Source organism: Paraburkholderia madseniana, assembly GCF_009690905.1.
In the GTDB taxonomy this organism is placed as follows: Bacteria; Pseudomonadota; Gammaproteobacteria; order Burkholderiales; family Burkholderiaceae; genus Paraburkholderia; species Paraburkholderia madseniana.
Window position 1 is genome coordinate 1 of record NZ_VOSW01000081.1, and the last position, 42,559, is coordinate 42,559.

The 42,559-nt window shown below is 60.2% G+C and carries 42 protein-coding genes and 6 pseudogenes; 26 read left to right on the forward strand and 22 right to left on the reverse strand.

Annotated features, from left to right (window positions below):
• A pseudogene (locus FSO04_RS32735) lies at positions 1-233 on the reverse strand (nitroreductase); the annotation flags it as partial.
• 173 nt (positions 234-406) lie between these two features.
• Here FSO04_RS32735 and FSO04_RS32740 point away from each other — a divergent pair.
• From FSO04_RS32740 to FSO04_RS32755, 3 genes are all read left to right on the forward strand, one after another.
• Positions 407-820 (forward strand): hypothetical protein, encoded by a 414-nt coding sequence (locus FSO04_RS32740; protein ID WP_154565729.1) that lies wholly within the window; start codon positions 407-409, stop codon positions 818-820.
• 830 nt (positions 821-1,650) lie between these two features.
• A complete protein-coding gene (locus FSO04_RS32750; protein WP_154565765.1) occupies positions 1,651-2,073 on the forward strand; it encodes a DUF2844 domain-containing protein in 423 nt (140 codons plus the stop codon).
• A 10-nt stretch (positions 2,074-2,083) separates the two neighbouring features.
• Positions 2,084-3,355: a DUF3443 domain-containing protein gene (locus FSO04_RS32755; protein ID WP_154565731.1), complete on the forward strand. Its 1,272-nt coding sequence runs from the start codon at positions 2,084-2,086 to the stop codon at positions 3,353-3,355.
• A 4-nt stretch (positions 3,356-3,359) separates the two neighbouring features.
• On the opposite strand, the pseudogene FSO04_RS47795 reads toward FSO04_RS32755, so the two are convergent.
• The 3 genes and pseudogenes from FSO04_RS47795 to FSO04_RS32765 form a co-directional block, all read right to left on the reverse strand.
• Positions 3,360-3,446: pseudogene (locus FSO04_RS47795) on the reverse strand (IS6 family transposase); the annotation flags it as partial.
• Positions 3,447-3,533: 87 nt separating this feature from the next.
• Positions 3,534-3,761: pseudogene (locus tag FSO04_RS48840) on the reverse strand (group II intron maturase-specific domain-containing protein); the annotation flags it as partial.
• Positions 3,762-4,291: 530 nt separating this feature from the next.
• The gene (locus FSO04_RS32765) at positions 4,292-5,359 is read right to left on the reverse strand and encodes an alkene reductase (protein ID WP_154565732.1); all 1,068 of its coding nucleotides are present in this window, start codon (positions 5,357-5,359) and stop codon (positions 4,292-4,294) included.
• 354 nt (positions 5,360-5,713) lie between these two features.
• Between FSO04_RS32765 and FSO04_RS32770 the strand changes: the two genes are divergently transcribed.
• Positions 5,714-6,163, forward strand: coding sequence for an Rrf2 family transcriptional regulator (locus tag FSO04_RS32770; protein WP_154565733.1), 450 nt, complete (start codon positions 5,714-5,716; stop codon positions 6,161-6,163).
• A gap of 75 nt (positions 6,164-6,238) precedes the next feature.
• Here the strand turns inward: FSO04_RS32770 and FSO04_RS32775 are convergent, their stop codons facing one another.
• The 5 genes from FSO04_RS32775 to FSO04_RS32795 form a co-directional block, all read right to left on the reverse strand.
• On the reverse strand, positions 6,239-6,952 hold the full coding sequence (locus FSO04_RS32775; RefSeq protein WP_233465054.1) for a TetR/AcrR family transcriptional regulator: 714 nt from the start codon (positions 6,950-6,952) through the stop codon (positions 6,239-6,241).
• A 35-nt stretch (positions 6,953-6,987) separates the two neighbouring features.
• Positions 6,988-7,302, reverse strand: coding sequence for a hypothetical protein (locus tag FSO04_RS32780; RefSeq protein WP_414693493.1), 315 nt, complete (start codon positions 7,300-7,302; stop codon positions 6,988-6,990).
• Positions 7,303-7,396: 94 nt separating this feature from the next.
• Positions 7,397-8,662, reverse strand: coding sequence for a CaiB/BaiF CoA transferase family protein (locus FSO04_RS32785; protein ID WP_154565735.1), 1,266 nt, complete (start codon positions 8,660-8,662; stop codon positions 7,397-7,399).
• A gap of 1 nt (position 8,663) precedes the next feature.
• Entirely contained in the window at positions 8,664-9,440 is a 777-nt protein-coding gene (locus FSO04_RS32790; protein WP_154565736.1) for an enoyl-CoA hydratase/isomerase family protein, read from the reverse strand.
• A 132-nt stretch (positions 9,441-9,572) separates the two neighbouring features.
• Positions 9,573-9,869 carry a DUF1330 domain-containing protein gene (locus FSO04_RS32795; protein ID WP_154565737.1) on the reverse strand — a complete coding sequence of 99 codons (297 nt, stop codon included), beginning with the start codon at positions 9,867-9,869 and terminating at the stop codon, positions 9,573-9,575.
• Positions 9,870-10,031: 162 nt separating this feature from the next.
• Here FSO04_RS32795 and FSO04_RS32800 point away from each other — a divergent pair, with 162 nt between their 5' ends.
• From FSO04_RS32800 to FSO04_RS32815, 4 genes are all read left to right on the forward strand, one after another.
• Positions 10,032-11,438 (forward strand): NAD-dependent succinate-semialdehyde dehydrogenase, encoded by a 1,407-nt coding sequence (locus FSO04_RS32800; protein ID WP_154565738.1) that lies wholly within the window; start codon positions 10,032-10,034, stop codon positions 11,436-11,438.
• Between the two features lie 78 nt (positions 11,439-11,516).
• Positions 11,517-12,401, forward strand: coding sequence for a beta-keto acid cleavage family enzyme (locus tag FSO04_RS32805; protein WP_154565739.1), 885 nt, complete (start codon positions 11,517-11,519; stop codon positions 12,399-12,401).
• Between the two features lie 187 nt (positions 12,402-12,588).
• The gene (locus tag FSO04_RS32810) at positions 12,589-13,020 is read left to right on the forward strand and encodes a tautomerase family protein (RefSeq protein ID WP_154565740.1); all 432 of its coding nucleotides are present in this window, start codon (positions 12,589-12,591) and stop codon (positions 13,018-13,020) included.
• A 127-nt stretch (positions 13,021-13,147) separates the two neighbouring features.
• Positions 13,148-14,167 (forward strand): zinc-dependent alcohol dehydrogenase family protein, encoded by a 1,020-nt coding sequence (locus FSO04_RS32815; RefSeq protein WP_199203074.1) that lies wholly within the window; start codon positions 13,148-13,150, stop codon positions 14,165-14,167.
• A gap of 120 nt (positions 14,168-14,287) precedes the next feature.
• On the opposite strand, the gene FSO04_RS32820 is transcribed toward FSO04_RS32815, so the two are convergent.
• Positions 14,288-15,619 (reverse strand): aminotransferase-like domain-containing protein, encoded by a 1,332-nt coding sequence (locus FSO04_RS32820; protein ID WP_154565741.1) that lies wholly within the window; start codon positions 15,617-15,619, stop codon positions 14,288-14,290.
• A 90-nt stretch (positions 15,620-15,709) separates the two neighbouring features.
• Between FSO04_RS32820 and FSO04_RS32825 the strand changes: the two genes are divergently transcribed.
• Positions 15,710-16,306: a DJ-1/PfpI family protein gene (locus tag FSO04_RS32825; RefSeq protein ID WP_154565742.1), complete on the forward strand. Its 597-nt coding sequence runs from the start codon at positions 15,710-15,712 to the stop codon at positions 16,304-16,306.
• A gap of 105 nt (positions 16,307-16,411) precedes the next feature.
• On the opposite strand, the gene FSO04_RS32830 is transcribed toward FSO04_RS32825, so the two are convergent.
• Positions 16,412-17,353: a GlxA family transcriptional regulator gene (locus tag FSO04_RS32830; RefSeq protein ID WP_154565743.1), complete on the reverse strand. Its 942-nt coding sequence runs from the start codon at positions 17,351-17,353 to the stop codon at positions 16,412-16,414.
• Between the two features lie 251 nt (positions 17,354-17,604).
• Here FSO04_RS32830 and FSO04_RS32835 point away from each other — a divergent pair, with 251 nt between their 5' ends.
• From FSO04_RS32835 to FSO04_RS32850, 4 genes and pseudogenes are all read left to right on the forward strand, one after another.
• On the forward strand, positions 17,605-17,997 hold the full coding sequence (locus tag FSO04_RS32835; protein WP_154565744.1) for an MAPEG family protein: 393 nt from the start codon (positions 17,605-17,607) through the stop codon (positions 17,995-17,997).
• A 10-nt stretch (positions 17,998-18,007) separates the two neighbouring features.
• A pseudogene (locus FSO04_RS32840) lies at positions 18,008-18,205 on the forward strand (alpha/beta hydrolase); the annotation flags it as partial.
• 145 nt (positions 18,206-18,350) lie between these two features.
• A complete protein-coding gene (locus FSO04_RS32845; RefSeq protein ID WP_154565745.1) occupies positions 18,351-19,139 on the forward strand; it encodes an alpha/beta fold hydrolase in 789 nt (262 codons plus the stop codon).
• 133 nt (positions 19,140-19,272) lie between these two features.
• Positions 19,273-20,547 (forward strand): epoxide hydrolase family protein, encoded by a 1,275-nt coding sequence (locus tag FSO04_RS32850; RefSeq protein WP_154565767.1) that lies wholly within the window; start codon positions 19,273-19,275, stop codon positions 20,545-20,547.
• 115 nt (positions 20,548-20,662) lie between these two features.
• Here FSO04_RS32850 and FSO04_RS32855 read toward each other — a convergent pair whose 3' ends face one another.
• Positions 20,663-20,935 (reverse strand): hypothetical protein, encoded by a 273-nt coding sequence (locus tag FSO04_RS32855; protein WP_062091079.1) that lies wholly within the window; start codon positions 20,933-20,935, stop codon positions 20,663-20,665.
• Between the two features lie 204 nt (positions 20,936-21,139).
• Entirely contained in the window at positions 21,140-22,501 is a 1,362-nt protein-coding gene (locus tag FSO04_RS32860) for an alkaline phosphatase family protein (RefSeq protein ID WP_154565746.1), read from the reverse strand.
• 456 nt (positions 22,502-22,957) lie between these two features.
• On the opposite strand from FSO04_RS32860, the gene FSO04_RS32865 reads away from it, so the two are divergent.
• The 4 genes from FSO04_RS32865 (at position 22,958) to FSO04_RS32880 (ending at position 25,698) form a co-directional block, all read left to right on the forward strand.
• Positions 22,958-23,269 (forward strand): hypothetical protein, encoded by a 312-nt coding sequence (locus tag FSO04_RS32865; RefSeq protein WP_154565747.1) that lies wholly within the window; start codon positions 22,958-22,960, stop codon positions 23,267-23,269.
• 53 nt (positions 23,270-23,322) lie between these two features.
• Positions 23,323-23,559 carry a hypothetical protein gene (locus FSO04_RS32870; protein WP_154565748.1) on the forward strand — a complete coding sequence of 79 codons (237 nt, stop codon included), beginning with the start codon at positions 23,323-23,325 and terminating at the stop codon, positions 23,557-23,559.
• Between the two features lie 526 nt (positions 23,560-24,085).
• The gene (locus FSO04_RS32875; RefSeq protein ID WP_233465055.1) at positions 24,086-24,340 is read left to right on the forward strand and encodes a helix-turn-helix domain-containing protein; all 255 of its coding nucleotides are present in this window, start codon (positions 24,086-24,088) and stop codon (positions 24,338-24,340) included.
• Positions 24,340-25,698, forward strand: a complete 1,359-nt coding sequence (locus FSO04_RS32880) for a HipA domain-containing protein (RefSeq protein ID WP_154565750.1) — start codon at positions 24,340-24,342, stop codon at positions 25,696-25,698. The genes FSO04_RS32875 and FSO04_RS32880 overlap by 1 nt, the downstream gene beginning before the upstream one ends.
• A 37-nt stretch (positions 25,699-25,735) precedes the next feature.
• Here FSO04_RS32880 and FSO04_RS32885 read toward each other — a convergent pair.
• Positions 25,736-25,867: pseudogene (locus tag FSO04_RS32885) on the reverse strand (porin); the annotation flags it as partial.
• On the opposite strand from FSO04_RS32885, the pseudogene FSO04_RS32890 reads away from it, so the two are divergent.
• The 5 genes and pseudogenes from FSO04_RS32890 to FSO04_RS32910 all read left to right on the forward strand — a co-directional run.
• Positions 25,819-26,313: pseudogene (locus FSO04_RS32890) on the forward strand (M20/M25/M40 family metallo-hydrolase); the annotation flags it as partial. The pseudogenes FSO04_RS32885 and FSO04_RS32890 sit on opposite strands and share 49 nt — an antisense overlap.
• 266 nt (positions 26,314-26,579) lie before the next feature.
• Positions 26,580-27,647: an alanine racemase gene (gene alr, locus FSO04_RS32895; RefSeq protein ID WP_154565751.1), complete on the forward strand. Its 1,068-nt coding sequence runs from the start codon at positions 26,580-26,582 to the stop codon at positions 27,645-27,647.
• Between the two features lie 219 nt (positions 27,648-27,866).
• Positions 27,867-29,801, forward strand: coding sequence for a putative bifunctional diguanylate cyclase/phosphodiesterase (locus tag FSO04_RS32900; protein WP_154565752.1), 1,935 nt, complete (start codon positions 27,867-27,869; stop codon positions 29,799-29,801).
• A 70-nt stretch (positions 29,802-29,871) separates the two neighbouring features.
• Entirely contained in the window at positions 29,872-30,093 is a 222-nt protein-coding gene (locus tag FSO04_RS32905) for a hypothetical protein (protein WP_154565753.1), read from the forward strand.
• Between the two features lie 283 nt (positions 30,094-30,376).
• Positions 30,377-31,417: a sigma-54 interaction domain-containing protein gene (locus FSO04_RS32910; RefSeq protein WP_166618302.1), complete on the forward strand. Its 1,041-nt coding sequence runs from the start codon at positions 30,377-30,379 to the stop codon at positions 31,415-31,417.
• A gap of 139 nt (positions 31,418-31,556) precedes the next feature.
• On the opposite strand, the gene FSO04_RS32915 is transcribed toward FSO04_RS32910, so the two are convergent.
• The 3 genes from FSO04_RS32915 to FSO04_RS32925 form a co-directional block, all read right to left on the reverse strand.
• Complete coding sequence (locus tag FSO04_RS32915) at positions 31,557-32,801, reverse strand: acyl-CoA dehydrogenase family protein (RefSeq protein WP_154565755.1); 1,245 nt, start codon at positions 32,799-32,801, stop codon at positions 31,557-31,559.
• A gap of 239 nt (positions 32,802-33,040) precedes the next feature.
• A complete protein-coding gene (locus FSO04_RS32920; protein WP_154565756.1) occupies positions 33,041-33,661 on the reverse strand; it encodes a hypothetical protein in 621 nt (206 codons plus the stop codon).
• A gap of 30 nt (positions 33,662-33,691) precedes the next feature.
• Positions 33,692-34,249 (reverse strand): hypothetical protein, encoded by a 558-nt coding sequence (locus tag FSO04_RS32925; protein WP_154565757.1) that lies wholly within the window; start codon positions 34,247-34,249, stop codon positions 33,692-33,694.
• 277 nt (positions 34,250-34,526) lie between these two features.
• Here FSO04_RS32925 and FSO04_RS32930 point away from each other — a divergent pair, with 277 nt between their 5' ends.
• The 4 genes from FSO04_RS32930 (at position 34,527) to FSO04_RS32940 (ending at position 37,762) form a co-directional block, all read left to right on the forward strand.
• Positions 34,527-34,946, forward strand: coding sequence for a hypothetical protein (locus tag FSO04_RS32930; protein ID WP_154565758.1), 420 nt, complete (start codon positions 34,527-34,529; stop codon positions 34,944-34,946).
• Between the two features lie 141 nt (positions 34,947-35,087).
• A complete protein-coding gene (locus FSO04_RS46525) occupies positions 35,088-35,264 on the forward strand; it encodes a hypothetical protein (RefSeq protein ID WP_166618301.1) in 177 nt (58 codons plus the stop codon).
• Between the two features lie 27 nt (positions 35,265-35,291).
• Positions 35,292-37,406: a phosphocholine-specific phospholipase C gene (locus tag FSO04_RS32935; protein WP_154565759.1), complete on the forward strand. Its 2,115-nt coding sequence runs from the start codon at positions 35,292-35,294 to the stop codon at positions 37,404-37,406.
• A gap of 131 nt (positions 37,407-37,537) precedes the next feature.
• On the forward strand, positions 37,538-37,762 hold the full coding sequence (locus FSO04_RS32940) for a hypothetical protein (protein WP_154565760.1): 225 nt from the start codon (positions 37,538-37,540) through the stop codon (positions 37,760-37,762).
• A 273-nt stretch (positions 37,763-38,035) separates the two neighbouring features.
• Here the strand turns inward: FSO04_RS32940 and FSO04_RS32945 are convergent, their stop codons facing one another.
• From FSO04_RS32945 to FSO04_RS32965, 5 genes are all read right to left on the reverse strand, one after another.
• The gene (locus tag FSO04_RS32945) at positions 38,036-38,329 is read right to left on the reverse strand and encodes a transposase (protein WP_154565761.1); all 294 of its coding nucleotides are present in this window, start codon (positions 38,327-38,329) and stop codon (positions 38,036-38,038) included.
• Positions 38,330-38,479: 150 nt separating this feature from the next.
• Entirely contained in the window at positions 38,480-39,181 is a 702-nt protein-coding gene (locus tag FSO04_RS32950) for a DUF2894 domain-containing protein (RefSeq protein WP_233465056.1), read from the reverse strand.
• Positions 39,174-39,821, reverse strand: a complete 648-nt coding sequence (locus FSO04_RS32955; protein ID WP_154565762.1) for an OmpA family protein — start codon at positions 39,819-39,821, stop codon at positions 39,174-39,176. Before FSO04_RS32955 ends, FSO04_RS32950 begins: the two co-directional genes overlap by 8 nt.
• Positions 39,818-42,433 carry a DUF802 domain-containing protein gene (locus FSO04_RS32960; protein WP_154565763.1) on the reverse strand — a complete coding sequence of 872 codons (2,616 nt, stop codon included), beginning with the start codon at positions 42,431-42,433 and terminating at the stop codon, positions 39,818-39,820. The genes FSO04_RS32955 and FSO04_RS32960 overlap by 4 nt, the downstream gene beginning before the upstream one ends.
• 10 nt (positions 42,434-42,443) lie before the next feature.
• Positions 42,444-42,559 (reverse strand): DUF3348 family protein (locus tag FSO04_RS32965; RefSeq protein WP_154565764.1); only part of this gene is annotated, 116 nt, incomplete at its 5' end.

Genomic DNA, 42,559 nt, shown 5'->3' on the forward strand with positions numbered 1-42,559 from the left:
CTGGAAAGATCGAATCTGCGCGCGGGCGGCAAAGCGCCGCAGCGCAGTTCGTTGTAGCGTGTAGTCAGGCTATCCGCGGCTAACGGCAGATCAATGCGCGGTGCGCCGTGAAACACCCGGAACGGATCCGGTTGGGTTGCCCAGTCGAGTTTCCCGGGGCCAGGGGCGTAGCCGCCGACGCGATGCTTGCTACGTTCGTGATATTCAAGCATCGCATGCTTTAACCGGTCCATGTTCCCCTCAGACCAGGAATATCCGCACATGCGGCTGTACAAAACCGGCTGGCTGGACGGTGGGCGCGGTCGTCAAGTTGGTCGCCCGCGCGGTGCGGGTACCAACCTGAAAGCAGGCATACGCACGCCCTGCGCGTGCATCCGGAAGAACAACTCCTTCGGGCGCGTCGCCAATGAAGGTTGTCGCCGCCCTTCTTCGCGGCAGTGGTCGTGCCGTCGCCGTGGATGACCGTGAGTTCAAGCAGCCCGTCCTGATGAAGCTTGCGCACCGAGCCCGCAAAAATCGCGTCGATGCAACCATCGGCCTGCCGTCGCCGCAACGCCCGATAGATGCGCGTGTAGTGGATTTCAGGGCGACCTTCGGCATTCCTTTCGATCGGCAACGTCTTCCACTGTCATCCCATGTACAGCAACTGCAGGATGTAGTTGAAGATCCTGTGCAACCCCAGCGTCGGTGCCGGACCACGCGACCCGTATTCAGATGCGGCAAGACAAACTGTTCGAACTGCGCAAGGCTCAATTTCGTCGGAATCGTTTGCCAGCATTGGCTTCCAGCCACCAGTGCCATCCACAAATCTGGACTTTAACCGATCTGGCTCCGCCGATCAAAACTCCAGTCCTGGCGGGGCTCACAGACAAAATTCGGCCGCGTCATAAAACCCGCAACCAGTTGGGCAATTTGCGCTCACCTTCCACTGCGATTCATGCTCGCCACGGTGCTCGTGGACCATTCGAACCGCCCGTTCACGGACTTCCGGTGAATACCTCGGTGATTCCTTCGTTACGCTTTCCATAACTCCATTCTCTCAAACGTTGGAGTCTCCGGAAAACCTAATGCGGTTCAATGCGACCCCCATCCCGTCTCAATGTTGAGACAGGTTTTGCGGCACTTCGCTTCTTGTTCGTTGCCGTCCGGCTACGCCTGAATATTCGATAGGAACCCTCGTTCTAGCCTTATGCGCGTTGGACGAGCGGGGTGGCATGGACGTGACTGCTTACATGCGAAACGAGCATTTCCAACTAGGTCAAGCCTCTGACATGTAACGTTTGCGAGACATTAGGCGCCTGCCTGGTACTCGTCGACCACACTGGAATAACGCCGCTTGTCGCGTAGCAAGCGTTTGCGCCCTCATGGCACAGTCATTGCTCTATGAGCGTCACAAGCGAGTCTGTTGCGGCCGATATCAAGCCAAAAACAATCTATGGAAGCGACACCAAAACCTCGCACGCGTGGTCATGGAAAGGCCAACGCACTTTCGACGCAAACGGCGGGGCTATCCATAAACAAATCCATAAGAGTTTGACGGATATTTCGTATTACATATTAATTGTTACTGGTGAAAGCGGCCAGTCAGGGTGTTTTCAGCTGGAGGGGAAGCTCGTGATAGCGATATATCGTACCGGTATTGCTTGTGCAATGTTCACGGCGACTTGTGCGCTGTCTTTACCCGCACAGGCCACCCTTGGCGAAAGGGTCAGCAGTGTAGGCAGCGACCAGGTTCGAATGCATGCCACAGCACACGGCGCCACATCGCAAATTGCGTATACCGTGCATCTGATTACGCTGCCGTCGGGCACCGTGGTGCGCGAGTATGTCGCAGTGAACGGAATCGTATTCGGCGTCGCGTGGGAAGGCCCGACCTTGCCGAACCTGAGGGCTACGCTCGGCGATGCGTTCAATCAATATATCGCGGCCAGCGTAGCGCGCCGGGCGATCCCGCTTGCCGTCTCGAACGATGCGCTGGTGGTGTTCTCGGGCGGTCATTTACGTGCGTTTGCGGGCTACGCGTATCTACCGCGAGCGATCCCCGTCGGGGTCGACGCCAGCGTCATTCAATAGCGGAGCGATCATGCGCGATCCGTGTCTGCTCCTTAAATCAGATTCGCTTCTCAAGCTGCTTGCCTCTGCATTGCTTGCAGTGTTGATGGCCGGATGCGGAGGCAGTGGCGCGAGCAGCGGTTCATCCAGCACGTCAGTACCCGCGCAATCGCCCACGAATATATCCACCGCGCCCCAGGTGCTAGCCTCCAATGCAGCAGCGGTGACCGTCGATTTCGGCGTAATCGGTGTGCCGAATATACCCTTCGTCAGCGTCACGCTCTGTATGCCGGGCACGACGCACTGTCAAACCATTGATCACGTACAAGTTGACACGGGCTCCTCCGGGCTGCGCGTGTTCGCCACTCAACTTCCGGTGTCTTTGGAGCTGCCGCAACAGAAGGATGGCGCGGGCAATCCGCTTGCCGAATGCATGCAGTTCTTCGACGGTTACACGTGGGGTTCGGTGCAGCTTGCCGATGTACGGATTGCCGGCGAAAAAGCAGCGTCGCTGCCGATTCAGGTGATCGATCCGGACTATAGCGCTACGCCGTCGGACTGCAGCAGTCTCGGCGCGTCGCGGAACACCCCTACGAGTCTGGCGGCCAACGGAATACTCGGCATTAGCGTGTTCAAGCACGATTGCGGTCCGGTCTGCGTGCAGGATGCAGTGCCGGCGACCTACTACAGTTGCGTCGAGACCAGTTGCACGTCGATCGCCGTCGCCGAAAAGCTGCAGGTTGCCAATCCGATTCCCTACTTTGCGACCAATAACAACGGTTCGATTTTGATGTTGCCAGCCGCGTCGTCAAGCAGCGAAGCCTCGCTCAGCGGGCAACTGGTGTTTGGCATTGGCACGCAGGGCAATAACAGCTTGGGCAGTGCGCAGGTGATCGGGGTCAGTCCGTCCACCGGCACGTTCAGAACAGTGCAAAATGGCACGACCTACTCGAGGAGCGTCATGGATAGCGGCTCGACGGGGCTTTTCTTTCAAACCAGCGCGCTGCCGATCTGCGCAACGCCAAACAACTGGTTTTACTGCCCTGCATCGACCCAGCAGTTGAGCGCAATGATTGAAGGTGTCAATGGTGTGACCAGTGCGGTCTCATTTTCGGTCGGCAATGCCGCGGAGATCAGGCTGATTCATGCGGGCGATCCGGTGATGCCGCTGCTTGCCGGTCCGGCATTCGTCACCCCGACGATGTTCGTCTGGGGCTTGCCATTCTTCTACGGGCGTAACATCTATGCTGCCGTCGAGCAACAATCGACGCCTGGAGGAAAGGGTCCATATATTGCGTACTGAGATACGCCGCGTTCATCTGATGTCTGGGCAGCGCGAAGTGCTGCCGGATCGGGCCTAAGCACGAGAGAAACGCCTGTGTGCGACGTGCATCGTCACAAACAGATAAGTAGGCCCGGGGGATTTCACCCCGAGCCTCTCGCAGAACCGTGCGTAAACCTCTCGATTTACACGGCTCCCGTCATCCAACCTTTACCCTCAGAAACTGCCAGTGTACAAACTGTCGCGGGTACGCCTTCCTCATCTTGTGCAACCACTCCTCGCTACGCCGTTTATGCCGTCGTAGTGTCTTGTACTTGCACCTGGCCCAGCGCGCGAGCTTGCGGTTCAGATACCGACCGAGCCCCTGCATGGCCTTCCGATAGAAAGCCCCGTAATAGTTCCACCAACCACGTATCGTGGGATTGCATTGCCCGGCCGTGTCCTATTAGCCTGTTTGGATTGGTCGATGTTCGGAAAGGGCGTTCACCTCGGGACCCAGATCGATTTTTGAAGAAATCTTTTGGAGCGACATTGGCGACCTGTAGTTTCGCACTGAGTAGCCGCGCTCAACCTTTACTGCCCGCTCAGGCCTGTCCGCTCTGGCGTGACAGACTATATTCCGCAGCCACTTCCGAGTTTCCTTAATCTTGCATCTCGTGACAGACTTTGAATGCATCGATGCGTCCGAAAATTCCGTCTTCTAATCAATGGTTTGAAAAAGTGCCTTGTGAAAGACTTTATTCTCTCGGATCATTGTGATCCGGAAGAATAAAGTCCGTCACGCAACGAACATGATGCGTATCTCTTCGAGAGCGGCGAGTTTGGAGCGTGTTGCCTCGCGCAATGCCTTGAGGACGACGTCGTTGTGGGCGTCCAGTTCGTGAATGAGGGCGCACCGAAACTGACGAGCCTGCATCTATGACGAGTGGCGAAGGTGTCATCCATCGCGCGTCTGCTTCACACAGCTTCATCCAGCAGCGGGTAGTCGTTGTAGCCGGTTTCGTCGTCCGCGTAGATGGTTTCCGGATTGACCGTATTGAGTGGCGCACCGCGTCGAAAGCGCTCCACCAGATCAGGGTTGGCGATAAAAGGGCGCCCAAACGCCGCCGCGTCTGCATCGCCGCGTTTGATGGCCAATTCCGCACTCGCCCGCGTCAGTCCTTCATTGAGGATGTAGGCCCCCTTGAAGATACGCCGCACGTCACGGCCGATGCGATCGTCGCCGCGATCCAGTGCCTCGCGCGCAAAAATGAAAGCGATGTTGCGCGTGTTGAGTTGCTCGGCGACATAGATGAACAGCGCGCGCGGATGCGAATCGCGCATCGAATATGAACTCGACATCAGGTTCAGATGTACGCCAATGCGGTCCGCGGGCCAAACCGTGAGCAGCGCATCGACTGCCTCCAGCAGGAAGCGCGCACGGTTCTCGATCGAGCCACCGTAACGGTCGGTCCGCAGGTTCGATCCGTCGTGCAGAAACTGATCGAACAGGTAACCATTTGCAGCGTGAAGTTCGACACCGTCAAAACCAGCGCGTTGTGCGTTTGCGGCGCCGATCCGGAAATCTTCGACGATGCCGGAAATTTCTTCGGTCTCCAGCGCGCGCGGCACGGTGTATGGGCGCTGAGGCCGCACGCGAGTGACATGGCCTTCCGGCGCAATCGCACTTGGAGCGACCGGAGGCTGGCCGTCATGGTAGATCGGGTCGGAAACTCGCCCGACGTGCCACAACTGGGAGACGATCAGGCCACCCGCATCATGTACCGCTGAGGTCACCTCTTTCCAGCCGGCAATCTGCTTCTCCGTCCAGATGCCCGGCGTGTTGGGGTAGCCAACGCCCTGAGGCGTGACGGAAGTGGCTTCGGTAATGACGAGTCCTGCGCTTGCACGAAGCGCGTAGTGGTGCGCGTTGAGGAAGCCTGGACTGCGCTCGGCGAACGCGCGCATGCGCGTGAGCGGTGCCATGACAATGCGGTTCGATAACTTCAGCGCGCCAATCTGGATGGGATCGAAGAGTGTGGACATCTGCGGGCTTCTCATTTCGGTGTTGAGGGTAGCAAGAACGGCTGCTGCGTTCCTCTGACTATGGAACGTGGCACACCAAACGTTTATCGTCACAGCGTATTTGATGTAACAATAGTTGTTACAACATAAACCATCGAGGCCATCGACACAAGTCTCTTGTCATGAACAGACGTCGTCGACGAGACGCATATGGCGCGGGCGGGGCGGCTCCGGTACCCATGTGTGTAGCGTGAAAACGTCCGTCTTTTAAGGCAAGGAATGCGCTTTGTCGCCGGATTCATCAAACTTGTCAGGATTGACTACCCATGGTGTAACGAATATAGTTACAACTAAATTGACTAACGCGGGCTTTCTATGAGCGCCAACAGCCGCTTGACCGTGGCGACCCACATCCTGGCGTGGATGGCGCTTGTCGCACGGCGCAGTCCTGACCCGGTCACGTCCGATCGGATCGCTGCGAGTGTCAACACCAATCCGGTGGTGATTCGTCGTACGCTTGGGTTGCTTGCAACAGGTGGCCTTGTCGAGAGCTATCGCGGTGTCAACGCGGGATGGCGTCTGGCGAAGAGTGCGGACGCAATCAGTTTGCTCGACGTCTTTAACGCACTTGAAGAGGGCGCGCGTTTCGCGCTGCACCCTTCGAAACCTAGCCAGGCGTGCCCCGTCGGTCGAGGCATCGGGGCGACGCTGAGCCACGTCTATGATTCGATCGACGATGGCGTTCGAAAGACGCTTGCCGCCACGACGATCGAAGCGGTACTCACAGACACTCTTTCATCGCAACCATCGAAAAGGCGCGGCTGAATTCGAGTTGGTTATCAGGGCACATTGGCCCCAAAGGAGTGAGAGAGCGTATCGCCGCCAAATGGGCGATGCTGGCTACGCTTTGGCGCGCTTGCGCGCCGTTCGCGTAACCGCTGACTTTTGAAAAGCTGCGCATTGTTCGGTGACGCTCTGCAGATGATCCGGACCCGCCGTGATCGCGCCAAGCAACGTCATCACGACAAAATCGATCAGCTTTGGTACCGCCACTTTGGTGTCCGCGCGCGGCGCGCGGTTCGCCAGGATCAGCGTGGCGAGACCATGCTCCATACTCCACGCGGCATGGGTCACGAGCTTGAGATCGGAGTGGGCCCAACCACTCTCGATAGCCAGCGCCTGGATCGTCTCGGAAAACAACCCAAAAGACCTGTTACTTTCCTCGGCGAGTTCCGGATACGCTTGATGCGCCACGATGCGAGGCCCGATCATCAGACTGAACAGCCCATTGTGGCGCTGCGCGAACTCAACATACACCCGCATCATCCGGTACGCTTTGGCAAGCGCCGTATCCTCGCTGTCACGGATCGCAACGCGCAGCGCAGCGAGGTCACGATAACCGCTTGCCGCGATCGTGGCCAGCAGTTCGTCGATACCCGAAAAATGTCGCGAGGGTGCGGCTTCTGATACGCCCACCATGCGTGCGAGGTAACGCAGGCTCAAGTCTTGTGCCGATACCTCCATGAGCGCGCTGCGCCCTGCTTCGATGAGTGCGTTGCGCAGATTGCCATGGTGGTAATCCGCATTCTTCGGGGTAGCTGGCTTGGGACTCACGTGACCTTCGTTCGAGGAGCAAAACAAGGAAATGATTATAAATTCTGCGTAGATAGGCACGCAATATCGCCAACGCGCGATCGCCTCCTGACAATGTGGCGCACGCCGAACAGCACATAGCCGACGAAGAAGAGCCCGGCGCCCAATCCATATACCGTTTCGCTGAATCGCAGATCCACGACCATCTGCAACTTCGCAAAAGCAACGTTCGAACGACCGACCCACGCCAGCATCCATAAGCCAAACAGTATCGGCAGTATCCTCCATTGCGCTGAAGTGTAGGCCTTCCGCAGGAGGGCGTTGTCATCTGATGATGACCCGTCTACACAGGTTTCCCTCACCACTTCCATTCTGTCCTCCGACGTCGCCTGTCATGAGCAACAGTCGCGACAGCGCTTGCGTACGGGCTCCAGCCCGTTAGCGCGCCGCGACACGTGGTTGCGTTTAGTTGGACCGTGTTTCCGCAAGAACAGCGGCGTCGATCTCCTTCGCGGACGGTGGCGGCCCGCCGACCAAAATGCCGGTGTCGACCGCATTGCGGATTTCGACATCCGCCAGTCCCACTTCGCGGAACACTTGCTCGTTGTGTTCGCCGCGAAACGCCGGTGCGCTGCGCATTCCAAGCTCGTCATCGGAAAAGCGCCATGGATAGCCGTGGATGAGATACGAGCCGCCGCGGCGATCCGGGATCTCGTGCACCGCACCCCACTGCTTTGCCCAATCGGTCTCGGCCAATTCCTTCAGCGTACGGATCTGGCCTATCGCGATCTTGGCCTCGTCGAGTTGCGCATCGAGCGTCCTGAGATCGCGGAACGAGAGCATCCACGTCTGGATTACCGCGTGCAGCGCCTTGTAGTTCTGCAGGCGGCGCTCAGCGGTGCTGAAGCGTGGATCCTGCGCAAGGTCCATGCGGCGCATGGCGCGCAAGTAATTCGGAAACGTGTTGCTGCCGATGATGCTTTGCGCCGCCACGAACTCTTCGCCACCGGGGCCAACGAAATGCGGGCCGTCGGAGGCGCCGAGGATGCCCGGCTCGGCGCCCGTATCGACACCCGCGAGGTCAAGGTGAGCGCGTTCGTTGATCGACAGCATCACGGCAGCCATTGCGACGTCGATGTATTGACCGCGTCCGGTTACTTCACGTTTGCGCACCGCCGCCAGCACGGCGATGGTCGCCTGCAGGCCCGCATAGACGTCCGCGTGCGACAGGGGATCGGTCCACTTGGGGCCGTCGCTCGCGCTGTCGAAATGGCGCAATGTGTTGTGCGTGAATCCCGTTTCAGCCTGCACAGTCGGCGCGTAGGCCATGCGCGAGGCCCAGGGACCTCGCTGGCCGTATCCGGTGATCGATACGTAGACCAGCTTTGGATTACGCCTTGCGAGCGTCTCGTAGTCGAGTCCAAACCCCTTGAGCGTGCCGGCCCGAAAATTCTCCACGACGATGTCCGCCTCGTCGCACAGGCGTAGCACAAGCTCGCGTGCGTGCGGCACGTTCAGATCGATGCTGACGTTGCGCTTGCCACTATTCTGCTGCGCGTAGTAGCCGGACATGCCGTCGCGATTCGGAAATGCGGCTCGCGACACATCGGGCCGCGGCGGCTCGATCTTGATAACGTCGGCGCCGAGATCGGCCAGCGTGCGGGCACACAGCGGACCCGCCAGCACCCGCGAAAAATCGACGACCTTGAGTCCTTCGAGCGGTCCGGCCATGTCAATTCCCTTCGAAAATAGCGGTACCTGGCCCGGCCTTATCGAAGGCCTCCAATCCGCGCTTGAGATCCTGCGACGCCCAGATCGGCTTTTGCAGTTCGAACATCGCTTCGTCGGCGGCAGCGACTCCCTCGTTGACGGCGACCCGCACGAGCTGCTTGGTCGCGGCATGCGCGACGGTCGGCCCGGCCGCCAGTTCCTGCGCAACCGACAACGCGACTTCGTCGAGTTTGTCGTCGGGTACAACAAGATTGATCAGGCCCCAGCGTTCGAGCGTCGCCGCGTCGTAACGGCGGCCGAGCATCGCGAGCTCTTTCGCACGCGCCGGGCCGGCACGCATCACCTGACGCTGGATGCCACCGAGCAGCGGATGCAAGCCGAGCGCGACCTCGACCGATCCGATCTTGGCTGATGCGGCGACCACGCTGAAGTCGCAGGCGAGCGCCACTTCGAAGCCACCGCCAAGGCATGTACCGTTCACCGCGACGACGATCGGGATCGGTAGTGTCTCGAAGCCGCGAAGCACCTCGAGCGGATCCATCAGAGCCTTGCCTTGCGTGGCAATGCGATCCGGAAAAAGTGACACCTCAGCACCCGCCGAGAAGTGCCGCAGACCGCTGCGCAGCAGGATCGCGCGCGAGCCGCGTTTTACCGCCTCGTCGAATTCATCGAGTAGCGCGCGATACAGCGTCGGACCCATCAGGTTATGGGGGCGACGGTTCATCGTAAGAACCGTCACATGACCTTTGAGTTCCTTCAGAACAATTGCTTCGTCCATTCTTGCTCCATTTCGTCGGGTTCAGGTGTTTTCCGAATTGCATGTAAACATGCATAACATGTGAGCTCCAGTGTGAGCGGCGCCCGCACCGTCATACAGTGCGTTCGGCCTCGGTAGTTGCCAGTAAGCATCTCAGTCGTCGACACCCGCGACGACGCGCGCATCCCTTTCGGCTCCGTCCGCCAGTACTGCTAACGCTTTCTGATACGCCTCACTCTGAAACGTGGCGAGAGCCTGTTCGAAGCTCGGGAATTCGACCACGACGGTCCGTTCCTTGAGACCCGCTTCGAATGCAACGACCTCTCCGCCTCGCACCAGGAATTTTCCGCCCGCCGCTTTCACCACCTGTGTTGCGAGGACGCCGTATGCCGCGAGCTTGCTTGCGTCATGGACCGCCCGATACGCTGCTACCCAATATCCCTTTGCCATTTCGCTTCCTCTGTTGAAAAAATACCTGATCATAGTAACACCGTTAACATGAAGATCTATGAGGGTTATTCCTGGCCTCAAAAATGGGTGCAAGGGATTAGATAACGGTGTTAACATGAAACCATGCGATGACTCAATGCCAACCTTTTCGTGGAGAACCTCATGCCGTACACGACTGTCAATCCTGCTACCGGCGAACTGCTCGCCACCTACGAGGACATATCCGACCCGTTGCTCGAAGCGAAGCTCGCTGCCGCGCAGCGAGCTTTTGAAACCGACTGGCGTCGCCGTCCGGTCAGCGATCGGGCACGCATTGTGTCTCGCGCCGCGGCGCTGTTGCGGGAGAAGGCCGACGAATACGCGGGCTATCTGACGCTGGAAATGGGCAAGCGCGCCGGCGAAGCGCGCAAGGAAGTGGAATCGTCGGCGAGCATTCTCGACTACTACGCAAAGCATGCGCACGCGTATCTGCAACCGCGCCCGCTCGCGGAAGCGCCCGGCGCAGCCGTGCACATCGAGCCAATCGGCGTGCTCTTCGGCATCGAGCCGTGGAATTTTCCGTACTACCAGATTGCGCGCGTAGCCGGGCCGCAACTGATGGTGGGCAACGTCCTGCTGCTCAAGCATGCGGAAAGCGTGCCGCAGTCGGCGTTGGCCTTCGCTCGATTGTTCGAAGAGGCAGGCGCGCCCGAAGGCGTATATACGAATCTGTTTATCTCGATCGAGCAGGCCGGCCGCGTCATCGACGACCCGCGCGTCCAGGGCGTGACCCTGACGGGCAGCGAGCGCGCCGGTGCCGCCGTCGCCGAGCGTGCCGGCCGCAATCTGAAGAAGGTCGTGCTCGAACTGGGCGGCAGCGACCCATTCATCGTGCTCGAGGATGCGCCGCTCGACTGGTCGATCCAGAGCGCGGTCGCGGGCCGCATGCTCAATGCGGGTCAATGCTGCGTTGGTTCCAAGCGCATCATCGTGGTTGGCAAGGCGCGCGGGGACGCTTTCCTCGAGGGCTTCGCGAAGCGGATGGCAGCGCTCGAGACGGGCGACCCAGCCGATCCGGCGACCGCCGTCGCCCCGCTTTCGTCCGAGCGCGCGTTGACGCTGCTGCTTGAGCAGATCGATCGCGCGGCTTCGCACGGCGCACGCATCGTGTGTGGCGGCACGCGCGTCGAACGCCCGGGCTTTTACTTGCAACCGACCGTTCTGGCCGACATCTCGCCGCAGAATCCGGTCTTCGCCGAAGAACTGTTCGGCCCGGTCGCCGCCTTCCACGTCGTCGAGGACGAAGCCGCCGCAATTGCGCTCGCCAACGGCACGCCATTCGGTCTCGGTGCGTCGGTGTTCACCGCGGATACCGAACGCGGCGAGCGGGTTGCCGCGCAGATCGAGAGCGGCATGGTGTTCGTCAATCAGCCGTTCGCAACGGCGGCGGAACTGCCGTTCGGCGGCGTCAAGCGTTCAGGTTTTGGCCGAGAGCTTTCTCAACTGGGATTCGACGAGTTCGTCAACAAGAAGCTGATCAGAGTTGCCCCCGTCGGGGCGGCACCGTTCGGCCCCGCGCGGGCCGCTTGAACGGGGTGTCTGACGCTGCTCCCACGGCGAAGCGCGTGATTGTGGCGCCTCGTCCCTCTTTCCCTTTGACCGAACACTATGATGAACAAGACGATTATCAGTTGCGCGCTTACTGGAAGCGACGATACCCCGCGGCTGAACCCTGCAGTGCCTGTCACGCCCGAGCAAATCGCCAATGAGGCCATTGCTGCATGTGAAGCCGGTGCGAGCATCGCTCACATTCATGTTCGTGACCCCAAGACTGGCGTTCCAAGCACTGAACTGTCGCTCTACAGAGAAGTCGTTTCGCGTATCCGCGATAGTGGGTGCCCGATATTGATCAATCTGACGACGGGCCCGGGTGCACGTTTCGTTCCCAGCGACGAAGACCCGAACCGGGGAAGTGAATTGAGTACGATGATGACGCCTGAGGCTCGTGTCCGGCATGTGCTCGAGTTGCGTCCGGAAATCTGCACTCTGGACGTAGCGACCATGAACTTCGGCAATCGCGCATTCGTCAACGTGCCCGACCATCTCGTCAAAATGGCAAGCTTGATCGAGGAAGCAGGCGTGAAGCCTGAAATCGAGGTATTTGATCTGGGGCACGTTCGCCTCGCGCGCCACCTGATCGAAACGCAGGGGATTCTGCAGGCTCCGCTGTTCCAGTTGTGTCTTGGTGTGCCATGGGGAGCGGCCGCCGACACCGAGAGCCTTCTTCAGATGAAACGCTATCTGCCCGAGAACGCCCGTTGGTCGGCGTTCGGCATCTCGCGCGCGCAATTTCCGATCGTGGCGCAAAGCGTGATTCTTGGCGGACATGTCCGCGTCGGCCTCGAGGACAATCTTTATCTTGCCAAAGGGGAACTGGCGCCAGGCAATGCAGCGCTGGTCAAACGTGCGGTCAGTATCGTCAGAAGCATCGGCGCGGACGTGGCAACGCCTGACGAGGCTCGCAGCATACTCGGCCTTCCCCGTCGCCAATAGAACGGGCGGAGAGCGGGATCGCCTCCCCTAAGAACGCTGCGTTGCGAAGATCAATGGTTTTACCCGGTAGCCTGTCCTTGGGCTACCGATACCGCCGCCTCACTCATGTCAAGTTCATCCTTTCTCGCAAGAGAATTAGATGTTCTGACATAAGAAACGCGGCATTTATTGATGCATGGAGACAAAAATGCCTTTGTGGAATATCTATCATCCGGTCGGCGCCTACACTGCAGATGACAAGCAGGAGATGGCCAAGCGAATCGTCGACGTTTATATCATTCCTCGCTTCTATGTAGGCGTTCTGTTTCATGAACAGCCGAAAGACTCCTTCTTCATGGGAGGGGAGTCGCGAGACGACTTTGTCAGAATCAGATTAGACCATTTCGCCAGACACATCGCCAAGGACCCCGAATGGACGAAGTCCTGGCTCCGCAAGGCGAACGCCGCGATTGCGCCATTTGTCCAGGATCGAGGCTATCACTACGAGTTGCATGTCGGCGAAACGCCGCAAGAACTGTGGTTGATCGACGGCATTCGACCACCTCGGCCTGATACGGAAGCTGAGAAGAAATGGAAGCTTGAAAACCGGGCGTCGCCATATGATCCGAGCGAAGGTTGAATCGGTCAGTTTCGTCTGAAGCAGCGTCGCCTACTGCAAGGACCGCGGCGCCCGCGTCGTCGGCGGACGTGCATCGCGTCGCGCCCGCAGGGGCGCGATTAACACCGTCACTCGAAGGAGAAACCACGTGAAGGCCCTGATCATCGAACACAACGGCGAGCCGTCAGAGGTCGTCCATTGGCGTGATTTGCCCGAGCCCACGCCCGGGCCAGCTGAAGTCCGCGTGAGGATGCTGCTGACGCCCGTGCACCCGTCCGACTTGCACGTCATCCGTGGACGTTTCGCCCCTCAGCGTCAGCCCGAACTGCCCGCTTCGCCCGGGTCCGAGGGCGTCGGAATCATCGACGCCGTCGGCAGCGACGTGCCGCGCTCGCGGATCGGAGAGCGCGTCGTTTTGCTGGACGTGCCCGGAACCTGGAGAGAGCAAGTCATCAGTCCGGGCGCCCGCGCGATTCCTGTACCGGCGGCGATCTCCGACGAGGACGCCGCGCAGGCCCTGATCAACCCGATGACCGCATGGGCGATGACGATGTCGGAGCACCAGCTTGGACGCGGCGACTGGCTTGTCCAGAGCGCGGCCGGCTCGACGGTCGGTCGCCTCGTGCTGCAGATCGCGAAAGCGGAGGGGTTCCGCACCATCAACCTCGTACGCCGTGAAGAGCAGGTCGCCGAGATCCAGGATCTTGGCGGTGACGTCGTGCTATGTACCGCGGACGAACGCTGGCCCGAGCAATTGAAGGAGGCCACCGGCAGCAATGGCATCGTGAGCGCGATCGATTGCGTCGCTGGTCGCACCGGCGCCATGCTTGCGCGTCAGTTGGCCCCGAATGGATGCCTGCTCGTCTACGGAGCCTTGTCGTCGCACCGCCAGACCGACCCGGCGGCCTTCGAGATGCCGATTTTCGCCCCGGCGCTTGTCTACTCGAGTGCCGAGGTACGCGGCTGGCTCATCTTCTCGTGGCTCGCGCGCAAGGGGGTGAATGAGGGCAGCCAGACGCTGCGCAGCCTGCTCGATCGCATGGCCGAGGGCACCTTGAAGCCGCCGGCAGCGCGCCGCTACCACGTCGATCGCGCACTCGAAGCCTTCACGGCCGCGGAGAGCGCCGCACACGACGCCAAACCGCTGTTGGCGTTCGCGGAGGGCTGAGCTTCGCCCGTGTCATCGTCGCAGGCGGCTTTGCGCCGCTCGGCGGCCGCGATTGGCGGGAGCGGATGAAGCTTGATCGAAGGTTGAAGTAAGACGGCATCAATCAGGCGCGACTGACGGTCAGTAGGTCCGTTCGGCGATAACTCGGGCCACCGTTTCCAGGGACCGCGTGAGCGTAGCGAGGTCGACGGACCCGATTGCCAATCGGATGGCGTGAGGCACATGAGCCGACGTCGAGAACGGCAGGGCTGTCGACACGGAAACCCGCTCGCGCATCAACGCCATCGCAATCTCGTCCGCGCGAACCTCCTGTGCCAGAGGGAGCCACACGAAGTACGAACAGGGATGGCCGACCCTCTTCAACGGGCCCAGAATGTCGGCGACGAGGCTCTGACGCATCGCGGCATCGCGTCGCTTCTCCTCTTCAAGCCGAGCCACCGTGCCGTCTTCCATCCAGCCGCAGCCAATGGCCGTCATGATCGCCGGGGTGTTCCAGGTTGTCGCCCGGATCGCCCGTTCGAGCTTGGGAATCCATTTGCTCGGTGCACAGACGAAACCGACGCGCAGCCCTGTCGCGACACTCTTCGACAAGCTCGATACATAGACCGTCGCCTCCGGCGCAAGCGATGCCAACGGAGGCGGCGCACCTTCAGCCAGGAATGCGTAGGCCCCGTCTTCGATGAGTATCAGTCCGTGGTGCCGGGCGATGGCGACAAGGTCCCGACATCGCGTCGCGCTCATCACCCAGCCAAGCGGGTTGTGCAGCGTCGGCATGACGTAGACGGCGCGTACTCGTCGTTGCTTGCACAGAGCCGCCAATGCGCCCAGATCGGGGCCGCGCCCAGCGGCCGGGATCGGCACGAGCTCCAGCCGATTGGCCTCGGCAGCGAGTTTGAATCCCGGGTAAGTCAGCGCGTCCACCGCCACGACGTCGCCGGGCTCGAGTAACGCCATGGCGGCCGTCGTCAACCCGTGCTGTGCGCCGCTCACGAGCAATGTCGTTTCGACCGTTGCTGGCAACCCCCGGCTGGCCAGGTGACGCGCCGCCGTCGCGCGCTCGTGCTCGCGCCCGCCGTGGGGCTGGTATCGAAGCAGAGACTCCAGGTCACCTGCAACAGCGAGTTGGCGCAGCGCCGCCCTGAGAAGGTCAGTCTGGCCGGGCGACGACGGATAGTTGAAGCTCAGGTCTACTGTGTCCGCGCTCCACGCACTCAGGTCGATGCCCTGACCTCGAGGGAGCGCCTCCTTGACGAATGTGCCACGGCCGGTTTCGCCGCTCACCAAACCCATCTCCTGCAACTCCGCATAAACACGCGTGGCCGTGACCAGCGCCAGGCCTTCGCGAGCAGCGAGGTCGCGGTGCGTTGGCAGACGCGTCCCGGGACGCAGACGGCCTGCACGGATATCGGCCGCGAGACGGTCGACCAGTTGCTTGTAGCGCGGCTGAGCCATATCGGAATGTATCCATGACAATTATTTGATTGTATTAATTATCGGCTCTACGATGGCTCATCACAACCTCTCTACCCGCACGAGGACGTCATGCACATCGCCATCCTGACCTTTGAGGGCTTTAACGAACTCGACTCGCTGATCGCGCTAAACATCCTCAACCGGGTCAAAAAGCCCGGCTGGCGGGTTTCGATCGCCAGCCCGTCAGCGAGGGTGCGGTCGATGAACGGCGTGGCGCTGGAGGCGCAAGCGTCGCTGCAGGACGCATGCGAGGCCGACGCGGTGCTGGTCGGCAGCGGGATAAAGACCCGGGACGTTGCTGCCGATGCCGAGTTGATGTCGCAGCTAAGGCTCGACCCGACGCGCCAGTTGCTCGGTGCGCAGTGCTCGGGCACGCTGATACTTGCGAAGCTGGGCCTGCTGGACGGCGTTCCGGCGTGTACGGACGTGACCACCAAACCGTGGGTCGAAGAAGCCGGCGTGGCGGTGCTCAACCAGCCGTTCGTGGCGAAGCAGAACGTCGCGACGGCAGGCGGGTGCCTGTCGTCGCAGTATCTGGCGGCCTGGTTCATCGCGCGTCTGGAGGGTGTCGAGGCTGCACGCAACGCGATTCAGTATGTCGCCCCAGTGGGAGAGAAGGAGACCTACGTGACGCGTGCAATAGCGAACATCTCGCCATTCCTCTAAGGAAATACGGCATCTGAAAACTGCGTATCGCGTACCTGGAATCGAGTACCTGGACGACACCGCGCCCCCAACGGGAAAAACCCACAGTGCGAGGGGCCCGCCTGGCTAGGCAGCTTGCTGCCTTGCAACCCGGCGGATGGTCTGGGGAGGTTGGCCCAACGTCCTGACGAATGCTCTGCGCATCCTTTCGGTGTCGCCGAAACCGGTCTCCCTGGCGATCACTGTAAGTGAGAGCTCCCCAGCGTCGACGAGGCTGCGAGCGACATCGACGCGCAGCTTCTCCACTGCCTGCGCAGGAGACTGTCCGGTCTCAATCTTGAAGATTCGGCTCAGTTGTCTTGGGCTCACATGCGCGGCGTCAGCGATGACCTCCACGGAAAGATCCAGGTGAAGGTTAGCTCTGGCGAATGAAAGCACCTTCTGTATGCGGTCTGATCTGGGCTGAAGCTCCAGCAGCGCCGAGAACTGGGACTGGCCGCTGGTACGCCGGTGGTAGACCACCAGTTTCTTCGCCACGACCTTCGCCACCTCCTCTCCATGGTCTTCTTCGACCATGGCCAAAGCCAGGTCGATGCATGCGGTCATGCCAGCCGATGTCCACACGCCGCCGTCGTTCGTGAAGATTCGGTCCGGCAGAACCTTCACGTCCGGGTGTCGCCGCTGAAGCTCCTGAGCCGCGGACCAGTGGGTCGTTGCACGGCGGCCGTCGAGGACCCCTGCTTCCGCGAGAATGAACGCGCCGGTGCAGATGCTGCCCACTCGCCTGCAAGCCTGTTCGGCGCGCTTCAGGAATGACCTCATCCTCGGTGTGGAAGTCGGGGCGGGGATGGCGCCGAGGACCAGCAGCGTATCGAACGCGGCGTTCCGGAACTTGCGCGAGTCTACCGTTGCGCCCGAGTAGCTTGGAACCGGCCCCCCGGCTTCGGACAGCCGGACTTGCCGATACGACTCGTACCCGAGTTCCTTGTTCGCCAACTCGAACACGGCAATGACGGCGAGGTCGAGGATCTCGAACCCCGGGAAGAGCAACAAGGCAACGGTCTTCATAGGATGTCCCAAAATGCAGATATCGGCAATTTGAGCCAATCATAGTCCTGCGCCAGCAATGATGCAATTCCGGGACATGTCCGAAAGCATTGGTTGTCCTAAAACATCGGATTTACGTCTTTCAAGCCATCGTCCAGGGCCTTACGATAGGCATGTCGAAAGAGCGTTCATCTTCCAGGGAGATTTCACATGATCCAGAAGCAGTCAAAGGGCACCGCCGTGGTTACCGGGCGCCAAGCAAGGAGTATCGAATGAATAGCATCGCACTGGCCTGTACCGCTGCCCTTGGCCTCCTCCTGTTCGCTCTCGGACTCTCCATTTCTATCCTGCGCTTTCGCGTTGGCGTGCTGAGTGGCTACGCACCTGAGCCTGATCAGTTGCTAAGCAAACTGGTTCGCGCTCACGGCAACACCGCCGAGTACGCTCCATTCTTCGCGGTGCTCTTTTTGTACCTCGGCTCTCAGCATCCGCATCACTGGGAACTCTGGTGCATGGTAGGCGCAACTGCCTGCCGCTTGCTCCTGGTGGTCGCGCTAGTTGCCTGGCCGTCCATGTCGAAGCCCAATCCAGCCCGAGCGATCGGGGCCCTGGGAACGTACGCTTTCGGGGTGGCCCTATGTGTTGCATTGCTCAACGGCCACTAGTCCTCTGGCCTCGCCGGTCATCGCCGTGCCGACGATCACCCTTGAAGGCGACGCGAACGGCGTTTCGCATCCGGAGCCTGAGGCGTATGCGAAGAAGTTCGTCGGCAAATACGCGCACCGCAGCATCACAGGTGGAATCGGTCACAACCTGCCGCAGGAAGCCTCCAAGGCCTTTGCGGACGCAGTGATCGAAGTCGCAAGCTACTAAGCGTTCACGTGCCGCGCCTTAAGGACAGAAATCCAGCCGGCTTCTCGACCGACAGAGGTGGTGCCGGTCATTTGACCGACCCGGTTCCGCGCGAGCTGCCTGCGATGCTACCTGCTCACTCCACACATTTGGTAAGGATTCCATCATGTATCTTCTGTTGAAGAGATATCTCACGTCCGCGCTTCTGCTTGGCAGCGTGTTCGCGCTGCACGCGGCCCATGCTGCCCCGCCGCAGGACCTGAAAGGAACGAACGTCGTCCTTGTGCACGGGGCTTTCGCTGACGGATCAAGCTGGGATAGGGTGATCCCGCTGCTCGAGGCGCGTGGTCTTCATGTGGTTTCAGTTCAGAACCCGCTCAGCTCGCTCGCGGATGACACGGCGGCAACGAGGCGCGCAATAGAACAGCAAACTGGCCCCGTTGTGCTCGTAGGGCATTCGTGGGGCGGTTTCGTGATCACTCAGGCTGGCGACGACGACAAAGTCAAGGCGCTCGTGTATGTAGCCGCTCTCGTTCCGGACAGCGGCGCATCGGTCAACGACATGATGAAAAACCAGCCGGCCCCGGTCTGGGCAGGCGAACTGAGGAAAGACTCCGCAAACTTCCTGACGTTGTCCACCAACGCGGTGATCAATGATTTCGCCCAGGATCTGCCGACGGCGCAAGCACGTGTCCTCGCGACGACGCAAGGACCGTGGTTCGCGGGCTGTCTGGACGACAAGGTGAGTATCGCTGCGTGGCACACGAAGCCGTCCTGGTTCGTGGTCGCCGACCAGGATCGCATGATCGATCCGCGCGCAGAGGAAGCAATGGCAAGGGAGATCGGCGCAACGACGATTCATGTCGATTCGAGTCACGTCGCAATGCTGAGTCATCCGAAGGCTGTTGCCGATGCGATCATCGCGGCGGCAAGCAAGGGGGTTGTGACGAAATAAGGAACGTGAAGCGGACGAGATAGTCAATAAATTGTGTCTTTTAATTTATCGTTAAGATTACTAAGTTGATGTAGGAGTTTGCGTGTTAGATATTATCGATCCCCATGCGCCGTCGCGTCGTCGTTTCATTGGTATGGCAACGGCGTCCCTTGCTGCGGCCTCACTGAGCCGGTACGCCTTTGCGGAACCGAGTCAATCCATTGCCGAAGTTGCCCCAGCGGGGGGCGGCGACAAAACCACGATCCGTCCACTTCGTGTGCATGTGCCGGAATCACAACTCGTCGATTTGCGCAGACGCATCAAGTCGACACGTTGGCCGGAACGCGAAACGGTCACGGATGCATCGCAAGGCGTGCAGCTTGCGACGATGCAAAAGCTCGCGCAGTATTGGTCGACAGATTACAACTGGCGTAAGGTCGAAGCGAGATTGAATTCGCTGCCGCAATTCGTCACCGAGATCGATGGGCTAGACATTCATTTCATCCACGTTCGTTCGAAACATCAGAATGCGTTACCGGTCATCGTCACGCACGGATGGCCTGGCTCGATCATCGAGCAGTTGAAGATCATCGATCCGTTGACCAATCCAACGGCACATGGTGGAAATGCCTCGGACGCTTTCGACGTAGTGATCCCTTCGTTGCCGGGCTACGGCTTCTCAGGCGCGCCGACTGCGACGGGCTGGGATCCTGCACGTATCGCGCGCGCGTGGATCGTGTTGATGAAGCGCCTTGGATACACACGCTACGTGGCGCAAGGAGGCGACTGGGGCAATGCGGTCACGGAACAGATGGCGCTCATCGCGCCGCCGGAACTGCTGGGCATTCATACCAACATGCCGGCCACCGTACCGGACGACATTGCCAATACACTGAAGTATGGAAACCCGCCGCCGGCCAGCCTCTCGCCGGATGAGAAGCACGCGTTCGATCAGCTCGACTACTTCTACAGGCACGGTCTCGGCTATGCGCAAGAGATGGCGAACCGTCCGCAGACGCTGTATGGGATCGAAGATTCGCCTATCGGCCTCGCTGCATGGATGCTCGATCACGACGCCGCGAGTCAGGCGATGATTGCCCGCGTCTTTGACGGTCAGAGCGAGGGCCTGACGCGAGATGACGTGCTCGACAACGTCACGCTCTACTGGGTGACGAATACGGCCGTTTCGTCGGCACGGCTGTATTGGGAGAACAAGTTAAACTTCTTCGCGCCGAAGCACGTTGCGATTCCCGTTGCCGTCAGCGTGTTTCCGGATGAAATCTACGCAGCGCCGCAGAGCTGGACGGAGCACGCTTATGAGAAGCTGATTCACTATAACCGGCTTCCGAAAGGCGGGCACTTTGCGGCGTGGGAACAGCCGCAGGCGTTCACGGAAGAAGTTCGCGTGAGTTTCCGGACGCTGCGCTGACGTTTCAAAGCGAGGAATATCTGCGACGGGGCGTCGCGAGGCAGACCATTTGAGATACGCGCATCATTCGTGCCCACGCCGTCAAAAACGAACAACGAATCGATGTCGTTCGCGGTTAGTCCCCAAACGGGTTGCCGGTGTCTTTCACTTCGGTATTGAGGTTGTATTCCGCACGCACGGCCTTGAGCACGCCCTCGATGTCGCGCTCGAAGCCGACCGCGTTGCCGAAGTGGGTCATGTTCCAGTTGCAGCCCGTCTTGTCAGCCTCTTGCAACTGCGGCCGCGGCACACGAATCTTCACGCCATCCTCGACGATTTCCTGCAGTCGATGGATTCGCCGGTTGACCTCCTGCTGAAGCTGCGAGGCATTGAGCGTCTTGCGTATCATCCAAGTCTCCTTCCGGTTGCTCAAGCCAGTCTAGCGCTAGTGAGGCGTTCCGCGACCTGGCGCTGAAATGCAAAGTGCCTGAGAGAGAGCAGGCGCCTTGGTTCGTCGAGATGCGTCAGTAAGTTTCTCGCTTGTTGCCTTCTTCGCAGAGACCTTCTTGAGAGCAGAAACGGCCGTCTTTGCAGCCGGAGACTTCGCGCCAATTCACGCCCCACCCTTGTATGTCGCAACAAAGCTCGCAAGGTCGCCCCAGTTCGGCGAAGACAGCAACTCCGGATGGTCCTGTTGAACCTTAAGCGCGACGCTACGAAAGGCTTGCGCGCATGCCGAGAAGCCGGTCGGTGGCGAGAGGGGAGCCGGTACAGGTGAGTTGCCTGGTATGGGGATATTTAGATTCGGTGCAGAGCCAGGTGTTCTGGTTTCAGAGAGAGCGGAGCTGAGCTTCGAAAGTTGTGTGCGCGCGCTGACCGAAGCAGAGTACGTGCTACCAGCGTTGAATTTATCTGCGAGAAGCTGAAGTATCGACGTATGGTCCAGGTTACCGGAGAAGACGCCCCCGGGCGCGACATAGGGCGAGACCAGGAATGCGGGTACACGCAGCCCAGTAGTTTCAAACTGATAACCGGCGACCTCAGCCGAAATGTTAAGTGGGCTTACGTGGTCGAAAAATCCCCCGTGCTCGTCATACGTGACAATCATCAGCGTCTCATCCCATCGCTCGGACGCAGAAATCGTTTGATAAATATCGGCAAGGAACGCTTGCCCTGGGGCGACGCCAGTAGGCGAATGGTCGTCATTCGGGACCCCGTGCGGCCCGTCCGTGTATTCCGGCTCGATGAAAATGACTTGAGGCAAATTGCTACTGTTCGTCCAGTCTGCCTTGAAGCGCGAATACCGCCTGAACCTCCCTCCATTGCCATCCAGCGGCAAGGCAAGCGAAGTTACTATCTCAGGCAACCACTTGGGCATCAAGCTGAAGAACGGGAAGAAGCCTCCCGACTGGTAGACACACCAACTTGCGCCGTGTGTGGTCAGCCAGTCGTAAACAAGGGACTGCTCGGGAAGAAAACCAGAAACATTGTCGCTAATCGCACTCTCTCCCGCCATTGCCATCAGGCGATTTGCCTGGGTTCCCGTCGGAAGTGGCGCAAACCAGCTATCGCAGATCGTGAAATTTTTTGCGAAAAAATCATAAGTAGGCAACGCACCGGCCGTGTAGTAGCCCATCACCATCGATAGGTCGGCTGGCGCAGGGTTTCGTGTCGCATAGCTCGCGACGAATCCACCCAGTTCGGGACAGCCCCCATTCGCGCACGGCGTGTTTATTTGCATCGAAATCGGCGTGCGGTCATGCGGCGGGTCGGGGATAAGTTGGGTCGACGGCGAAAGCGCATGTAGGGCATACGTTTTGTCGCCGTAGAGGTTCGTGAAGTTCTGTCGCCAGGTGGGGTCGGCCGAGAGGCCGTTGACATCCTTCCCGTTGAGGCTCAGGTAGCCAAGAACGTGGTCGAAAGACCTATTCTCCATCATGACTATGACGATGGTCTTAATGTTGTCAACGGACATGCTCCCTCCGATATAACGGCATCAGGGCGACGAAGTCGCCTACGAATGTCCCAGCCCGAAGAAATCACCGGGGGCACGGCACGGGAGGTCTCGTGACACGAACCTGTTTCCTACCCAGGTCCTACAGCGCTAGCCGGGAACCGGATAGGTCAAACGTTCGCTACAGGGGGCTCGCACCTCTGACGAGGCTCGATACCAAAGGCTTGCTTCCGGCTAGACGTTAAGGCTAGTTCACGTCACATGACTGTTCAAGTTCAGTTGCGTGGTAGCGTTACCCCGTTCACTTGCCACACGGCACAACGCAGGTTCTGAAGGCGTATCGCCTACGCGGTACGCCTTCAGGAGTAATCCCATGTTAGGAATCTCGCACCGCCGTTTCACATGTGTCCGACATCGCTCCTTACACTCCGAGCCGTAGTCACTGACATTGCACTCAATGTGCGAGGAGTAGCGAAGATGAACAAGAAAATTCTCGGCGCAGCGCTCGGTCTGGCAGTACTGGCAGCATCGACGGCAGCATCGGCACACGTCGACGTCGCCATTGGATTGGGCATCCCCGGAGCCGTCTATGCGCCTGCAGAACCAGTGTACGCACCGCCACCGCCCGTTGTGTATGCTCCCGCACCTGTCGCCGTCGCGTACGGCGGTGGTGACGACTGGCGAGCCCGTGAATGGCGCGAACGTCGCGAGTGGCGTGAACGTGAATGGCGCCGCCAGGAATGGCGTGAGCACGAGTGGCGCGAGCATCGTGATTGGCGCGGGTATTGAAACGACGCCGCAAGCCGCCGCATCTGAAAAATCCAATCTCTGAGTAACTTCGAATGAAAGCTAGCCCGATAAGAATCGCCTTGATTGCAACGACGCTGGCCTTCGCAACGGCAGGCTCGGCAAACGCCGCAGGCTGCCTCAAGGGCGCGGTGGTAGGTGGGGGCGCCGGGCATTACGCGGGGCACCACGCTGTGGTTGGTGCTGTCGGCGGCTGCATGGTCGGCAGGCACCTTGCGAAGCAGCATGCGCAACAGCAAGCCGCGCAACGTCAGGCAGCACAGGTGCAATAAAACCTCGTCGGCTTGGTGTCGCCGACGGCGAAGCCATCGAGATTTTCTACGGCACCGAGAGTCACACGATTTGCGGTTCAATTAACCGGGTGATAACGGGCAACGGCACGCCGCGCGTGTTCCGCGGCGCGGCGCTGGGCCGGCATTTCCAGGAGCTTCCTCTGCTGACCCGCATGACCGTTGAGGTCATGTCACTCATCTCTATCCGGATTCGCCCCGCCCCGAACCTGTGGCACGCCGCCGCGTTCGCTATGGAAGGACGTTAATTGTGAAAAAACGTGAACTATCCGCCTGAGATTGGCTTGGTGTTGATAATCGTCGTTTTCGGTGAACTACCCGCGCTTCGAGCATTTTCTTGTCATAACTGTAGAAATCGGTGAACTATTGCTTTGTCGATAGCGATTGGACTATAATTGTAGAAATCGGTGAACTATAGATCGATAGCTCGCCACACTGCGATTATTGTGAAAATCTGTGAACTATGGCCCGAACACTACCTCGCGCAATCGATGCTCTCGACCCAGTCGTGCACGACCTTCCTTCGCTCGGGCGTCTCGTGCGCAATCAGCGAGCAAGAAACGAGTTGCGCATCGATGACGCCGCGGACCAGGTCGGCGTAAGCCACAACCTCCTTTCAAAGGTGGAGCGCGGGGAATCCGTTGGCCTGGAGAAGCTGTTCAAGGTGCTCGAGGGACTGGGCCTGAAGATGCTTATCCTCACGCCCAGCGAAGCAGAGGACGCAGTGAGGGCGCTCAGGCCTTCGGCTGGGGAGAGCGTCTGATGGAACATTTCCTCCGCATTTCGACAAACGGTGACACCGTTGGCCACCTCGGCTTCGATGCCGTGCAGAACCAGTACAGCTTCCGCTACGAGCAAGCCTGGCAAGACCGGCGGAGCGCTTTTTCGCTCTCGCCGCACATCCTTCATACGGGGGAGGCGCCGGCGGCCGGCGCGGTGCAGCGGTTTCTCGGAAACCTGCTGCCGGAAGGTCGCGCGCTCGAAGTGGCCGCGGGCTTTGCGCAGATGTCCAAGGACAATATCTTTGGCCTGATTCGTATGCTCGGGAAGGAGCCGGTCGGCGCGTTCAGTTTCACTGCCGCCGAAAACGAGGCAGCCGGGGAGGTGCCCGCCGATGAGCCCATCCGGCGAGACATTCCTGTTGAAGAGTTGAGCCAGCGAATCAAGGAGCGCGAGCAGATTCCGTTTCCCGTCTGGGACAAGAAAGTGCGCCTGTCTGTTGCGGGCTACCAGGACAAGCTGCAGGTGATGGTGGAGGGCAATCGCATCTCGCTGGTTGATGGTTCTCTCAGCTCCACGCATATCCTGAAGCCGGAATCGCGGAACACGGCTACGCCGTTCATGGTCGCCAACGAGCATTACTGCATGACGCTTGCCGCACAGATGGGGTTACCGGCCGCACCGGTCGCCATCCGCCGCATTCCTGAGCCAATATTGCTTATTGAGAGATTCGACCGGGTAGCGCAAGTCGACGCGGATAATCCAGGGCAAATCAAGGCGGTCGGCCGAGTGCATGTCATCGATGGCTGCCAGGCATTGGACCTGCCGTCGCAGTTGAAGTACGAGCGCAATTATGGCCGTACGCTGGATGTGCGAAACATCCGGGAAGGCGCGAGCTTTGAGAAGCTGTTCTCGCAACAACACTTCGAACTTCCAGCGCACGCCCGGTCATTCATGCTCCGGTGGGCGATTTTCCAGTTGCTCATTGGCAATAGCGACGCACACGGGAAAAACATCTCGTATTTCGTCCGCCGCACGCGCCTCACACCCGCGCCGCTTTATGACCTGGTCTCGGTGAGCGCCTACGCGGACAACGCGAACGTGGACCAGGAAATGGCTATGGCTTATGGGGATGCGTTCCTTCTCGAGGAAATCACCCCGTTTGAGCTTGCTCTGTTCGCACAGAGCACCCGCACACGGCCGGCGCTTCTAGCGCGGGAGCTGGAGCGCATGTCTTTGGCTGCCTTGAAGTTTGCGCCCGGGCTTGCGCAGTCCGAGGTGTATGTCGGTGACGACGAGCGAGCAAGGGTGCGAAAGATTTCCGACTTCATTTGCGCGCAGGCAAACAGGCTTTTGCAGCTCGCACCTGAAGTGTCCAAGGTCAATCCGGACCTGCTTTAAGAATGGGAAGACCGCAGATCCGCCTTACCTCTCGACCTCAGAATACGCTGCGGATTCCGAGGCGCCCAACTGCCTGCTTCTGATTTCCAGACGGATTGAATCCAGCGATCTGAGCAACCTGCGCATCTCCTGCTGCTTTCCGGAATACACCCAGCACATACACCGACGATAGGCCGGATTGCGATGACGCCGAACGTGCCGAATGCGGTGCCAGGGCATGTCGAACTGATGCTGGAGGTCCGCAGCGACAGCGACGCAATCCTCGAATGTTTTCCGGAAGACCTGATGGCCGGCGCCACGGCTGATCTCGCTGAATTGCGCGTGTCCGCAAGCGCGGCGCATGTCAGTCGCGCCAAACCAACCGACTGCCAGCCGCTTGTGATGGATGCCGTCGAACGGGCAGCGGGGGCGTTGGGATACGCCACCATGCGTCTGCCGAGCGGTGCGGGGCACGACGCGGTGTATGTCGCGCCGACCGGCCCTATCGGGATGATCTTCATCCCGTGTCTGAACGGGCGCAGTCATTGTCCGGAGGAGTGGATCGAGCCACAGCAGTTGCTCGACGGCACGCGGGTTCTTTACCAGACGATCCGTGAGTTGGATGCTGCGTTGTGACGGGTCACTGCGGTCATGGTCGCAGCGGCAACTGGACATGCAGCGAACGCCGTGGCCCGTCAACCTGCGGACTTTCTATTGCCGCGCGACCGGCGTGAATCCGTAACGTGTGAGTAGGGATAGATAAACCCAAAAATCAAAACAATACAGTAACAAAAACTGGCTTGAGCTGGATACGATAGTGGAAAAAGCTGCCTATAGACCGTAACACTGGTCTTTACCAACGGGCATCCATTCCCTTTCCAAACCAGCTCTCAACGCCTCCTATGCCACGCCCGATCGTTGCACAGATTCATCCCGCCGCAGTCAGCCACAACCTCTCCATCGTCAAGCAACGGGCATCTCGATCACGGGCTTGGGCCGTGGTCAAAGCCAACGCATATGGACACGGAATCGATCGCGTTTTTCCGGCACTCGCGAATGCCGACGGCATTGCATTGCTCGATCTCGACGAAGCAGTCCGTGTGCGTGAGTTGGGTTGGACCAAGCCGATTCTTCTTCTGGAAGGCGTGTTCAAGCCAGGTGACGTGCAAATCGCCCAGCAGTTCGATCTTTCCATGGCCGTGCATTGCCGTGAGCAACTCGATCTGTTGCGCCTGTCGTCGTCGCATGAGCGTGTCAACGTGCATCTGAAGATGAACTCCGGGATGAATCGCCTCGGATTCCGGCCCGACGCGTACCGCACCGCGTGGGAGCAGGCCAGATCGATTCCGGGTATTGCGGACATCACGTTGATGAGCCATTTCGCGAATGCTGACGACGGCGACGTGGCGTGGCAGATGGATCGCTTCGATGCGGTGACTCAAGATATACCGGGTCAACGAAGCCTCGCGAATTCAGCGGCCGTTTTGTGGCATCCCCAGGCGCATCGTGACTGGGTGCGACCAGGTGTCGTGCTGTATGGCGGTTCGCCCACCGGCCAGTCGCGTCACATTGACGACGTGGGCTTGCGCGCTTCGATGACGCTCAGGAGCGAAGTGATCGGTGTGCAGTCATTGTCGGCGGAGGAAACGGTTGGGTACGGCCGTGCCTTCGCTGCGAACCGCGAGATGCGCATTGGTGTGGTCGCATGCGGGTATGCGGACGGATATCCACGGCACGCATCGACGGGTACGCCAATCGCAATCGACGGCGTCATGACGCAGGTGGTGGGCCGTGTTTCGATGGACATGCTCACTGTCGATTTGACACCGTGCCCGCGTGCGCAGATCGGCTCAAAGGTCGAACTGTGGGGGGAACAGATCAAGATCGATGACGTCGCTCACGCTTCCGGGACGATCGGGTACGAACTGATGTGTGCGCTGGCAAAACGGGTGCCCGTAGAAATAGCCTGAATGACCGCCTCTCTCGCCGGAGCGTGAAGCAATCCGCAAGAGATACTCACGTCTTCGGACGAGAGGCGGTGCCGCATTGCCTGTTGCACAGGCGTAATGCTGTCTAATAAGGGTGTCTAATAAGCCAGCGCCATTGCGTTGTAACGGACGTTTTGTGTTTACGTAATAATTGCGAGGCGTGTCCGATTCGATCCACTAACCATTAAAAATGCGTAGGTCATGGCTTTCAGCGAACCAAGGTCTCCATTTTTCAAATGGGTGGTGTCCTCCGCTCAGAACCTGAGCGCCGACAATCGGCAAATATTGCTTGCCAACCTGTTCACGCGAACCGCATCGATTGTCTTTGCGTCGATCTGCGAAATCAGTGTCTGCGCAACCGCTTACTATCTTTATCCAAGAGCCCTTTACGCGTGGTGGGGCAGCGCCGTGGTCGCGCTGCTGATGACGCGTCTCGCGTTGATCTGGCTGTGCTGCGAGCGCAGTGCCCGCAACCTGCCCACCCCTACCTCGGCTTTTCTCTTTGCCAGTCTTCTCTGGGCGGCCCTGTTCGGCTTTGGCACTTTTTTGTGCAATACCAGCGGAAATCAGACACTTTTTCTGCTCGGCAACGTTTGCGCGGTGGGTGTGATCGGCGGATTGGCCGGACGCAACGCAGGCACACCCAGGCTGGTGCTTCTCCAGATATCGTTCATTCTCGGGCTGTTGGGTTGGGGGGCGGCGCTGTCTCCCGGCTCCGGCAAACTTGTGCTGCTGTTTCAGGCGCCGTTTTGCGCGGCGGGTTTCTTTACTGTGGCATTGCGCAGCAATCGCGACACCGTTGCCTTACTGCTGGCGCGCGAAAGCAGTCATCGGCTGGCTCACCAGGACAGTCTCACTGGCCTTCCTAACCGCGCCCGCATTACCGAGCTTCTGCTGGAACGCACTGCGGCCGGCTCGTTACGACTGAATCATCGATTCGCGGTTCTACTGATCGACCTTGACGGCTTCAAGGCTATCAATGACAGCCTGGGTCACGCCGCCGGCGATCAGATTCTTCAGGAAGCGGCGATTCGATTGCGTGAAGTACTGCCGGCCGGCGATCTGGTCGGACGCCTCGCCGGCGATGAGTTTGTCGCCATTACCGACGGCACGGCGTTGACCCGCGACGTCCATTTGCTGGCAGACCGTATCGTCAAAACGCTGGCGCGTCCTTTCACACTCAGCGAAGCGTTGGTGCATATCGGTGCGAGCGTGGGCGTCTCGCTCTATCCCGAGCACGCAAAGACAGGACCGCAATTGCTGATCTGCGCGGACCGCGCGTTGTACGCCGTCAAACGCAGTGGCAAAAGTGCCTTCTCTATCTTCGATGCCGTCAGGCACGCCTCCGACGAAAGTTTGAGCCTTCTGCGAAGCGATCTGGAAGGGGCGATGCAGTCTTACAGCGATCTGCGCATGGAGTACCAGCCGATCGTCGATCTCGCCGACGATACGATTTCCGGCCGCGAGGCGCTGCTTCGCTGGACGCATCCGACTCGCGGTGAGCTTTCTCCTTCCGCATTTATTCCCACAGCCGAACGTACGGGCCTCATCCTTGCACTCGGCGAGTGGGCGCTGCTGCAATCCTGCACCGAAGCTGCCACGTGGCGTGATGCAGTGAGCGTCGCCGTGAATGTTTCGCCGGTGCAATTGCGGGAGGAATCGTTCGCGTCGGCGGTTGAGGCGATCCTCGGCAAGACGGGATTGCCGCCCGCGCGCCTGAATATCGAAGTCACGGAAACGGTGTTGTTGAGCGACGATATCGTCACCCGGCACAACGTCGAGAAGCTTCGCGCATTGGGAATCGGCCTCGCGCTCGACGATTTCGGCACCGGATTCTCGACCATGTCGACGCTTGTGCGCTTCTCATTCGACAAGCTCAAGATCGACAGTTCGTTCGTGAAGGAGTCTGTGCATCGACGCGAATCCGCGGCCGTGGTTCGCGGGATTGTGGCTTTGGCACGGGAAATCGGCATGCCCACCACGGCGGAAGGCATTGAGACGCAGGAGCAGTTGAATTTCGTGCGCGTCTGCGGATGCACGCATGCGCAGGGTTTTCTTCTGGGAAAGCCGGTCCGGGGTGAAGAGATCCCGCACCTCGAAAAACGGCTCGCTGCGCATTCCGCGGATAAGGCTTGAGAGATCTTATCGACCGGCATGATGCCGATTTCCGCGGCGTTGGCCGGCTAGTTACGGGGCAGGGTGACGTATGAAGCTGGCGAAGCAAGATGGCCTCGGTGCTGCTGCCGGAGAAGCAGTGCCGGGTGTCAGCGATGGACGCGCGCGCTTTCAGTATTCCAACAGGCCTGCTGCCTGGGAGGCAGTAAGGGAAGGCGGTGCTGGTGCAGAGGCAGCATCCATACCGATGCTGCTGCGTAAGCAGCAATTCAACTTTGGATACCACAACAAAATGCATCGGAAGTCGCGGTAGATGTTCAGAATACGCTTTTGAGGAAGCAACCCTGATCGATGCCGTTCAACGCCCGTCAGCCGACAGAGGACGGTCCACGCCCGCACGTAGCGGAGTGAGTGTCCTTGACCATATGAATTCGACCTACGTACTGCCGGACGCGCCGGCTTCTCTGCCACCGAGCGCGGAGGCATCGGTCACTGAAACGCCGCTGCAGATCGCGCAACGGCTCGCGATCACATTTAATCACGTGTTGCCAGACCGGCCAGCCATCGCGCGAACGGAAGTGCCGCCTTTGTTGACGATGCCCGACAAGCGCACGCTGACCACCTCGATTCGCGCGACCGTCCAGGTCTTCTCGGACCCGCAATCGCTGGCGTTACTCGAACGTATTCGCATGGTGGCGCCGAGCGACGCTAACGTGCTCGTGATCGGCGAGACAGGGACGGGTAAGGAGTTGGTCGCGCGTCATGTGCATAACCTGAGTGCTCGCAAGGACGGCCCGTTTGTGGCGGTCAATTGCGGGGCTTTCTCCGAGTCGCTGGTGGAGAGCGAGTTGTTCGGCCACGAGAAGGGCGCGTTCACCGGCGCGTTCTGCGCCAAACCCGGCTGGTTCGAAGCGGCGAATGGCGGGACGCTGTTTCTGGACGAGATAGGCGATCTGCCGCTATCGATGCAGGTCAAGCTGCTGCGCGTGTTGCAGGAGCGTGAGATCGTGCGGCTCGGCTCGCGCCGGAGCATTCCCATCGACGTGCGGGTGCTGGCGGCCACCAATGTGCATTTGCAGGACGCGGTGGCGGCAGGCCATTTCCGCGAGGACCTGTTTTATCGCCTGAACGTCGTGCATCTGGCTGTACCGACGCTGCGCGATCGGCCTGGCGATATATTGCCGCTGGCCCGCTACTTCATTGAAGAGTATCGGAACCGGTTGGGCTACGGTCCCGTCGACATCGAGCCGCGCGCGGAGCGAAAGCTGCTGGAACATAGTTGGCCCGGCAATATTCGTGAACTTGAGAACGTCATTCACTACGCGTTGTTGGTGTGCCGCAGCGATTCGCTGGGCGAGGGCGATTTGCAGATGTCGTCGTTCGGGATTCACGCCGCGCGGCGAGCGGCCAGTGAACCTGTTGCGTCTACGCCGTTGGAAGGACTGGAGGGGGCATTGCGCCATCTCTTCGATCGCGCGGAAGGCAATCTGTTCGAACAGATCGAAGACACGGTGATGCGCGTGGCGTTCGACTTCTGCAACCGGAATCAGATTCAGGCGGCGAGGCTGCTGGGCATTAGTCGCAATGTGTTGCGGGCGCGCTTGATTCGGGCGAAGCAGATTTCCGCGCAGAAGTAAGCTCACATGCGTGATAGCGGATAGTGGGCGCAGTCCTGCCTTTTGCGTGCATTTAGAAGTCAAAGCAGACCGGCCGCGAGACCAGTCCGCATGTCGCTGCGTTGTTGCTGTGTATCGCCGCGTTCGCGGCGGTAGCGGACTATGCCGCGGTTCTGCTGTTGCCGATCTGCCAGACGAAGGGCGGCTCTTTGCGGTTGATTTCCCAGTCGCCCACAATCCGCTCCTTATAGATCAGCGGATTGTGCGACGCTGCAGTGCGCGCGTTTCGCCAGTGGCGGTCCAGTAGTTTGTTCTCGCTTGTGCCCGAAGCACCGAGTGCATTGAACAGGTCGGTGGTCGCCTGCAAAATCAAACTGGCCACGGCGACCTGGGCTTTTGCCGATTCGATTTCGGCCGCCACGTTCGCTGCGTGTTCAACATCGCGGTCCGCGCCGAAGCGCGTTTCGTACGCTCTTTGTGAGGGTTCCGCGGCTCGCACGGCCGCGGCCTCCGCCGCATACACGCGTGCCGCTATTTGCCCGACCACCTGCTGCACCTGGGCGTCTTCGCTGACGCGTGGCGCGTTGCCGTGACTGTACACCCGGGTGCGTTTGCGCACTTCATGCGAGATGTCACGCAATGCGGCGCGCCCAGTACCTGCGATAACCGCGATCAGCACGAGTTGATAGAACGCTGTCTGGTATTTGAAGCGCGTGGCGAAGTCGATGATGTTCTCTTCGTCGACCACGGCGTTTTCGAATACGGACGTCCCGCTTCCGGTGGTGCGCTGACCGAAGCCATCCCAGTCGTCGCTTTGTTTGACGCCTGGCTGGTGCGTGCTCACTGCGGCGATGACGTCGGCGCCGTTGTCGTCGCGCTGGGCGTAGACGTCGATCCAGTCGGCAAAAATGCTGCCCGTGCTGTAGTACTTGGTTCCGTTGACGACCCACTGATTGCCGTGGCGCGAGACACGCGTAATCACGTCGCCGATCTTGACCGCGCCGACTTCGGTCCACGCATTGCCGACGATTTCCCCCGCCACGAAGCGTTGCAGCCATTTTTCCTGTGCAGCGCCGGGTGCTGCGTTGATTCTGTCTTCGACGAAGGCGAAGTGGCCACGCAACGCTTGCGGCAAACTCGAATCGGCCTCGGCCAGTTCGATCAGGAGTTGCACGAGTTGCGGAAGCGACGCGCCGGCGCCCCCGTATTCGCGCGGCACTCTGACGGCGCCGAACCCGGCTTCCTTCAACCAGACAATCTGCTCGTACGGCAGCGCGCGAGTGCGTTCGCGTTCGAGCGCACCTTCCGCGATCCGATTGAAGATCGGCCTGAACCTGGCAGCCAACTGTTCATAGTCTGTGCCGTACGAAAGCGGAAGTTTTTCACGCGGGTTTTGTGATGTCATGCGCCTGCTCTAAAGTCGATAGGTGGGGTAAGGCAGAGCGACTGAGCTCTTGACCATATGGACTACAAAGCACGAGCTATGCCATCGAGGCGAGCGTCCTGCCGCGCTGCTCTATGGGTAGGGTCGGGGTTTCAAACTGCTGGATTGAGAGCAGTATGCTGATGGACTGCTTGTCTGACAGCAGCTTCAGGTCGATGCGCCCGCTGAATCCAGCGGGCGCCGATCATGGCGGCCTGCTCTTACTGACGCAGTTCCGGCGAATCCTGCATAGCTGCCTGCAACTTCTGCACGGCGTCAATCGTCGCGCGCTGTGCGGCGAGACCGAAGTTGCGCTTGAATTCGCCAAACTCTGCGTGGCCGTTGCCCGTCACTTCCTTTTTCGTCACGAGCTTGCCGGTCGGATCTGTCACGGTACACACGAGCGTCACCGAAAAGTCGGTCGGCGGCCAGGTCAGGAGGCTCGGCGACGAAGATGTCGTCGAGATGGTCGGCGTGACGACATAGCTCAGGCTTTTTGATTGGAGGGTTGCCTCATCAGGCGCGGCATTCAGCTTCACAACATTGCTGAACACCTGGCTGAGTTCGACGTAGATCGGGAGTTCCAGATCACGATATGGTTTGTAGGCCACCTTGTCGCCACCACCGCCTGGCGAGACGACTTCCTTTGCGCGCAGTTCGTCGGTAATGACGAGCCCAACCGTCTTGTTGATCGGCTGCGTTTGAGCCGTCGACGTTGCTGCGGTAGTAGACGCTGTGAGCGCTGCCGGGTCGCCGGAGATGGTGATGTCGTGTGCGCAACCTGCGAGCGACGCAATGGCGCCGGTGACCGCGATACTGCGAATAAAGTGCATCAGCTTCATGATGATTTCTGCTCGTTGAGAAAAGAGGGATTAATGGATGGCTTGCATGAACGCGGGATCCGCATAGAGCGACGCGAGCAGTTTCTGGACGATGAGCGGATACTCCTGGGTCGCCCGCGGAATCGCGATCGCGGCTGCGAACGACGAATCCCATTGCGTCGTCGCGGTTTTCACGCTGTCGTATCGCACCTCGGCGCCACGCTTGACGATGAAGCGCGCGGAGATCGTGCCCGTGGCTGTTCCGATGTTGGCATCGACGTTATTCTTCAGCAGCACGCCGCTCAGTTCGACCTTGGCGTCGGGTGAAAGCGCACGGCCGATCGTCAGTTCCTGCTGTAGAGCACTCGAAAGGTATTGGGCAAACGAATCGCCAACGGGCGAGCGCATGCTATTCGCACGCAGTTGTACCGATGAGTGATTGCCATCGGTTGGGTCGTTAGTGAAAGCGCCGAGACGCGTTGCCACGGGAGATGCGTTCTTCAGCGTCTGGATATTGTCGACGGAAGCCGAATAGGGCGGCGCGACAACCGAGCAAGCGGCGAGCGCGGCAATGGGGACTAAAAGGAGAATCCTTCGCAGAGCAAACATGGGCTTCTAATGCCTCTTTGGTTATGGTCAAAATGAGGTGGCCGACCGCCTCGACGCTTACGTAAAGGCAGTTCACCTGTTATCGGCAAGTCCGGAGAAAAATTGACAGAAGAGTTATTCTCTTTTTGTAATTGAAAGCCGTCCGTAATACTATTATGCGAGATGTATAGGCGGAGTAATTCAGCATTAACCGGTCCATGCCAAGAAATTGGACTACTGCCAATAGCACTGACTCATCTCCGCTAGCGCGCGCTCATGATTCGACACCGAGGTCCACATGGAACCCACATGGCAATTCCAGCTAAGAATCACCGTCTCACCTGAACTTGCAAACGATCTGCGCACTGACCCGGCAGGTGCTTCGCATGCTGCGCTTCGCAATGTGCTGCGCCAGCACAACGCGACCTTGAAATGTCAGTTCGACGCTTTCGCTGACTACGTGAGTGAAGCGGAAAAGCAGGGCTTGGAAAACTATCCGCTTTATCAATGGACCCGGCAGACAATCGAGAACCCGGAGAAGAAAGCGAAGTACTTGCAATCGTTCACTGTCTACGTGAATGGCGACGAGATATACGGCAAGGAAATCGCCGACGTGATCGAAGCTGAATTGACGGCACTCCTCAGTGACGATGGCATTAAAAGCATCACCCGGTTCGATACTAATCCCGCGAATAACCCGCAGCCGCCCAAGCGCTAGCAATTACACGTAGTCCATCTGCTTTCCAGCACGACACTCGCATGTAATAAATCGAAACTATTGTCTCGGCACCGCTTGCGCCAGAGCGCGGCGGTTGCTGACGCGCGATCGCGTCCGTCGTTCATTTCCACGGAGACTTCCATGCCGACGTCGGCATTCCGGCTTTTTGCGCTCGTCTGTTCTATTGCTGCGGCAGCGCTGCTCAGCGCATGCGGCGACGGCGTATCGTCCACGCCGGTCAAGGCAGCATGCGGCAACGCCACCGTCGCGAATGCGCGCATGAGTTGCCCGCCGGGCTTCGTCCCGCCCGCCTCCTGAGTCCAGAATTCAAATTAGGTCCATCGCATGGTCACCAAAACTCGTCGAGATTTTCTGAAACTGTCCGCCGGACTGGCTGGCGCGACAGCCGCCACCACCCTGTTTCCCGAATCGATTCGCAAGGCGTTGGCAATCGAACCGAGTTCGGTCACGGGCACGATCCAGGACGTGCAGCACATTGTCGTGTTCATGCAGGAGAACCGCTCGTTCGATCACTATCTCGGTCACCTGAGCGGTGTGCGCGGTTATAACGACCGTTTCCCTGTGACGCTGCCGAATGGCCAGCCGGTGTGGTTCCAGCCGCGTCAGGAGGATCAGACGAAGGTGATCGCGCCGTTCCGCTACGACACGACCAATCCGAACGTCAACGCGCAGTGCATCGGCGGCTTGCCGCATACGTGGGCCACCACGCACGGCGCGATCGACAGCGGCCGTGCCGACAAGTGGGCCGTGCAGAAGACCAACATGACGATGGGCTATCACGTGCGCGAGGACATTCCGTTCCACTACGCGCTCGCCGACGCCTTCACTGTGTGCGACAACTACTTCTGTTCAATTCCGGGTAACACGCACCCGAACCGCATGTATCTAATGACGGGGATGGTCGACCCACTCGCCACGGGTGGCGGGCCGCTACTCGACAACACCGACTACATCGACAACCAGTTCGATACTATCAAGCTGCAGCCCTTCAACTGGACGACGTATCCCGAGCGGCTGGAAACGGCCGGCATCTCCTGGCAGATTTATCAGCAAGGCACCGGCTTCGACAATTTCAGCGGCAACTACGGCACGAACATGCTGGCCTCGTTCCAGAATTTCGTGAACGCGCCGGCGGGTTCGTCGCTGCAGAACCGTGGGATGAGCACACGCACGCTCACACAGTTGAAGGCCGACGTGCAGGCCCGCGCACTGCCGCAAGTGTCCTGGCTGTTGCCGCCCGCCGCGTATTCGGAGCATCCGAAATTCACGCCGCTCTATGGCGCCAATTACATTTCGACGATCCTCGACGCGCTGACGTCGAATCCCGACGTGTGGAGCAAGACCGTCCTGTTCATCATGTACGACGAGAACGACGGTTTCTTCGATCACGTGGTGCCGCCGCAGGCGCCTACGGTGCCCGGCTCCGGCATGAGCACCGTGGACATCTCGCTCGAACGGCACAACGTCGTGAGCGCGACGCAGACTGGCACGTATACCGCCGACAATCTGCCGTACGGCCTTGGCCCGCGCGTACCGATGACGGTCGTGTCGCCGTGGTCGAAGGGTGGTTTCGTTTGCTCGCAGGTGTTCGATCACACGTCGGTGCTGCAATTCATCGAAAAGCGTTTCGGCGTAGTCGAGACCAATATCTCGCCGTGGCGCCGTGCCGTTTGCGGCGACCTGACCACGGCGCTCGACTTTTCGAAATCGGATTCGACCGTGCCGTCGCTGCCGAGCACGCAAACCTACGTCGCGCAGGCCGATCTGCAATGCGCGCGTTCCACGGCGCAGGCTGCGCCGGCCAGCACTGCTCAGCAGCTGGTGACGGCGCAGGAGGCGGGCACGCGGCCCGCGCGGGCGCTGCCGTATGAGTTGCATGTGAACGGGCAGTTGCAGTCGCAAGGGTATGCGCTGACGTTTGCGAACACCGGCACGCAGGGCGCGCATTTCTGGGTGTACACGGGCGACCCGACTGCAATGCCGCGTCGCTACACCGTCGAAGCCGGCAAGCAGTTGACCGATACGTGGGCATTCGACGTGAACGGTAACTATATGGTGAACGTCTATGGCCCGAACGGCTACTTCCGGCGCTTCGCGGGTTCGTCCACGGCGGATGCCGCGGCAAAGCCGGATGTCGTGACCTGTTACGACGTGGCCAACGGCAATGTCTACGTGACGCTGTCAAACGCAGGGAGCGCGCCGCTCACGGTCACCGCGGCCGACGTCGCCTATGGACAGGCGCCGCGCACGCTGACCGTGCCCGCGGGGAGCAGTGTGGAGGCGCATTGGGACCTGTCATGCAGCAGCCAGTGGTATGACTTTCAATTGACGGTTGCAGGCAATGCGGGCTGGTTGCGGCGCATTGCAGGTCATGTGGAAACAGCCCACACCAGCATCACCGATCCGGCGGCCACCGCGCCGGTGACGAAGGCGATTTAGGCGTACGGAGTGGACATTTCTTTCAATGTCATTTCGGGGCGGCCGCAAACTGGTAAGTCAATTTTACATTTGGCGACAAGCCGCGGAGTTCGTGAGAGGATGGCACTTCACTTTTTCTCGCGGAGGGCGAAATGGGACTCTTGGACGAAGTAGGCAAGATCGCTGGAGCAGTAGCGGCCGTTGAAGCAGCAGAAAAAGTCGATCCGGAAGCAGGTTTGCTAACGAAAGGCATTGCAGCGATTGCCGGCTTTGAAGGCGCCGGTGCATTGGAGTCGCTGGTCGAGAAGAAAGACGGCGAGAAGCAGGACGACGCCGACAACGCCCAGGCTGCAGACGGTACGAATCCTCAGACGTGATTTTTGCGCTGTGAGCGGGCCAGTTCTACATAGGACTGGCCCGTTTTTTATGGTGAGCTGGAATCGAGGCCCGCGTGCAGCACACCGCTTTTGATCGCAGCCTGCTACGATGCGCCCGCGCTTGACATGCCCGGTCGGGAGGCTGTCTTGCGGGAGGTCGGTGCGGTATTCGTGAAGTGGACTTCGGCTCGAACATGACGAGCGTTGGCCAGCGCAACCTGCGGATAGATGTGATCCGCGGCGTTTCGATTCTTCTTGTCCTGTTTCACGACTTCAACATTGCGTACAGTCTGAACGCCCCAACTGCTCGGTCATGCCAAGTTCGGCGAAAACCTTCGACATCATGCCGGCGCGTCGCCACTCCAGCCATTTGATGTAGCAGGTTTGCGATGGCGGAAAGCTTGCGGGGAGACGCTGCCACTTTTCGTCATTGCGAACGATCCACAGTATGGCGTTCACGATCTCGCGCGGATCTCGCCGTGGCCGGCCGACTCTCGGTGTGGTGTCGTGGTGGAACAGGTGGGCAATGCGTTGCCAATCTTCATCAGACAGCGGGGATTCGGGCATTTTCAGATTTTAACTAGCCAGTACAATCTGATTATCCCAAGTAGAGTCTTTCTGCTAAATCGCGATTTCGGACGTTAAAGCGGCGCAAACCGGGGGATTGCTTTTGGCCGGATTGTGGTGGCCCAGGGGCTCGACAGATCTGCCCTCGCGCTAACGCGATTTGCCCTTGGTATTCTTTTTGGAGCTTGTGGCGCGAGGCGCATCTTTAGCCGGCAAGGCACCGCCGCCGTTCATCTGCTCCATCCACGACAAGGCGTCGACGTACGACAGGAACTGCTGGAGATACCCCGGCGACAACTCGCTCATCAACGAGAGCGATCGATGTACGAGACTGCTTGAGTTGAGCGGACCGGCATTGCCCGGCGCTTTCTTCAGCGACTGCCGCAACTGTTTCTCGGACCGGACCTTGGACCAGGTCTCCCTGAAGTAGTCGAGCGCCTCCAGTTCCGGATAGGACGATGGCCGGGGCGTGACGCTACCCGCTGTGAGGCCGTCACCGCCTGCAGGCGCATGACTGGCGATGTAGTCGATCAGTCCGGCAAGCGTTCCGCGAGCGGGTTCATCGGATGATGCCTTGGTGCCGATGTCGGCGTCGGCATCAGCATCGACCGCCCTGGGCTCAGCGCGTTCAAGATCGAAGGCATACGCCTCGATCAGTTTGGCGAGCCTCTCATCCAGGAGACGCCGCGCCTCGCCGCTATAACCGGCTGCCCGCCTATCCAGCGCCTCGATGAAATGAAAGCGGATGGGATCCAGCCGATCGGCGCCGCGCTCGCGCCATGCGTCGAGCGTTGCCCGGGCGCCGCCTGTCACCTCGCCGGCGCCACGACTCGTATGACTCACACTACTCACGAGGCTTCACCGTTGCGCTCGAAGGCCTCGGGACCGGCGCTATTTCCACGCGCCGGTTTTTCGCCCGGCCCTGGTCGTCGGCATTCGAGCTGACGGGCTGCTGCGAGCCGAACGCGGCCGCAAATACGGACGAGGCGGGAACGCCTGCATCGATCAACGAACGAGTCACCGTCAGCGCGCGCTGGGCCGAGAGCTCCCAGTTGTCGGCAAAGCGACGGTTAGCCTCCCGCACCTGCCGGTCATCGGTAAAGCCGCTCACCATCAGGATCTGGTCATTGGCCCGGAGGTAGGCGGAGAGCGGCCCCGCCAGGCTCTTCAGGACGTCCCGGCCTTCGGGCTGCAATTGGTCGGAGTTCAGTGCGAACAGCACGCTGCCGTTGATGCCGATGCGTCCGTTGACCAGCGTGACCCGGCCCGCTGCCAGCGGTCCTGCCAGCGCCTGCTCCAGGGTCTTGCGGCGCTGCGTTTCCATCTGACGCTGCTTGACCTCTTGCGCAAGCCGGGTCGAGAGTTCCAGTTGCACGCCGATGACGCCCACCAGGATCAGCACGAACGCGCCCAGCAGCACCGACATCAGGTCGCCGAAGACGGGCCAGATGGGCGCCGTGGTCTCCACGCCGCCGTCGATTTCCTCGCTCATGCCGCTTCAGCTCCGACGGACGCCCGCTTGCCCGCGAGGTGCTGCAGGTCTTCGACGATCTGCTTCTGCGACATGATGCTCAGGTCGATGACTTCTCGTGCCTGGGCAACGTAATAGGCCAACTGTTCGTCGCTGCGCGCGAGGGACTTGTCCAACGCGGCTTCGATACGCTGCAGATGCGCGACCAGCGTGGTGTTCGACTCGCCGAACACCTGGACGGCCGCGCCGAATGCTTCACCGAGGCTCGCCACTTCGACGGCGCTGCCGGTGACCTGCGCGGCCACTGCGCCCAGCTTCCCGGTTTCGAGTTCGACCTTGTCGGTGAAACGGGCGCCGACACGATCCAGCAGATCCGCCGATGTGGCGACGAGCGCGTCGACGGCCGTGCGCTGTTCGGTGGACGCATGGTTGACGGCATCGAGCAGGGTTTCCAGCGTTGCCAGCAGGCGGCTACGCTCGTCCAGCATCGCGGTGTCGCGGACCATGCTGTCTGAGAGCTTCTGACGCAATTCGGCGACGACTTCGGCTGCAGCCTTCGGAGCTTCCGACGCGGCTTGCACAAGCTGGCCGATCTCGGCGATCGTGCTGCTCGCGTGCGCCTGTGTTTGGGCCGAGATGTCGCGTGCGGTTTGTGCGAGCGTGTCGCAGATCTCCTGCTGCCGGCTGGCGCTGTGCGTGCCAACCTGCTCCCATTCCTTGCTCAGCGTGGTGGCCATGGAGCCGAGCGTCTCGGTCCAGGCGGCCAGCCGCTGCTGGTCCCGTGCGGCGAGTTCTGCCTGCAGGTTTGCTGCGGCCTTGGGGGCGTCCGCAGCCACTTGCACGAGCCGGTCGATCTCAGCGATCGTGCTGCTCGCGTGTGCTTGTGTTTGGGCCGAGATGTCGCGTGCGGTTTGCGCCAGCGTCTCGCAGATCTCCTGCTGGCGGCTTGCGCTAAGCGTGCCCGCCTGCTCCCATTCCTTGTTCAACGTAGCGGCCATCGAACCAAGTGCCGCGGTCCAGGCCTCCAACCGCTGCTGATCTCGCGCGGCCAGTTCCACCTGCAAGTCCGCCGCGGCCTTAGGTGCTTCCGCGGCCGCTTGCACGAGCCGGTCAATCTCTGCGATCGTGCTGCTCGCGTGTGCCTGGGTTTGAGCGGAGATGTCGCGCGCGGTCTGTGCGAGTACATCGCAGATTTCCTGCTGGCGGCTCGCGCTAAGCGTGCCCGCCTGCTCCCATTCCTTGTTCAGCGTAGCGGCCATCGAACCGAGTGTCTCGGTCCAGATCGCCAATCGTTGCTGATCTCGCGCGGCCAATTCCGTCTGCAAGTCCGTATGCGATTGGCCCACTGCGGCGAACAGTGACGCCGAGTGCTGCTCGAAGGTTGCAGCGGCCGCCGCCAAAGCTTGCTGATTGTGTCCCGCCAGTTTCTCGCCGACCTGTTCTTGCCGTGCCAGCGCCTCGTTCCACGCTGCCGACACGTTGCCCGCAGTTGCGTCGAGGCGCGCGGAGACGCCTTCCAGCAGGCCAGCCGAGCGTTGCTCGAAAGTCTCGGTGAATCGATCCAGCGACGTGCCCAGACGCTGGGTGAGCGCCTCGTTCGATCGCTGCTGCCCCTCCAGTGCCTTGTTCCAGATGCCCGCGACGGTGGTGGTGGTTGCCTCGAAGCCAGTCGAGAGTCCATCCAACTGCCGCTGGACGGCATGCGTGACGGTGTCGTGCATCGCGGCCGTCTCGCGCGCGAGACCTGCCAGCGTGGCCGCCATGACCGGCTGCAGCGCCGCGCTGGCGGCGCGGGTGCTTTCGGCGACGCTCTCCTTCAACGACTGCTCCACGGACGCAGCAAGGCGCGTATAGGTGACCTCGGCCCTGCTGTGGAAAGCGTCCTGGCTGGCGAGCTGCCGCTCGTTCAAGGCGAGGCTCTGTTGCTCGATGGCCGTCATCATCGCCTGCAGACGATCGACCAGCGTGGGCATCACCTCGGCCTGCCGCTGCAGGAGCTTGAAGCTTTCCTCGCGCTGATGGGTCTGCGAGTAGATGCGCAAGGTCGTCGCGATCTTCACGTCGAGCAACTGCGCGGCATCGATCCGTTCGCGCCGGCACAACGCCGAAAGCAGTCCCAGCATCGCGGACGTGGCCACACCCGCAATCGACGTGCCGAACGCGAAGCCCAGTCCCTTGACCGGCGCGCCGAGCGAATCGCGGATAGCTTGCAGGTCCGTCGCGCTTTCCAGCGCCAGGCCGGTGCCCCGCAAGGTCGCCACCATGCCGAGGAGCGTGCCGAGCATGCCCAGCAAGACGAGCAAGCCGACCAGATACGGCGTCAGCGCCGGGCCCGGCAAGGCCACACGCTCGCCCTCGACGCGCAGGCGCACCGCGTTGCGCAGGCTGGGATGCAGGGGCTCAAGCCAGACGCCCAGGCTGGGCGGCGGCCCAGACAGGCCCGCAACCCCACGCGCCAGCGTGGACGTGGCCTGGCTGTAGCGCCGCAGCTCGAGCGCGCCTGCCAGGTAGCAGGCGCCAATCAACAGCGTGACCGCCAACGCCAGCACATTCGAGCCGACGTAGCCGCCACCGATCCAGCACACCGCGGCCAGACCTACCAGAAAAACAACGAGATTGAGATATCTGGACATAGTGTCCCAGTTAGCAGGTGCGAAGGGCGGCGAGCAGCCCCTCGACCGGTTGTAAACGAACATCCAGTTCGGCCAGCAACACGCTCTGCATATCTTTGCGGAACGTGTTCAGCCACGTGCCGGGTG

Bases quoted from the DNA above. Each gene is read 5' to 3' on its own strand.
- FSO04_RS32740 (WP_154565729.1), top strand. From the start codon at position 407: ATGAAGGTTGTCGCCGCCCTTCTTCGCGGCAGTGGTCGTGCCGTCGCC.
- FSO04_RS32750 (WP_154565765.1), top strand. From the start codon at position 1,651: ATGTTCACGGCGACTTGTGCGCTGTCTTTACCCGCACAGGCCACCCTT.
- FSO04_RS32755 (WP_154565731.1), top strand. From the start codon at position 2,084: ATGCGCGATCCGTGTCTGCTCCTTAAATCAGATTCGCTTCTCAAGCTG.
- FSO04_RS32765 (WP_154565732.1), bottom strand. From the start codon at position 5,359: ATGTCCACACTCTTCGATCCCATCCAGATTGGCGCGCTGAAGTTATCG.
- FSO04_RS32770 (WP_154565733.1), top strand. From the start codon at position 5,714: ATGAGCGCCAACAGCCGCTTGACCGTGGCGACCCACATCCTGGCGTGG.
- FSO04_RS32780 (WP_414693493.1), bottom strand. From the start codon at position 7,302: ATGGAAGTGGTGAGGGAAACCTGTGTAGACGGGTCATCATCAGATGAC.
- FSO04_RS32785 (WP_154565735.1), bottom strand. From the start codon at position 8,662: ATGGCCGGACCGCTCGAAGGACTCAAGGTCGTCGATTTTTCGCGGGTG.
- FSO04_RS32790 (WP_154565736.1), bottom strand. From the start codon at position 9,440: ATGGACGAAGCAATTGTTCTGAAGGAACTCAAAGGTCATGTGACGGTT.
- FSO04_RS32795 (WP_154565737.1), bottom strand. From the start codon at position 9,869: ATGGCAAAGGGATATTGGGTAGCAGCGTATCGGGCGGTCCATGACGCA.
- FSO04_RS32800 (WP_154565738.1), top strand. From the start codon at position 10,032: ATGCCGTACACGACTGTCAATCCTGCTACCGGCGAACTGCTCGCCACC.
- FSO04_RS32805 (WP_154565739.1), top strand. From the start codon at position 11,517: ATGATGAACAAGACGATTATCAGTTGCGCGCTTACTGGAAGCGACGAT.
- FSO04_RS32810 (WP_154565740.1), top strand. From the start codon at position 12,589: ATGCCTTTGTGGAATATCTATCATCCGGTCGGCGCCTACACTGCAGAT.
- FSO04_RS32820 (WP_154565741.1), bottom strand. From the start codon at position 15,619: ATGGCTCAGCCGCGCTACAAGCAACTGGTCGACCGTCTCGCGGCCGAT.
- FSO04_RS32825 (WP_154565742.1), top strand. From the start codon at position 15,710: ATGCACATCGCCATCCTGACCTTTGAGGGCTTTAACGAACTCGACTCG.
- FSO04_RS32830 (WP_154565743.1), bottom strand. From the start codon at position 17,353: ATGAAGACCGTTGCCTTGTTGCTCTTCCCGGGGTTCGAGATCCTCGAC.
- FSO04_RS32835 (WP_154565744.1), top strand. From the start codon at position 17,605: ATGAATAGCATCGCACTGGCCTGTACCGCTGCCCTTGGCCTCCTCCTG.
- FSO04_RS32845 (WP_154565745.1), top strand. From the start codon at position 18,351: ATGTATCTTCTGTTGAAGAGATATCTCACGTCCGCGCTTCTGCTTGGC.
- FSO04_RS32850 (WP_154565767.1), top strand. From the start codon at position 19,273: ATGGCAACGGCGTCCCTTGCTGCGGCCTCACTGAGCCGGTACGCCTTT.
- FSO04_RS32855 (WP_062091079.1), bottom strand. From the start codon at position 20,935: ATGATACGCAAGACGCTCAATGCCTCGCAGCTTCAGCAGGAGGTCAAC.
- FSO04_RS32860 (WP_154565746.1), bottom strand. From the start codon at position 22,501: ATGTCCGTTGACAACATTAAGACCATCGTCATAGTCATGATGGAGAAT.
- FSO04_RS32865 (WP_154565747.1), top strand. From the start codon at position 22,958: ATGAACAAGAAAATTCTCGGCGCAGCGCTCGGTCTGGCAGTACTGGCA.
- FSO04_RS32870 (WP_154565748.1), top strand. From the start codon at position 23,323: ATGAAAGCTAGCCCGATAAGAATCGCCTTGATTGCAACGACGCTGGCC.
- FSO04_RS32880 (WP_154565750.1), top strand. From the start codon at position 24,340: ATGGAACATTTCCTCCGCATTTCGACAAACGGTGACACCGTTGGCCAC.
- alr (WP_154565751.1), top strand. From the start codon at position 26,580: ATGCCACGCCCGATCGTTGCACAGATTCATCCCGCCGCAGTCAGCCAC.
- FSO04_RS32900 (WP_154565752.1), top strand. From the start codon at position 27,867: ATGGCTTTCAGCGAACCAAGGTCTCCATTTTTCAAATGGGTGGTGTCC.
- FSO04_RS32905 (WP_154565753.1), top strand. From the start codon at position 29,872: ATGAAGCTGGCGAAGCAAGATGGCCTCGGTGCTGCTGCCGGAGAAGCA.
- FSO04_RS32910 (WP_166618302.1), top strand. From the start codon at position 30,377: ATGCCCGACAAGCGCACGCTGACCACCTCGATTCGCGCGACCGTCCAG.
- FSO04_RS32915 (WP_154565755.1), bottom strand. From the start codon at position 32,801: ATGACATCACAAAACCCGCGTGAAAAACTTCCGCTTTCGTACGGCACA.
- FSO04_RS32920 (WP_154565756.1), bottom strand. From the start codon at position 33,661: ATGAAGCTGATGCACTTTATTCGCAGTATCGCGGTCACCGGCGCCATT.
- FSO04_RS32925 (WP_154565757.1), bottom strand. From the start codon at position 34,249: ATGTTTGCTCTGCGAAGGATTCTCCTTTTAGTCCCCATTGCCGCGCTC.
- FSO04_RS32930 (WP_154565758.1), top strand. From the start codon at position 34,527: ATGGAACCCACATGGCAATTCCAGCTAAGAATCACCGTCTCACCTGAA.
- FSO04_RS46525 (WP_166618301.1), top strand. From the start codon at position 35,088: ATGCCGACGTCGGCATTCCGGCTTTTTGCGCTCGTCTGTTCTATTGCT.
- FSO04_RS32935 (WP_154565759.1), top strand. From the start codon at position 35,292: ATGGTCACCAAAACTCGTCGAGATTTTCTGAAACTGTCCGCCGGACTG.
- FSO04_RS32940 (WP_154565760.1), top strand. From the start codon at position 37,538: ATGGGACTCTTGGACGAAGTAGGCAAGATCGCTGGAGCAGTAGCGGCC.
- FSO04_RS32945 (WP_154565761.1), bottom strand. From the start codon at position 38,329: ATGCCCGAATCCCCGCTGTCTGATGAAGATTGGCAACGCATTGCCCAC.
- FSO04_RS32955 (WP_154565762.1), bottom strand. From the start codon at position 39,821: ATGAGCGAGGAAATCGACGGCGGCGTGGAGACCACGGCGCCCATCTGG.
- FSO04_RS32960 (WP_154565763.1), bottom strand. From the start codon at position 42,433: ATGTCCAGATATCTCAATCTCGTTGTTTTTCTGGTAGGTCTGGCCGCG.